Below are 52439 nucleotides of genomic sequence, written 5' to 3'. Positions count from 1 at the left end.
CTCCATTCAACAAACTATCAGTCCCAGCTCCATTGCTGTACCCCCATTATACCACATTGGAAGTTATAAGTCAATTGTGGAAAACAAATTAAAATATAAAACAAATTTAAACCTTGATTCACTTGTACCTGTCTGCCGCTTTTCTGAGTGTTTCGCCTATCTTTTCACGCAGGGACTTCGGAAACAGCACCTCGACCTGATCGGCGTACTGTATCGCCCAGTGCAGCATAGCGTCCTCGCTGACACGCACCCTGACTTCCATAAGATCATCGTCAAGGATATGGATATCCGCACCCGTGCCGAACCAGTCCACGATATCGTTCATAAGATGCTGCGGACATCTGAATGTGCATTTGCCCACTTCACCAGCCCACATATTTGGGTGCTCGCGGACGTACTCGCCAAGGTCTATGCCGTTCTCAAAACCTTTCAGCGAGCGCACAGACACTGCCTTATTCTCGATGATATCGATATCCGTTATCCTGTCGGTGCGGAAGACGCTTACACCATCATGCCCCGCAGGATTTCCCAGCATATAGTATCGCCCGTTCAGCGAAAGCAGTTTGTAGGGGCTGACGGTGTAGAGCCTTTTCTCGCCGTTATCGTCAGTTCGCGGGTGTAGCTTAAAATCGGTTCCGTAGTCGCAGTAGCGGAACTGCACCTGCTTTTTGTCGATAGCAGCTTCGTTAAGCAGGGATATGGTGTAAAACAGCGACTTGTTCCCACCGTTTCTCGCAACAGCAGAGGTCATGGCTTTTACGCGCTTTTGGAAGTCTTCCTCACCCAGCTCGGCTATCTTCATAACAAGCCTGTCGCACTGATTTTTCGGCAGATAATTTGAGAACAGCAGGCTGTCGATCATCACACATAACTCGCTCTCGTCCCACTTATGTTCACGTCGGAAGTACCAGTCAGTCATGATATTCTCCTGCGCACCCCGCTTGTTGGTGCGATGACGCTCGGTGTATACCAGCGGATAGTCTGCTTCCAGCAGCATCGAAAGATTATGGCGCACCGTCTTGCGGTCAAGCTTCATGCCGTAGTCCTCCAGCACCAGATCAGCTATCTTCTGCTGAGATATCCTGTGTTCCTCGTCAGTGTGCTTTTTCAGCACTTCAAGAATATAGTGCATATACAGCTTTTTCGGCTTTTTCTCTGCCATGATGATACCTCCCTCGTCGTTTTTGTTTAGAGTATTATAGCACATCAAAACAGATTTTGCAATAGTAGTATGTACGTTTTTTAGGACATGGTCTATTTGGGGATAATGAAAAAGCACCATCATGCCTTCGTGACATAATGGCGCTTAAAGATCCGCTGTAAATCGTCTGTATATAATTGTTTTAGTATGGATAGATTACTTCTTTTGCGCTAGCCAGATAAAGCTCTCTTCTTTGGCAGTTTCCGCTAGTTTGCTTTTTAGTCTTCACCCAGCTTCAATGCCTTGGAGATATTTATCCTGCCTATCAGTCTGCCAAGCACAAGGAATCCCACCAGCAGCATTACTCCAATAACAGTGTAAAGCTTGATGTAATCCCCGCGCTGTGGTATCACCGCAAATTCGGGTACACGGCTGCTTACATCAAGAACGCTCTGGAAAAGCGGTACAAATAGTTCGCTGGTGATGCCGCCTATGAATATCGCCGCAAGTATCGCTACCCCCGAAACCAGTATCTGCTCATACACTATCATGGATATTATCTCGCGGTACTTCATACCCATGGCTCTCAGTATGCCGAACTGCAAAGTCCTGCTCTTTATTGAAAGTATCCAGTATATGAGGAATCCGATTATGCACATTATCATAATGGTGATGAATCCCAGTGTCAGCGCACCGTTCATGCCCTGCAGCATGGGGTCGTTCTTTTTGGTGATGATATCCTGCTTGGTGGAGGTCATGCCTGTGGCGCGGATATGTGCTTCTTCTACAGAATCATAGAACTCCTGCACCGATGCATCGTCATCCAGGTCTATCCATACCTGATAGGGCTCCATATTGGTCTGAACGTTGACGTAGTCGAAATTCATCACGGCGAAGTCCATATAGCTGCCGTCATTGGCTTCGGCATAGGGGTCTAAACTCGGCCAGTAGTCCACAAAAGCCAGCACCGTCACATCAAAGGGTTCGTTGGCACCCCATTCGCACTCAACGGTATCACCCAGTTCAAGACCGTAATCCTTGAAAGACGATGAAAGTATCACACCGGGTGTATACTCTGCAAGGGCTTCAAGATAGTTGTTGATATGGGTCGGCAGAAGTCTCTGCTGGAAGTTTATCACCTCGGCAAACTTAGCAGGCTGGACCGTCATCAGGCGGACATTCCTGTCGATGTTCGAGGACTTGGTGTTCATATCCTGGTCGAGAAGTTCCTCGCGCTTTTTCTCAGCGGATTTTTCAGCTGTGCGCTTCACCACATTCATCTTGCTGCTTTTGATGGTAACGCCATCGCGCCTGAATACCTTGGCGGCAGTTTTCACGCCTGTGAGTTTTTCAAACCTTTCAAAAAGAGGTTCGTTATAAGTCACAACAGTGGCTGTATCAGTGTCGTCCTCGGCTTCTTCGGTCTTTCCCGAACTGCCGCCCATGTTTGCAGAAGATCCCGCATTTTTCCGTGCAGCTTCTGTCTTGCTGGAATACCATTCCTCGGTAAGTACGATATCCGCGCCGTTTTCGTATTCAACTGTTTCCTCTGCATTGCGGTTCAGGGCTCTCGCAGTATTGGCAAAGAATACACCCAGAGATACCGTCAGCACAAGGAACAGCATTAGAAAACGCTCTCTGCCCGTAGCCGACCTGCCTATATTGTTCAGCGAAACATACTGGGCAGGCGACCAGAAACGTTTGCCCGCCCTGCCTATCAGCCTGATGAACAGGGGATATACCCTTATCAGGAAAAGCCCCAGTCCCAGTATAAAAGCTGTGGAAGTCACGAACATCAGGGGATTGATGGTTGCGGTGGTGTCTGTTACACCCAGTTCAAGCAGTTTTGCCTGAGTGCGCTTGTAGTAATACAGCCACGCAAACGAGCCGCCTGCAAGTATCACATCAAGCCCTATCTTCTCCCAGAGCGCCAGCTTTTTCGCCTTGGCTTTTGACTGCTTGTGTTCAACGATGGTAGTCCTTGTTGCGGGGATTATAGGCACAAGGGTGGTCACGAAGAAGACCAGCACTGCCGCCGCCGCATACAAAAATGCTTCGGGGGTGAGTTTCACAGGCATGGCGCGGCGGTTCACAAATTCAAGGAAACCGTTGGAAGCGCCAAGTATCCTGCAAAGCCCCAGACCTGCGAAAGGTCCTGCAATGGCGGTGATAACGCCCAGCACCATTGATTCAAGAGCGTATATCCCCAGCACCTGACGGTTGCTGGCACCTCGGCTTTTGAATACCGCTATCTCGTTCTTTTCCTGCTCGATATTCAGCTTTGATACCATGAACAGGTAGAAGATTATCATGAGTATCACAGGTATCTGCAACAGCCACAGAAGCAGTGTCAGCTGAGTAGAGCGCTTTGCGTAATCGGTGAGGATATCCTTTGCGGGTATCGCAAAGCCGATGCTGTTTTTCTTGAAAGTCTCTTTCTGGGTGTTGTATTTGCTGTTGATGGTCTTCAGCCCTGCGATGTCAAGCTTGGTATAGTCGATGAAATAGTTGTAGTTCACCTTTGCTATATTTATGGCACCTGTGGGTAACATCTCGTTCAGCATGGTGTCGTAGTCGGTGAAAACTGCGGCAGTATAGGCTTCGTCTATGCCCTCCGCCCAGAACGGGTCGTTCTCATCTGCAACATCGATAAGCCCCACAATCTCTATCTTCACAGAACCCAGGTCGTCCATGACATTCGATATCTCATAAACGGTATTTAGCGCAAGTCCGTTGGTCTTCAGGGATTTTTCCGTAGCCATGCACTCAAACACACCGTCAGAGCGCCTGCCCTTTTCCATCATTCTTCCCGATACAGCAGTGGAATGTTCGCATATATCCGACATACCCCCAAGGGTCAGCCTTGCGGGTTCTCCGCCGTTCTCCAGTGAGAATGACTTGCAGTAAAGGTATGAGTCCTGTATCACCTTTTTGCTTCCAGCGCAGGTCAGGTCAAGTTCAGCAAACTGATTATCTGTCAGGGCGGTATATTCTTCCAGATCCTGTATCTGCGCATCGGTCTTCATGCCGCTTTTGAACACGCGGGAGGTGTTGTAAGACCCGGGATATATCATATACTCTTCCTGAAAAGCTTCCATATCCTTTATCAGCATACGCTGAAGAGAAGCGTTCATATATATGGGTATGGTACTCATCATGGCAGAGGCTATAATAAAGCCTATCAGCAGACAGAACACCATCCATTTCGTATTTCGCATCTTGCGAAGCAGAAGTGTAAACATCAGGTTATTGCTCCTCGCTTTTTATTTAAGCACCAGTTCATCGCCCTCTTCAATGCCCGAGATTATCTCGGACTGAGAGCCTGTTGACAGACCTACTTCCACGGGTACAGCTACCTTTTCGCCGTCTTTCAGCACGTATACCACCTTTTCGCCATCCACCTTTTTGATAAGGTTGTTGGATATGACGATGGCATTTTCTGCCTTATCCAGCACGAGAATGACATCTGCCAGCTGTCCCAGCGCATCGGGAGGGATATCCCCATCAAAGCGGACGTAGATATAATCCGATTCGTAGCTGATACCTGACTTGTCCTCTTTATCATGGCTGGCTTTTACTTCTTCCTGATACTCAGCAAGGGCGGCGGGGTTCATGAAAACAATGCCGTCATAGTAATTCTCGTTTATGCGTATCTGCACCTTTGTGTCAATATCGAATTTGCTCATATCCTCGGGCTTTACTGCGATATACAGCGCTGAGGTATCGATAACAGTAGCAACTGTCTGCCCCGAACTTACATTGTCACCCGCACGCACATCCGCAAGCTGAGATACTACGCCGTCAAAGGGTGAGCGCAGTACAGAGCCCTCTTTTTTTGCGCGGAGTTTCTCAAGTTCACGCTCTATCAGCTGTACATCAACATAAGCCGAATCTATCTGCGCCTGAGTGCCGCCGCCTTCCCATATCATATCCACATTCAGCTTGGCTTTTTGCAGATACAGCTCCTTTTCGGCTATCTGGTCATCAAGGTCGGAGGTATCTATCTCGCAGATGGGGTCGTCCTTTTTCACCTTGTCCCCCGCACGGACGTTGAATTCAAGTATAACACCGCTCTGCTTTTCATAGCTGAGGTCGTATTTCCTTTCAGCGGTAACGGTACCCGTGCTGACTATTTTTTTCTCAATATCTTTCCGCTTTGCCACAACAGTGGTATAGCTGACTTCGCTGGCTTTTACCGCAGGAGGTATCGCCGCCTCCTCCTCATCGGGCAGAAGATAACAGCCCGATGTCATAAATACCGCCGCCGCGCACATCAGCGCGGGAAGTGTGGGGAAGAATATCCTTTTTATATCTGCAAGACCATTCATCATGTGTCCCTCCGAAAGTCTTTATTTTGTTGACTCTTTATTTAATCCAAAACTTTAACAGTTATCCCTTTAGCATTGAATTTCTGCATCATTTCATCTGACATCATAGAATCGCTGACAGAAACCTCTTTAAGATTCGGAAGATTCAATAATCCTTCAAAATCTTTAAAATCAGTATGAGCTATATATAACTTCTGTAAGTTATTAAGACTCTCAACGGAAAGCGTACTTAGATTTTCCATTCCTTGCAGATCAAGTTCAACCAAATCTGTACAGCAGGATATACACTGATAATCAATATTTTCATTTGTGGTTATTGTGAGCTTTTTGATTTGCTTTGCTTCCTTTAGTGCAGAGATGTCATTCAGATGTGTTGCATGAATAGACAGATGTTCAAGTTCATGAAGTTCTTCCAGTCCGTTTAAGGATTCTAAGTCGTTACTCATTATACTAAGAGTTTTTAGTTTTTGATTGTTATATAAACAACTCAAATCGGAAAAACTTGCTTGTCCAATAGAAAAGTAGGTCAGGTTTTCACAGCTTGAGATCGGCTCATAATCGATGACATTAGGAGTATCCAGATACAATTTTTCCAAGTTATATAATTCGGCAAGGAAATCAATATTTGTTTCATCATTTCTGAAGAAAAATAATTCTTTTAATTTTGAAAGATGTTTTATCTTATCAAAATCATCGGCTGGATCTAATCTACCTATGGTTATCTCGGTTGATTTGTTGTCATAAACTCTTTTACATATAATAGTGTGAGTGTTAAAAAAAATAAACCCAACAATTGTTGCTGTAATAACTATTATCATTATTATGACTAAGATTATTTTTTTCATAATGGGTCTCCATATAAAGAGTTTTATATAGCAGTTCAAAAATTCATCTGCTGAATCTTTGCATACTACCTAATTATAACATTTTTGGGAAATTTTTGCTATATGCAACAGGACAAAATTAAACTGATATTTTCAGCACTATGCACAAGGCAGTTATATGATATTCGCATATCTTGAATGATGAAACTTACAGCTGTCGGCGGGGTATGCAGGCGGGTCTGTTTGGAAAACAGGACAGGGGAATGGAAGGAAAATATAAGAAAATTAATCTTAAAAAATCTTTACTTTTGCAAAATTGTGTGCTATAATACAGGTATCATAGGGATAGCCGGAAACGGCATGAAAGGATATTATAGTAAACGACATATATTTCAGGACATTCATCGCTCACAGCCACAAAAATCACAGCGTCTGCAAGCGATGAATGTAGAAATCAATATGTCGTTTACTATAAAAAATGAAAGGAAAGATCATATGAAAAAGAAACTTGCACTCGTTCTTTCGCTGATGGTCTGTGCGGCGGCTTTTGCAGGCTGCGGCGGGGGTTCTTCTAAGGAAAATTCCAAAACGACAGAAAACACCTCCAAGGCAGATACTTCCGCAAGCGGAGATACCTCGACCGATGAACCCGCCGAAAAATCGGCTTCGGAGAAACTTCTCGCCGAGTACCCCGTAAATGAGGGCGCTTACGACTTCACACAGGGCGCTACCGAGAATATGCTGGCAAGATCACTGCTGAACCGCGGCGATACTTCACGCCTTGCGGCTAAGATACAGCGTGCAGTCGATGACCCAAAGGCAGTAACGAACATCTGCTATCTGGGCGATTCCATAACCGCAGGCTCTGGAGCTTCGGGCTCGTCAAAGCAGTACACCAACCTCATCACCGCATGGTGGGAGGAAAATCTCAGCCTGTACGTGCTGGGCACTAACGCGGGCATAGGCGCAACGGATTCATACCTCGCCGTACACAGGGTTTACCGCGATGTCCCACAAGATTCGGATATCATTTTTATAGAATTCATCAACGATCAGGATAACGAGCTTTATCAGGCGACCATGGACAGCCTTGTGAGGTACTGCCTTGCCCTTGAAAATCAGCCCGCGGTGATACTTATCGAACCATCCACAGAGGGCGGCGGCTCTCCCCAGAATTCACACCTGAAAGTCGCAGAGAACTATGATCTGCCAATGATATCTTATCACGATGCCATAATCCCCGAGATCGATGCGGGCAATTTTCAGTGGAAAGATACCTCAAACGACAATGTTCACCCCAACGATGCGGGTCACGCTGTAATGGCACAGTGCGTGCTGAACCTCTTTGATCAGGTGAAGGGCGACCTTGAAAACGAAAGCAAGGAAGTCACACCATTTGACCCGTCGGCAGTAGTCTCCCCCACAGGTGACAGATTCGCAGGGGCTACCCTCGGTTCAGCCGATACTCCAGAGCTAGTAGAAGTGGTCGATGAGGGAACTTTCACTGAAAAAGCGCAGTTCGGCAACTTCAACGGCGGCTGGGGCTCAACCACAGGCGGCTCGGCTGTTTTCAAGATAAAGTGTAAGAATCTGGGTATGCTTTATCAGAAGAATGTCAGCGGTACTTTCGGAAAAGTCGCAGTAAAGGTTGACGATAACGCGGCAGTCATCATTGACGGCGATTTCCCCGGTGGCTGGGGCAGCTATCCTAAGGCGGATGAGATATACTCATCAGACGAAACAGCGGAGCACACTGTCACCGTGGAATTTATCAACGGCGATACCGCTCCCGATTTTGAGATACTGAATTGGCTGATAAGCTAACGGATAAACGAAAACTGCCAGGGAAAAGCTCTCTTCCCTGGCAGTTTTATTTCGTTACCTATCAATCTTCATGCTCTCAATAAGCCTGTCAAACATCTCTTTCAGACCTATCTCAGCTTTCCAGCCCAGTGCCTCAGCCTTGCCTGTCGCAAGATTCATCTTCACCTTAGGATTGTAGCCCAGCTTCGTAGCGTCCTCAACGATGTTGAAAACAAGCTTTGTGCCGCTCTCGGGATAATTCTCTATCAGCATCTCAGCCATGCCGCGTATGCTGATGAGGGTGTCCTTGTTTGCGATGTTGTAAGCCTGAGCAACTTCGCCTTTCAGCAGTACCGTGAGTATGCCTGTCACCGCATCGCTTATGTAGCAGTAGTTTCTCTCGGTGGAACCGTCTGTCATCAGCACGATGTCTGTGCCCTCGATTATGGCTCTTGCAAACTGTGCGAAAACTCTGCCGTCATTGTAGCCCACACCTGCGCCCATGCTCTGGCAAAGTCTTGCTACCTTAACAGGTATGCCGTATTCGTGGGCATAAGATGTACACAGTGTTTCCACTATCCTCTTGCCCTCAGAATAACTGCTTCTCACGCTCATGGGGTCGATGCTTCCGAAGGTCTTTTCGTCAACGCTCTCCATACTGAGGTCTACAACACCGTAAACTTCCAGCGATGACAGATATACCATGCCCTCAACATTCTTGGATTTAGCCAGCTCCAGCAGATTCTTGGTACCCTCCAGAGCGGTGTATATGGTCTCCACAGGTGTTTCCACAAATGCCTTTGAGCTTGTTATGCTGGCACCGTGTATTATCAGGTCGATGTCGCCCTCATAGCTGTAAGGAGCAGTAACGTCCTGCACCAGAAATTCCAGTGCTGACTTGTCGGCATACCTGAACAGCTTCTCAGCTTTCTCCTTGTTGCGTACTGCCGCTATGACTTTCAGGCCCAGCCCTTTCTCGGCATCTGCGTTCAGCAGTGTCATTACCAGCTGTCCGCCGATAAGGCCTGTCGCACCTGTTACAAGTATGGTCTTGCCTTTCAGCTTGTCCCAATCTATAATACCTGCACCGGAAGCACGCTCAATGTCCTCCTGCATTATCCTGTTATCCGAAAGCTTCATTATTAGTCCTCCCTTGATATATATGTAATTCAGGCGTTTTCCTGTCCCGCGCTGATTATCCTTGCCGCCATCTCCTCAGCCTGTGCAAAGGTGGAAAGCTCACCGCATTCCGCTCTCAGTTTAGCCGAATTTGGCAGCCCCTTGACGTACCATGCCACGTTTTTACGAGCCTCTTTCATGCCGCGGACTTCGCCCTTGTACCTGCAAAGATAACTGCAATGCTTAAGCATTATCTCCATGCGCTCTTTCAGGTCAGGCTCGGGCAGTTTTTCGCCTGTTTCCAGAAAATGCCTTATCTCGCGGAATACCCAGGGCTTGCCGTAGCTTCCCCGCGCCAGCATCACCAGGTCACAGCCTGTCTCTTCATACATTTTTTTGCAGCTCTCGCCGTCTTTAACATCTCCGTTGCCGAAAACCGGAATACCTACCGCCTGTTTGACCTGCTTTATTATCTCCCAGTCAGCGTCTCCCGAATAGAACTGCTGTCTCGTCCTGCCGTGTACCGCCATAGCCGCGATACCTGTCTGTTCCAGCGCCTTTGCGAATTCTACCGCATTACGCGAGGTATCGTCCCAACCCGCACGGAATTTCACCGTCACGGGACAGCCTGCATTTTTCACGACTTCCCGCGCTATCTCAACTGCACGGGGAGTATCCTTCATAAGTGCCGAACCCGAGCCGTTGCCGACTATCTTAGGCACAGGACACCCCATGTTTATATCGATTATGTCAGGCTTGTATTTACCCAGCAGATAAGCCGCCTTGCCCATATAGTAGGGGTCTTCACCGAATATCTGCAAAGCATAGGGACGTTCTTCTTCCTCTATCTCGCAAAGCTCGCCTGTTTTCTTGTCATTGTAGCAAAGACCCTTTGAGGATATCATCTCGCTGACCATGTAAGCCGCCCCGAATTCTCTGCAAAGAAGCCTGTAAGATTTGTCCGCCACCGATGCCATAGGCGCCAGTGCCGCAGTTTTTTCGACGTTCACTCCGCCGATGCTAACATATTCCATGCTATTCTCCCGAAAAGCGGAGACCGCCGCAAAAAGTGATCTCCGCTCCGTTTAGTTAAATTGATAGTTAAGCCTTGACTTTCAGCCATGCACAAGCGATATCAAGTGCGTCGTAAAGGCTGTCAGTGTCTGCCTGCTTGTCTATGTTGGGCTTGGTAAGGTCGGTAGACATTTTTCTTATCTTGACCTTGTCAGCTACTTCCAGCTCACCCACCTTTTTGGTGTGCTTTATCTCTATCCATACAACGAATTCGTCATACATATTGCCGTAGTACAGCTGATTGCCCTTTCTAACCAGGGGCAGTCCCTTGTATGTGAAAAATTTCTTTACTGCTTCACTCATTATCTCTCCGCCTTTCTGTCTGTTGTGATACCTTTTAAGTATCAGTAGTTTACGTCTATTTTTTTGCCGTTTTTCAGATTCTCGACATTGGTCTTCAGGCTGTCTACCCAGGTGCCCTGTATCCTGTAGGATGTCTTGCCGTTGTGCTTGAAGATGTAACGTCTCGAAGTATCCTTGTAAAGCTCGATAACGTCCTCACCGCCGTCCTTGCGTACCTGCTTGATGATAACAGCGGGCTCACCCTCAGGATCTTCAAAACATATCTCGTTGGTGGGGCATGACATTATGAACTGATAAAGATCCTTATAATTATCTATATCCAGCTCCTTGCCGTCAGCCTTTACCGAAGTTACATCAGCCGCCTTGCCGTTTTCATCCTTGTCGTTGCTTCCGCCGTTGGTAGTCATCTCAAACAGAGTTTCCTTGCCGTCGATAGTCACCGACATATTCGCCAGGTCAACAAGATAGTTGGATGTTATAAGGTTTGATGTAACGTCCTCTATCTTGAAAGTCACCCAGGGCAGACTTGCTTCGGCTATAACATACACCGCATTGCTTCCCGGAACACCGTTCAGTGTGCAGTAGTAGCCCTCAAGTACAGGTGTCTCACCCTCAGCCGCTTCGCTGTATGATTCACCCCCGACTTTCAGCGTGTAGTCATAATCCTCGCCTTTAAGGCTTACCACACACCTCGGTTCGTCAATACCATACTCAGCCAGCTGTTCATCGGTGGGAGCAACTGCCTCACATCTTGCCGCTGTAAGTCCCCACATACCGTGTGTAACATTGCTTGAGCCCGTAATATTAAGATATGAGAATATGGGTTCGCTTATCACCTGGCTCGAAAGCATACTGCTGTCTTCGTTGGGGTCGTTCTCGAATACTACCTGATAGTCCCAGTCGCTGCGGGTAATGATTTCCTTGCCGTATTCAGGCCAGTCCTCATTGTTCACAGGCTTTTCTATCAGCGAAAGGTTTGCAAAATCCTTTGCACCTTTCAGCATATCCGCGATGCGCGTGCCCAGTATCATGTATACCGTGCTGTCATCTTCAAGCTTGATGTAGGTGTACTTCGAATCGGGAGCCACATCACCGACCAGTATTTTCTTTGAAGTACCGTCAGTGTAGCCCACCTCAAAAGAAGCTCTTGGCTCTTCCAGCCCGTACTTTGAAAGCTCCTTTGCGTCCTCTTCGGCTATCTTTGAAGCTTCCAGATTACCGCAGTCGGAGATCATGCTTTCCTTCATCGCACTGTTCTGGTTCACCGAGACTATCTCCTCCACCGTCCACGAACTTTTGCCCGAAGCGGGCTTGTCCAGCGTGAAGCCGCCGTTCTCGTTTTCGGCTTTTATGGAGACTATCTCCTCTTCGCCTTTTTCCAGTACGATGTAGTGTTCCATCTCAGCGGCAGAAGATACTGTATCCGCCGCCGAGCTTTCTTCCTTTTTGTTTTTATCTTTGTCCGTGGCGTTCAGGAAGACCAGCATACCCGCCAGACTTGCCGCGACAACGCCGCAGATAATGATACCTTGTACCTTGCCGTTCATTACTTATTCTTTCTCCTTAACCATACGAACAGTCCTGTGCCCAGTACCGCAAGGGGTATTATCACGCAGAATGTCCACATCAGTATGGACTTCTTGCTCTGGTCGATATCAAAGGCAGTGCCCTTAAGTGTCTTGGGCTTGATGAATACGCCGTCGGACTTGTGGGTTATGCCCGCGATAATACTGAAGAAATACTCGCTGTTGCCGTACTGCTGTGCCGAAAGTATATTCGACTGCAGCAGATACTCCGAACCAAAGCACAGCACATTGCTGTAGGATGTCTCACCGCTTCCGTCATCAGCGAATTTCGCCTTTGAACCGATAGCAAATAAGCACTGCTGTCCGTTTGTAAGTGTCTCAGATGGCACCATCTGGAAACTCTCGTTGTACTTCAGCTTGGAAGTGTACGCATTTTCAGTAGTCTTTACATACTGCTGGGTAGTTATCATGCCCTGCTGCTCGTAAAGGGTATTGACAGGTCTTGTGAACATCGAACTTATCACCAGATCCTTGTTCAGTACGTCCTGATTGAAGTCCGAAGAAAGATCGGTGGAAAGTGTGCAGTAGGGATAGTTGATGTAGTTGTCGCCGAAGGTCTCGCATACAACGCCCTCACCCACAGACAATCCGTACTCTTCAAGGAACTCGTCAAGGTTAGGTGTCTTGTCCTGACTGTATGAAGCCACATAGATAAGCTGTTTGCCCAGCTTATTTCCGTTGTTAAGAAAATCGCTGACTTTCTGTACTTCCTCTGGCAGATAATCCACCGTAGGTGCAGGTATAACAGCAATATCGGTTTCAGCAGGTATCTCGTCCTTGGTGATGTCTATCTCGTTAACATTGTATCCGTTAGCCACCAGAAGTGTCTTGAAATAGGAGAAAGGTGAGGTATGGGTATTGAGATCGCTGACCTCTGATCTTCCCGTCAGGAAAGTAACATATACAGGGTCGGGATCGGTAACAGTCATCAGCGCCGAGGTAAATGCCTGTTCAGCGTTTGAAGAATCTACATAAGTGCCGTAGTAAGCCAGAAAATTCAAGTCGCTTCCTATCTGTTCCCTCAGCAGATCAATGCTGTAGCCTGACTGTGAAAGCTGTGAAACGAAATCATCTTTAAAGCTCAGCAGGTCTACCATGCCCAGCTTTCTCGTTCTCTTAACAGTCTCGCCGTCAACCTCGCTGCTTGTCTCGAATATGATATCGAAATTGGATATCGTATCGCTGTAGCTCTTAATAACATCAGGGTTTGAATCTATATCCATAAATCTGTAGGATATGTGATGATTCATTTTGCAGTAGTTTTTAAGAAGTTCTATAGCCTGTTTGTTGTAGGACGAATAGTTGATGAATGTATCCTCGTCCGCAAATATAGTTACAAGTACATCCCTGTCAACGTTCTTGACATACTCCTCCGATTCTTCGGTCATGGAGTAAATCTTTTCCTTTGTAAGGTCGATATTTATGGGATAGCGCTCAAAAAGCACAGTAGTGACAACGTTCAAAAGCACCAGCACTGCCAGGAATACACAGGTAAGTGCCGTAGCCATAGTGCCGTGTTTCAGCTTTTTGGCAACAACGCCCTCAAGCTCATTATCCTTGATCTTCTTTTTGGACTTCTTCTCCTCGTCAACAAGTTTTTTGAGCTTATCAGAATTGCTTGAGGTGACTTTTTCTTCTTTGTTTTCCATTGCAGACACCTCCTAGCTCCAGCGGCGCTTTTCAAGCACTCTCACTGTAAGGAACAGGAAAGCCGCCACAGCGCTTATAAAGAATATCACATTGGAAAAATTGAATATCCCGTAAGTGAACTCGATGTACCTCTCACCGAAGGAAGTTTTCTCCAGCGCAGTCCTCAGACCCTCTATCACCTTTGTGTACCAGTGACCTTCGTCCAGCGCAGGCAGAAGTCCGCCGATGGTGGAAAGGAAAGATACCGCGATAAGTGCTATAAAGCTTATTACCGCAGCCACTACCTGGCTCTCCGTAAATGAAGAGCAGAATATGCCTATTGCGATGAACGCAGCGCCCAGCAGCAACAGAGCAACTATATTGCCCACTATAACGTTCCAGTCAGGTTCACCGTATATGGATACTACAACAGCCATCACAGCAGTGATGGAAACAGCAGCCATGTATACCAGAAAAGCTGCAAGGAACTTGCCGAAAACTATACCGCCCAGACTTACAGGGGCAGTCAGCAGACACTGGTCTGTCCTTGTCCTCTTCTCGTCCGATATGGTACGCATGGTAAGTATTGGTATCAGTACGTTAAGTATGGTCAGCAGTGAAGAAAACATGCTGTCCAGCTTGGCATATCCGCTGTTAAGACTTAATGTCGAAAACATAAGTCCCGCATAAGCGAAAAATGCCGCAATAAAAATATAGCCGATAGGGGAGGTGAAATAGCTGCGCACCTCACGCCTGAAAATAGCGCCCATCAGTTCTCAGCCTCCTCATAATTATCATCTTCGAGAGCGGGTATTGCCTCGCCCATAGTAAGTTTCAGGAAGATATCCTCCAGATTCATCTCTGCGCTCTTCAGCTCCAGTATCGTGAAGCCGTTTTCAGCCATCTTTTTGAACAGGTCGTAGCGTATCTCCTTGCCCTCAGCCGATTCAATACGGTAATCGCAGATATCGTTCTTGTGCTCGGCATCGCAGTATACCTTATCAACACCGTCGATGCTCTGTATCAGGCGCATAACCGAGTCCTTCTTGCCGTCTATCCTGCATATGAACTTGTTGTCGCCTGTCAGCTTGTGTGAAAGGTTCTCTTCAGTATCATTTGCAACGACTCTTCCCTCGTTTATAACGACTATCCTGTCGCATACAGCCTGTACTTCCGAGAGTATATGCGATGAAAGTATCACAGTATGATTCTTTCCCAGCTTTCTGATAAGTGTTCTTATCTCGATTATCTGCTTGGGGTCAAGGCCAACAGTAGGCTCGTCCAGTATCAGCACCTTGGGGTTTCCCACCAGCGCCTGCGCCAGTCCGACTCTCTGTTTGTAACCCTTTGAAAGGTTCTTTATCAGCCTGTTGTAAACATGGTCTATCTTCACAAGGCTGCAAATATCCTGCAAATGGGATATCTTCGGCAGCTTGCACTTTTTCAGGTCGTATATGAAGTACAGATACTCCTTGACCGTCATATCAAGGTAAAGGGGCGGTATCTCAGGCAGATATCCGATGTTCCTCTTGGCCTTCACAGGGTCTTCAAGTATATCGATACCGTCTATCAGCGCCTTGCCCGCAGTGCATGAGATGTATCCCGTGAGAATGTTCATCGTGGTGGATTTTCCCGCACCGTTAGGTCCCAGAAAACCCAGCACCTCACCGTCCTCAGCCTTGAAGCTGATATTGTTCACGGCTTTTTTGTCGCCGTAATGCTTTGATAAATTAATAACCTCTATCAATTTTACTTTCCTCCCTAAAGGAAATTTGTGCATCATAAAGCAGGTCCAAAAGCACGGCAAAATGTCAGAATATGCCATTTTTACCATTAGTGCCGACTACCCACTATAAATATATCTCCCCACTGTGTAAGCCCTGTGACAGCTTACGGAAAACCGCGGATTATTACCCCTTTTTCTTTGCCCGTCTTACCGCTTATCCGTCATTCGGGATCAATATACGTATCTGTATCTATGCCCAGTTCTTCGGCAACAGCCCGTATGCTGAAATTATCTGCATCAAAGTCCTTGCCCTGTACCTTGCATTCTGTCGCCAGTGTTTCCCAGTTCTGATCGCTGTTCTGTTTTCTAAGTATGAAGCAGTAAGTCTGGGGGTCTTTGGTAAGTGCAGTATAGTCACTGAATATATTATTGAACTTCTCAGTGAGCTCCTCGGTTTTTGTTTCATCAAAGATGTCGAAGTTCACTTTTATATAGCTGTGCTTATCGCAAGCCCAGTCAGCCAGATTCGTACCAACATACTTTACGCCGCTGCCCGGTGTGATGAATTCGGATACCCTGTCGGGATCCATTCCCATAAGTCTGCAGTTTATCAGCTGAGCATGTATGCTAAATTCGTCGCCGTTAAGAGAAAGCATATTGTTTGTGTTCGCAGATTCTTTAAAATACTTTGAAAGTATCTGATCCGCTATCTCTTCACAGATCTCTCTGCTCTGCGCTTCTTCCACAAGGTCAGCCACCATACGGTCGTTTGTATAAGCGATATACTTTTTGTTTTCGCTGTCACCGCGGTTGAGGACCATTTTTGTAGTTCTGTCCTCTCCGTCATTAGCGGTGTATACCACCTGCCATGTGTATTCCGTGCGGTCCTCCGCATCGAATCTCTGCTCCATAGGTTTGCTTATGCTGTAATTGCCGTCAAAAGCATAGTCCAGATATTCCTTGTAGTCCTTTTCCATATCTGGCACTTTTGCTTTTCCGCATCCCGTCAGCAGCAGCGCCGCAGATACTGCGGCTATTGTAAGTCTTGTTCTGATATGTTTCATATTTGTACCACGTTGTATTCCTGGTTTTATTCTACCCCGTAAAACTCCCGTACCTTTAGTGTATCCTTTGCTATCTGAGCTTTCAGCTCATCAATGCTGTCAAATCCTTTTTCGGGACGTATGAACTTGTCTAACAGTATCTCTATCTCTTTTCCGTAAAGGTCGCCCTTGTAATCAAGGATATAAGTTTCAGCCAAAGGCGCGTCGTGAGCTTTCAGCGTAGGCTTCACGCCGATGTTCGTCACACCGAACTTCTCTTCATCCCCGATAAGTACCCTTGTGGCATATACCCCGAATTTCGGCATGATCTGCCCCTGAGGTATCACCTGATTTATCGTGGGAAAATTCCACTGCCTGCCTAACTGTCTGCCGTGCTCAACTACCAGCCTCAGCCCGAATATATATCCCAACAATTCGTTAGCCTGCTCTATCCGACCCGTGCGTATGCACTCGCGTATCACCGTCGAGCTCACTTCTTCGCCCTTATAGCTCAGCTTGTCGCAGACCCTTACATCTATGCCGTATATCCTGCCGTAAAGCTCCAGCGTGTTGCAGTCGCCCTCCGCCCCTTTGCCGAAGCGGAAATCACTGCCGCATACAACAGCTTTGCAGCCCAGAAGTCCCACCAGTATATCCTTGACAAATTCTTCCGCAGACATACCTTTAAGCTCATGAAAAGCAGGGGAGTATATAAGGTCAACTCCCATGTTCTCGAAATGCCTGCGCTTTTCCTCATCGCTGAGTATCATTTCTATCCTGCCGTCGTGACCTTTAGAAGTTACCGTGTCGGTCCTGAAAGTAAATACCGCCGACCTCACGCCAAGCTCAGCCGCCAGCGACAGCGCATTGTTTATGACCAGCCTGTGCCCCCTGTGAACGCCGTCAAACAGCCCCAGCGCACAGACAGTCCCCTTGTCGGGCGAAAAGCCCCTGTCGATATCTTTCAAATCAAATCATTCCTCGATCATACGAAAAAATTCTTGACGCTCCGAAATCCTCCGTCAGTCATTCTGCCAAGCCCGATGAAACCGCCGTCCGCACCGTATACACGGTAGACTTTATCGTCCTCAGCGCCTGCCTGCTCTGCCCTCAGCTTAACGCCGTTCCTGTAAAGTCCCGTGACTTTCTCGTTAAGCTTCAGCGCAGGATAGACCTCAAAGCATTTGTCGAGCCGTGTAAGCACGCCCTCAGCACCGCTCTCACCGACTATCCTCTGTATATCCTCTATACTCAGACATTCTTCCAGCGCCAGCCCTGCCGAGTACGTCCTCACCAGTGAGGTCATAGCCCCGCCGCAGCCCAGCATATCGCCGATGTCGTTTATTATAGTGCGTATATACGTGCCTTTTTCGCAAAGCACCGTCATGTGCCCCTCGCGGGTCACCTCGTCATAATCATCTATCACCAGCGAAAGCACATTTATCTCCCTCGCCTGACGTTCAATTATCTTGCCCTCGCGTGCCAGCTCGTAAAGCTTTTTGCCGTCCACCTTTACAGCTGAATACATAGGCGGCACCTGCATAGTCCTGCCGATGAACTTCTCAGCCGCCACCTGCAGTTCTTCAAGAGATACAGCCCTGCCGTCCTCTTTCAGCACCTTGCCCGTGATATCCTGAGTGTCAGTGGTTATGCCAAGCCTGAATCCCGCATGATAGCCTTTTTTTACATCGGGCAGAATATCGCAGGCTTTCGTGGCTTTTCCCACAAATACAGGAAGTACGCCCTCTGCCATAGGGTCAAGAGTTCCCCCATGACCTATCTTGCGGGTATGCAGTATCCCCCGCATTTTAGCCACCACATCGAAGGATGTCCAGCCCGCAGGCTTGTATACCGCGATAACGCCGCTTATTTCCTGTCCTGTCATATCCCGAGTACCTGCCCTGCTTTTTCCAGCAGCTGTGCTTTCACTTCTTCCAGCGTGCCCTTGATCTCACAGCCCGCCGCACGTATGTGTCCGCCGCCGCCGAATAATCCGCAGAATGCCGAAGCGTCCATCTCATCGGTAGTTCTCACCGATATCTTGTAGACGTTGCTGTGCCTCTGCTTTACCGTGATGCCCAGTACCACGCCCTCAGCCGAAAGTGGTATCGAAGCCAGTCCGTCGAACTCCGCAGGGTCAGCCCCACAGCGCTCCATAAGCTCCGTAGTTATGGTTATCATCGCGCACTTGTCGTTCAGATAATACTCCATTCCGCCTGTAACAGCTTGCTCGACTTTCAGCCTGCCCTTGCTTTTCACATCGAACATCTTCCTGTTCACGTTAGCAAAGTCAATATCGTAAGCCATAAGCTCTGCCGCCGCCATATGGGTCTCGGGAGTTGTGTTCTCGTACTTGAAACAGCCTGTATCAGTGGCGATACCCGTGTACAGACACTTCGCTGTGATATCTCTCAGCTTCCTGCCGGATTCCTTGAATATCTTGTAAAGGATATGCGCCGCCGCAGCCGTCTGCCCCTCCACATGGGTGAGCTTCGCAAAATGCTTGTTGGATATGTGATGGTCGATGCAAAGGTCTACCATGCCAGCCTGCTGATACTTTGCCAGCCCGCTGCCCATCAGTGAAACATCGGCTATATCCACAGCTATGATGTACTCAGGCTCAAAATCCTGCTCCTTGTACTCAGTGTACATAAAATCATACCTGTCAGGAAAACCATCCGAGTTCACCACATTAGCCAGTTTGCCCATATCTCTCAGAAAATAGCACAGCCCGAAGCCGCTGCCCAGTGTATCACCGTCAGGGCTTTTGTGTGTCAATATGAGAAATTTGTCATTTTCTTCAAATATCCTGTTTATCTCGCTGTATTCCATACAATAGCCCTTTCTATAACGGTCAGTCCTCTGCGGACTCCTCAACGTCCTCTTCATCTTCGGGACGCTCCTCTTTTACCAGCTCTCTCAGCTTCTTGGTTATAGCCGCTGAATGTTCGATCGAATCATCAGCAACAAATTTCAGCTCGGGACACTTCTTCAGACCAAGTACGTTGGATATCTCCCTCTTGAGATATCCCGTAGCCGATTCAAATCCCTTTACAGCCTTTCTGGCTTCCTCCAGCCCTCTGAAGCTGGAAATGTATACCTTGCAGAAAGAGCCGTCCCTTGCCACATCGCAGCGTACTACGGTCAGGAACTCTCCTCCGTTTATCCTCGGGTCTTTCAGGTCTGCCATCTTTCCCGAGATTATCCTTCTGATATCCTCGGACATACGTCCTGCCTTGTGTGATGCCATTTATATAGCTCCTTCCCTGTGTCATTGTTACAGACAGTCTTTATCCGTCCTGTCTTTTCAGCCTTTCCCATTCCTCGCGGGTAACGGCAAAGACCTTGGTTATTTCGTTTTCTTCATCAGTGTATTCTTCCACAAGCTTACAGCCGTAATCCTGTGCAGTTTTCACAGATGCAGTATTCGTGCTCTTGATGTAAGAATATACTGCTCCGAAAGTCGTGTTCTCAAACGCAAAGTCCCGCACAGCTTCCGCCGCATAGCCTTTCCTGCGGTGCTCTGACAGTATGATATACCCTATTTCGGGGCGTATCATGCCGTTGATATCCTGCATTGTAAGACCGCAGTCCCCGATCATTTCACCCGTATCTTTCAGACATACAGCCCACCGTCCAAAGCCGAATATGCGGTATCTCTCCACATTCCTGCTTATCCAGCGGCGTACTCTCGCCTCATCAAAGGTGTAAGGGTAGTGCTCCCTGATGTCCGAATCATCAAGCACCCTGTAAACCGCCTCATAATCGCCATCGTCCATCTCACGGAGTATCAGTCTATCGGTAGTTATCATACTTTTCCTCTCATAGCCACAGATCCATAGCCGCTCCGTCACGGTCGTTCGGTCTGCTTTTAAAACCGAACTGCTCGTAAAAGCTCTCTCTTCCGAGATTTGCCATCAGATGGATCTTTATCTGCCAGCCGTCCTTCTTTTCAGCGCGAAGCCTTTCGATAAGCTTCTCCACCATCTGTGTAGCCAGCCTGTTGTGACGGCATTTTTCTGTGACCATTACCTCTGCGAGATATGCAACATAGCCGCCGTCCCACAGAAGTCTTGCAAACCCGACAGTCTCGCCCTCAAGCAAAACTGCCGATACAGCAAAACTGTTGTCAAGCCCTGCCTGCGCCTGCTCGAAAGCAAGCTGTTTCCAGCCCGCTTCCTCTCTCAGACGCAGATAGTCTTTAACAGAAATATTGTCAGTAAATTCAAATTTATTATCCATAAAACTCGACCTCCACTCCTCATATCATTAAACGCAAAGCTTCCGCCCCTGCCAACAATTATGAATTGTGAATTATGAATTATGAATTAGTCCCTGTATTCTTCCATGATGTATCCCTCGAAGATGTCGCCTTCCTTTATGTCGGAGAACTTCTCCAGAGTGATACCGCACTCAAATCCTTCGCTGACTTCCTTAGCATCGTCCTTGAAACGCTTCAGTGAGCTCATCTTGTCGTCAGCCACGATTATACCGTCACGAACAACTCTGATAAGATCGTTTCTGCCAATCTTGCCGTCCAGTACGTAACAGCCCGCAACAGTACCAACAGAGCTGATCTTGTATACCTGTCTTACCTCAACACGCGCAGTCTCAACTTCGCGGAACTTAGGAGCCAGCATACCCTTCATAGCATCGGTGATCTCTTCGATAGCATCATAGATTATACGATACAGTCTTATCTCAACACCGTCCTGCTCAGCGTTAGCCTTAGCAACAGGGTCGGGACGTACGTTGAATCCGACGATGATAGCGTTTGAAGCGTTAGCCAGCATAACGTCGCTCTCGTTTACAGCACCAACAGCACCGTGTATAACTCTTACACGTACTTCCTCGTTGGATATCTTCTCCAGCGACTGTCTTACTGCTTCCACAGAACCCTGAACGTCTGCCTTTACGATGATAGGCAGCTCCTTCATCTCGCCCTCGGATATCTGAGAGAACAGATTGTCCAGTGTTACCTTCTGGAACTTCTTGAACTCGTCTTCCTTAGCTTCGTGCTTACGCTGCTCAACCAGCTCTCTTGCCAGCTTTTCGTCCTCAACTGCGTTGAATGTCTCACCAGCAGTAGGCACCTCACCCAGACCTGTTATCTCAACAGGTGTTGAAGGACCTGCTTCTGTGATAGGTCTGCCGCGGTAATCTGTCATGGTTCTTACTCTGCCGACAGATGTACCGGCGATGATAACATCGCCCGCATGGAGAGTACCGTTCTGTACCAGCAGTGTAGCAACAGGACCCTTGCCCTTGTCAAGACGTGCCTCGATAACAGCACCCTTAGCCAGTCTGTTGGGGTTAGCCTTCAGTTCCTTGACCTCTGCTACCAGCAGTACGTTCTCCAGCAGTTCGTCAATACCCATGCCTGTCTTTGCAGATACAGGCACTGCGATAACGTCGCCGCCCCATTCTTCAACGACCAGCTCATGCTCGGTCAGCTGCTGCTTAACTCTGTCAGGGTCAGCGCCCTCTTTATCCATCTTGTTTATCGCAACGATAACGGATACGCCCGCTGCCTTTGCGTGGTTGATGGACTCTACTGTCTGGGGCATGATACCGTCGTCAGCCGCAACTACCAGTATAGCGATATCGGTGATGTTAGCACCTCTCGCTCTCATGGAAGTGAATGCCTCGTGACCGGGAGTATCCAGGAATGTGATCTTCTGTCCGTTGCACTTTACCTGATAAGCACCGATGTGCTGTGTGATACCGCCTGCTTCGCCCTCGGCTACGTTTGCGTTTCTTATTCTGTCAAGTATGGAAGTCTTACCGTGATCGACGTGACCCATAACAACAACTACAGGGCAGCGATCCTCAAGGCTCTCGGGAGCGTCAGCTTCGTCCTCGATAAGTCTCTCCTCAATGGTGATGTGTACTTCCTTCTCAACCTTTGCGCCCAGCTCCTCAGCTACCAGTGAAGCTGTGTCAAAGTCTACTACCTCGTTGATGGATGCAAATACACCCAGAGCCATCAGCTTCTTGATAACTTCTGTAGCAGTTACTTTCAGTCTGCTTGCCAGTTCTGATACTACGATCTCATCGGGTATCATTACCTTCAGCTGCTGCTTTCTCGCCTTTTCAAGAGCCAGTCTGTTCAGCTTGTCCTGCTCTGTCTCCTTCTTGTGAGAATGCTGCTGCTTCTTGTACTGCTGAGACTTCTGAGTTATCTTCTGCTTCTTGCGGAAGTTGTCATTCTTGTTGCCCTGCTTGCTGGTAGCCATGTTGTCGTACTTCTCGTTGTACTTGTCCAGCTCGATGTAGCTTCCGCGTGTATCGACAGTTCTTCTCTTGCCGGAAGAATGATCGTCAGTGCTCTCGGAAACAGTATAACCCTTGCTGTCATCGCCGCCGAATGAGCTTCCGCCGCCCAGCTGCATCTTGACACCGTGATCCTGCTTCTTAGCTTCTTTCTTTTCCTTTTTCTTGTCGGGCTTTTTCTCGGGTTTCTTTTCCTCAGCCTTAGCCTCGACCTTCTTTTCTTCAGTCTTCACTTCGACTTTCTTCTCCTCAGCCTTAGGCTCTTCCTTTTTCTCTTCGACCTTCTCTGCCTTTACATCAGGCTTCTTTTCCTCAGCCTTGGGTTCAGCCTTTTTCTCTTCAGCCTTAGCCTCGACCTTTTTCTCCTCGGTCTTGGGCTCTGCCTTCTTCTCAGCCTTCTTGGGCTTTGCATCTTCGGCAGGCTTTACAGTGTTTGCAAAGTATGCGTCAAAGTTCTCTACCTGATTGTTCTGTGTGAAATATTCAAATACATAGCTTACTTCCTCAGGTGAAAGGGAAGCCTGTGTCTTTCTGGAAACTCCGTCCAGCTTTTCCAGACACTCTATTATATCATTGTTGCCGAGAGCCAGGCTCTTGGCGAGGTCATTAAGTTTTATCTTCTTAGTTGCTTTCGTACTCATAGGCAATAAATATCCTCCTTCTGTTTACGATGAACATATTTTTTCTTCATCGGCTCACCCATCGGGAAAGCCTCATACTTTTCCGTTTACTCTATATCAGTGTCAGAACACCTTAAATACCGAACTCGTCCTTATCGATGATGACTTCTTCAAGTCCCTTGGCACAGCTCTTGGCGAATCCTGCATCGGTCATTGCCACAACGCCTACGCGCTTGCCGAGCCCCAGTGCTACCTCGTCCATGGTCATGCCCAAAGCGTAAAGCTTCACATCGTACTTCGCACAGGTGTAGCGCACCTCTTTCAGCGATTTTTCCGATATGTCCGCCGCCGTGAATACTGCTTTCGCATTTCCCACGGAACAAGCGTCCTTTACCATATCCATTCCCATGACCAGCTTGCCTGCCTTGCGGCTCATCGAAAGTATACCTGATTTATTGTTACTGCTCATTGCCGCTCAGCTCCTTTTCCATGGAATCATATAACTCATCATCTATCCTGCACGCAAAACTCTTTTCAAGTCGTCTTGCCTTGCGTGCCTTTTTCAGACATTCAGCGTCTGCACATATATATGCGCCTCTGCCCGCCTTTTTTCCTGTCAGGTCAAGGCTTATCTCGCCCTCTTTGGAACGCACTACCCTGACAAGCTCTTTTTTCGGCTTCATCTCGCCGCAGCCGAGACACATTCTCATCGGTATCTTCTTCGGCTTTACAGGCATCTTATTCTTCTTCCGCCTCCGCGCTCTCGGGTGCGTTCTCGGGAACGATGTCTATCTTGTAGCCTGTAAGACCTGCCGCCAACTTCGCATTCTGACCCTTATTGCCTATGGCAAGTGAGAACTGATTGTTAGGAACTATAACGCGGCACTTCTTGATAACTCTCTCGAATTCCTTTTCTTCGCCCTTGTGCTCTATCTTAACCTCAGGCTCCAGCAGCTCAACACTGAGTACCTCAGCAGGTGCCAGTGCCTTTGCGATGAACTCGGATTCGTCCTCTACCCAGTTGATAACGTCTATCTTCTCGCCCTTGAGCTCCTGCACAACAGCGGATATTCTGGACTTCTTAGGACCTATGCAAGCGCCCACAGCGTCAACGTTCTTGTCCTTGGACCATACAGCTATCTTGCTTCTTACGCCCTCAGTTCTGGATATAGCCTTTATCTCAACAGTACCGTCAGCTATCTCGGGAACTTCCAGCTCGAACAATCTCTTTACCAGATCCTTGTGAGTTCTTGAAAGCTTAACAACAGGCTGTCTCTTCTCGCCGCCGCCAAGGCTCACGATGTATACCTTGATCTTGTCGCCCTCTTTGAGTATCTCGCCGGGTATCTGCTCACTGCGGTAGAAGTAATGCTCGTTCTTGTCAATGGTGATGACTGCATTGCCTGTAGCAGGCTCTACCTTCTGTACCGTAGCAGTAACTATCTCGTGCTCCTTGTCTTTGTACTGCTCTATCAGCTTGTTTCTCTCGAAATCCTTGATGTCGTGCTTGATGGACTGCTTTGCGAACTGTGCCGCAACTCTGCCTATCTTAGCGGGGTTAACAGGTATCTCAACCCAGTCGCCGATCTTGATGCTCGGGTCGTAAGTCTGTGCCTCGCCGATGTAGATCTCATTAGCAGGGTCGTCCACGAACATTACCTTCATAACTTCCTTGAGTATGCACATCTCAAGCTTGCCTGTCTCGGGCTCAATATCAACTCTGATGTGTTCGCTCTCAGGATTTTCCTTCTTTATCGCCTTGATGATGCCCTCTCTGATCTTTTCGATAAGTACGTCCTTGTCGATCTCATTCTCGCTGACAAGATCTGCCAGTGCTTTAAAAAACTGCTCGTTCATTTTTTATGACCATTCCTCTCTTGTATAAATAGCTCTGTATCTTTATAACGGACGGCTCCCCGTCCAAACTTTTTATTATCTTTAATGGGGGCGAAGCCCCCATACCCCCGACGCTTCAAACCCTCACGCCTGTAGGGGCTTGACCGTCGTTCAGCAGCGACGGTGTCGGCTGCGCTCACTCGTTCCTCGTTCGGTTCACTATGGTCAAGAGGCGCTCGGGCTTTGAAGCTGTTTGCCATGCTACGCAAACTTGCATGAAAACTCAGCTGTCTGCCGTACCTTAATCAAACTTAGCTCCTGCCAGCTCTTCTTCCAGATCTCCATCGTCATAGAGCTTGACAAAAGCGCAGTCGTTCAGGCTGAACTGTACGTTCGCCACGCCGTCGCCGTTCTCGTCCAGTGTCTGACAGGCTATCAGCTTTTCTTCCTCGTCATAGCCCACCAGTCCTACGATGAACTCACGCTCACCGTTCTCATCTGGACGTATCAGCCTTACTCTCACAACATCGCCTATGCACACTTCAAAGTGTATCGGCTTTCTCAGCTCTCTTCCCAGTCCGGGACTGCCGCATTCAAAAACATAGCTCTGGGAGATAGGGTCTGCCTCATCGAGTATCTTGTTGAAAGGTCTCGTGAAATTCTCGCAGTCCTCCATCGTCACACCGCCGTCTTTGTCGATAAGCACCCTCAGATACCATGTGGCGCCCTCCTTCTCGAACCTGACGTCCCAGAGGAAAAGCCCCAGCTCGTCCGCCAGTGGCTGAGCCAGCTCGGCTACGATGTCCGCCGTACTCTTTTTTGAGCTTCCGCCCTTGCTTTTACTCAAATCATCAGCCCTCCCTGTGATTTTCGCACCTGCCCCGATACAGCTGAAACCGTACCGTATACCGATGCGATTATAGTCCATACAAACACAAAAGACCGTGAATTTTAAATTCCGGTCTTTCGTCAAGCCTATTGCATATATTATACTACAAATAGTACACTTTTGCAAGAGATGTCCGGAATATTAACAGGAAATTTACAATCACCCGTGCTTTTTGCCTTTTTTAGCATCTCCGGTGATTTTTTTATCCTTGTTTTCTTCCTTGTCCTTGCCAGAAGTCTCAGGTAAAACAGCTCTGCGTTTGCGCCTGCCCTCAACAAAATCCAGCGGTATCGTGAACATTATGCCCGTGTTCGGCTGAGAAAGATCGCCCACCGTGTTGTATACCACTCTCCGTGCCAGATCAAGCTGGTCGTCTTCGATAACAGAGATTATGGTCTTGTTGTCGTCTTCTTCACCGCTGAACATACTGCGTATCGACGAACTCAGAAAACTGGAATTCATTTTTGAAAGCGTCATCGCCATACCCGAAGAAGGTATTATCGTAGCGCCGCCGATGCCAGCCGCCGAAAGTCCCTCAAGCAGGTATTCCAGCGCGTCAGTTTTGTTCAGTATCAGGACCATGAGCTTCATTTGTGATCACTTTCCTTAGTTGTCTTACTGTTCAGCCGTTTTTGCTTCGGCTTCTGTGTTCTTTGCGTCAGCCTGTGCCTGAGTGCTGCTCTCTGCTGCGGAGGATGCTCCGCTTTCCGCAACAGTCTCGGCTGCCTTTTCTTTCAGTTCGGTGATGAAATCCTCGCTGATAACAAAGGTCGAATCATTTTCGCCCCATGTGCCGCTGGGTATCAGCTTCTGTGCAGGGGATTTTTTGCTTGAAAGCATATCCTTGATATACGATTTCTGCAGCTTGAAGTCTTCCAGGTTCAAGTCGGTATCACTGTTGGTGGTTATTATGCTGTATATATTGTCCAGATTGTCCTTAGTGATGTAATCCTGCTGGAACATGCTGTTTATCAGCGATTCCATAGCCTCGCCCAGGAACTCGTTGTTGCCCTGCTTGCCGTTTGAGAATACGGGATACTGTGTCAGCAGACGTATCTGTCTTCCACCCAGAGAAGCAAGCTCACCCTTCATTATCGAGATATCGTTCTCGTTATTGTCCTTTGAGAGATAGTATAACTCCTCGGGCGCCTTGTAGGTTATTCCACCGTAGATGTCGCAGACACGTTCAAAAGCATCGTTTGAAAGTGTAGCATAGTTGTTCACATTCAGTCCAAACGTACCCTCGACTGCGTCCTTTACGCCTGCCATACGCTGATTTGAAAATATGTCACGCATGGTCATGTTGTTGGTCTTGCTCACCGTCATAGCCGATATCGGCACAACAAGTATGCTGTCGTCAGCAGGGTCTATCCTTATCAGCGTCATATCTGAAAGCACGCCCTTGCTGTTTACTCGTGCGAACAGATCGTTGAATGTCTGTACTGTAACTACAGCGTTTTCGTCCTCGTCCTCTTTCAGCAGACCGTAGCTTTTCATCAGGTATATTGAAAGCATAGATATCAGCGCCATGAATACCAGCGCCGTTACAACATATACCAGCGCAACAGGTGCCTGTGATCTTCTTTTCCTTTTTCTTTTCTTTGCGGCAGATGACATATATTTTCTCCTTACTGTATATTATTTCCTTTTTTTGTCTGTTTATTCACAGTAGAACTGCGGGTTCTTGTCAAGTTCGATAACGTGGATATCCAGCCCATTGTGTTTAGCCATATTTATGGTCTGCAAAGTTCCCGAACCCCGCTGATTTTCCTTATATATCGCGATCAGCTCCGAAGAATTGTTCACCATGAACTGATTCCTCCTGCGGTAGCGCCCGCTGTCACCGATATCTCCCGTCACCACCACAGCCGAAGCCATTCTCAGCAGCAGACTGTAAATATACCGGTCTTTCGCAAGTTTTATCTCCTGTATCTGATCTTTGTACGGCAGAGCGCATATAAGCTCTGTACCGGGGTGATCTTCGCTGTGCATCATATCCATTATCACCGATCCGCAGATCAGATCCGCTCCCTCAGCCATACCCGTTATAAAAGTGCGTATCCCGCGGCCGTAAGCCTCGTGGCATAAAAGATGCACCGTGCTTATCAGGTTTTTCACGCCCTGTTTTGAGATATCGCCACCAAATGGCAGGTCGCGACGACGGTGTCCTGTAAAGCAGCAGGTCGAAACTCTTTCAGTGTAAAACTCCTCCGCGGAGATTATCTCAATGCTGTCCAACACTGCAGCCACCGCCTTTCGATAACACTTAAAATTATTATAGCACACATTTCCCCATTTTTCAATACCTTTTTGCAAACTCCGCGTAAATCGATGATAGTCCCGACTTTTGCTACACGATAATATTTTAAATGGGGGCAACGGTCGACGTAGTCACCGTCCGCCCCCATACCCCCACGCTTCAAACCCAACCGCGACTGCGTCGGCGGTGCGCGCGTGCAACCTTGACGCTGCGTGCGCATCGTTCCTCGCTCCGCGTACTCGGTCAAGTTCGCGCTCAGGCTTTGAAGCTGTTTGCCATGCTTTCAAAATTTCCCGTCCCCCCTCTCATTCTTCGTCAAACTCCCCAACCCCACCCCTCAGACCTTGTGCAAACAACTGTTTTTTCATTTTACTCGGACATATTTCTGCAAGAGTTGTACAAAAACGTACAACTTTTCCGCTAAAAAGGCTGATAGTAAAAGTACCTGATCTATTTCGGGTGCCGCGGCGCACTTAACACCAAATCTCAGCGCCGCAAAAATTTTCCCCACTGTGCGCACGTAGGCAGGCAGCTGCCCACTATGACTACGGCATACGAGGCGGCGTGCGGTACTGTACAGCGGGCAGCATCTTGACAATCCTCGTGCGGGATACACATTCAGTATTATCGCAGTGTGAGAGGGATAGTGTTTATCAGTATCCACCGAGTATCCCCGCGAGCTCATATATAATGATCTGATATAGTTTAAAACTATATGGTGCGTTTACTTTTTTATATACCGCAAACATCCGTTGCGCAGACTATACTATTGAAAAAATAACTGCAATGTGTTATACTTAAACATCATAAGCGTCAGATCGCTCACGACTGAAAAAATTTATACAGAATGGAGAATGAAACATGAAAAAAACATCTGCAAAGATCCTCAGTGCTTTTTGTGCTGCCCTGATGACAGTAAATGCAGCTGCAATAAGCTCATTCGCTGAGGGAAAAACTCTCGCACCCGATTTCAAAAAAGCCGATGATGCTGTCCTCTACTGGGCAACTCAGGTAGGCGAAGACAAGATGATGTGGTCAGATGCTCCCACAGGCTTCGCCGTGGCAGATAACGGCTTCATCTATATCTGCTCTGCTGATTCTATCATCAAGATAGATAAGTACACAGGCGAAAAGGTAGCCAGCGGAAAAATGGCAGGAGCGGCAATGTATGCCACCAAGGGTCCCGCTTATGCCGACGGCAAGGTATTCATGGCGCTGGACGGCGGTATGATACAGGCTTTCGATGCCGATACCCTTACTTCTCTCTGGGTATACAAGAATAAAAACGGCGGCAAGCCTACCTGCGATATCGTCTATAATGAGGGCAATATCTATACAGGTTTCTGGAATTCCGAGGAAACCGATGCCGATTTCGTTAAGATAAACGTAACTACCGATGACGAGACCAGCACAGACGAAGATAAATTCGCTGACTGGGAATACACCAACAAGGGCGGCTACTACTGGACTAACGCAGTCGTTCATGACGGCAAGGTAACTTTCGGTAAAGAAAACGGTGAATCCGGTACTAACGAGGTAGGCAATTTTAACGATTTGATCATCCTTGATGATGCCACAGGCAAACGTGTTGCAATATCAGGATTAGCCCGCGATGATGTCCGCAGCAAGATGGTATTGAAGGACGGTGTGCTGTACTATACTGCCCGTAACGGCGGTATATATACCTTAAATTCCGAAGGCTCCGGTTGCGGACTTGATATTGTTGGAAGGCTCAAGCTTAGTAACTATAAATGCACCTGCACACCGATAGTTGAAAACGGCAGGATATATGTTACCCTTAACGCACAGGGCTGGGACGATTACAACGGTTCTCTCATCGTAGTGCTCGACGCTGTCGAGGAGAAAGACGGCAGCATCAGACCCGAGATAGCATATACCGTTGAAACCGCCGCAGCTTGTCAGGTAGAGGGCGTTTTCGCAGGAGTTGACGATGAAGGCTATAATGTGATATACTATGTTGAGAACGGTATGTCGGGCACTGTACGTAAGCTGAGAGATAAAGCAGGCATGACCGCACCTGTCGATGCTGTTGATGAAACAGATGCAGCAGGCAACACACACACCTGTATTCCCGCTGTGTTCAGACCTCAGGGCGAGCACGCACAATGCTGCTCGGTAGACCCCATCTATGATGAGGAAACAGGTCTGCTCTATATCCGCTATGATTCCTTTAATCTGGTGGCAATAGGCGAAGCAGCAGAGCTCGATATCAGCTGCCCCGATATAACCATTCACCCCAACGGTGTCAAGACATTTGTATTCATGGCAGATGAAACTCCCACAGATCAGGAGTATACTGTTGATATAACAAAGGGTCCCAAGAAGACCATAGGCGATATCACAGCCAAGGATCTTACATTCAGCGTTGATAAGTTCACCGCCGATGATGAAGTTCTCACTGCAAGCTTTGCTTACGGTCTGTATGACGGGAATGGCGCAAAGGTCTCCGCATCAAGCGATATCGATATCATCGTTGCCGAGACCGAAGATCAGTATAAGCGCGCACTTGCACAGAAAGGCGATGTTAACGGCGACGGCAAGATAAACGTTACCGATATCACAAAGCTGGCTGCTCATGTAAAGGGCAAAAAGATACTTGATAAGTACAGCCTCAACGCAGCAGATGTAAACGGTGACAAGTCTGTCAATGTTACCGATATAGTTGTTACAGCTGCACAGGTAAAAGGCAAAAGGCTGATAAAGACAGAAAGATGATATCCACGGACGCCGCTGCGTTTGCGGAAATATCAGGCTTAATATAACAGACACTGATAACAGATCTGCGACACATGGAATGTTCGATAGTAAACACCGCCATATAGTTTACTTAATTTATCAGACCATGTGTGCAGGTCTGTGTTGTTTTATTTCGGAGGTCGGGTATGATCGGAAAAAATCGGAAAAGTATCATAGCTTCCGCGGCAGCCGCCCTGATGCTTACAGCAGGGACTGTCAGCTTTGCTGTGGGCTTTTACCGAAATGCCCCACGTGAAGATACTTCCGTCGGGATCGAACACCGCGAAGCCATACTCCCCGAAATATCGGCAGAGGGGCTTTTGGCTGAGGACAGCAGTACCCCCGAAAAGGAAGATACAAGCTCACGGAAAGATGAAAGCTCATCTCCCGAAAGCACACCCGATACCGAGGATAACAGTCGTCCCGCCTATGATGATAACAGCGGCTCGGCAAATAACGATACTTCCGCGGCAGTGATTCGCACCGAGTATTCGCAGGAAGATACTTCACCTGAAGACAGCCAGCCGCCAGCAACAATTGTTCATGAGGCTGACGATGCTACCGCCCCTGCAAAAACCACTCCCGACGGCAGAGAAGCTGACCGCGAATACTTCACTACCTCGATAGTGAACGGCGAGACAGTCAGTGACAGTACCTACTTCTTCACCGTCACCCACCTTGTAGAAAACCTTGAAACAGTCCACTGTGATGTTGAGGTCAACGGTTCGCTGATGACAGGATTTGCAGGCAGGGTACATCTCAGGGAGGGTGCCAATACCATACGCGTCAGCTGTACCTATAAGGACGCTGATAACAAGGTGTACAGGGCTTTCCGTGATTACACCGTGTACCTTTCCTCACCCGCCGCCGAGATAGTTACCGACCTTTCCGACTGCGAAGTTTATGACCCCGGATTTACATTTACAGCCCGCTGTGATGACGGACTTGAAGTAAGGCTGAACGGCAGTCTCATAGCAGGCAAGGACAGCTTCACCGTGACTCTCTCCGAGGGCGAGAACATGATAAAACTCACCTCGGGGGATACTTCACTTGAATTTTCGGTGACATACATACCCGTCCGTACCCTTGCCATAATAACCGACCTCTGCGACTGCACGGTGTATACCGACAGCATTACTTTCAGCGCAAAAGCAGTGGGCGGAAATTCCCCTAAGCTTTCAGTTCAGGTGAACGGCAAAGCACTCCGCGGCAGTGAGACCTTTACAGCACCGCTGAATGAGGGCGACAATACCATACGTCTTCTTGCATGGGACGGCAGCGATAAGACCGAACAGACCGAACAGACCTTCACCGTGACCTCACTTTCGGGCATCGATGAAAGCAGGCTTCCGCACCTTGTAAGCATAAGTCTTTCCGATAATATCAGCGTTAAAGGCAGTGCCTACACCCTTACCCTTACAGCCGCCGACTGCGACGGTGTGCGGCTGTATTCGGATAATATACAGGTGATATGCGGCAATACAGTACCATGCAAATGGGAAGATGCTTCCTGTACAGGCTACATACTCAAGCTTCACGGCGGCGAGAACACTGTCACGGTAAAGCTGAGAGACAGGGTTGGCAGACAGAGCGAATTCTGCTATAATATAAACTGTGAGACCGCCGAAGCAGGGGAAGAAGTCGGCAGGATACAGATATCCGTCAGCGCAGACCTTATCGGGCTGGGCACCCTTTGCGAAAGCGACAGCTTCCCTGTACTTGAAGGCGAAACAGGCTTCGATACGGTGGTAAGGTTCCTTGAGGAGAACGGCTATGAAGTTTCATACCGCGGCAGTGCCAGCAGCAGATATCTTGCAAGGATATCCATGGCAGGAAGATTCGCGGGGGCTGAACTCACCGATGCGGCGAAGGCTTATCTTGCAGGTGCCGGGGTCGTTCCCAACGGAAGCAGAGATGATGATTCCCTGGGCGAATTCGACTACGCGGCGGGTTCTGGCTGGATGTACAGCCGAAACGGCAAAAAGCCCGCCTACGCCATGACCTCTGCAGTATTTGCCGACGGCGAGAGAATCGCACTGGTATTCTCCCTTGATATGGGAAACGATATAGGTGGTGAATGATGTTGAAAAGACCTGCGGCACTGCTTACTGCGGCAGTAATGATGAGTACCCCGATATGTGCTTCGGCGCTGGATACAAAACAGGCTGAGGGCTATGCAAGGGGTATAGTCACCTATGAAAAACAGAAGAACGGTATACCCGATGGGGACAGTCTGCTTTCAGGCAGGATAGCAGAGGATGCGGGCTTCGACAGTTCTGACTGGCTGGCGATTGCGGCAGTAAGGTCGGGGCTGGAAGAGGATACAGGTGAATACTACTATGCGTGGAAAAATCGTATCGACAGTGAATACTCCGATGACGGGGCTTTAGATCGTCTCAACGCCACCGACTGGCATCGCGCGGTGCTGACAGGTATATGCCTTGGGGTAGACCCTACCGATGTTTCGGAAGTTGACCTGCTGGGCAGAGGTACTTATATGCGGGGCGAGGGCAGACCCCTTGATGCACAGGGTATCAACGGCGATATATGGGCGCTGATAGCCATGGACAGCTGTGACTGGAAGCTTCCCGAGGACGCAAAGCCCGACAGGACGGAGATAATATACTCGATAATAGATACCCAAAATTCCGACGGCGGATTTTCGCTTGTCCCGGGAGATGGCAGGAGCGACCTTGATATCACGGCAATGGCTTTGCAGGCGCTTGCGCCCTACCGATGCTGTAATGAGACCGAGGATACGGTCGCAAAGGCTGTGGAGCATCTGGCGGAAAAGCATGGTGATGCGGATAACTGCGAAAGCACAGCGCAGATAATATGCGCCCTTTGCTGTCTTGACATCGACCCCGATGATGACAGCAGGTTCGCTGGGCTGACAGATGAACTCATAAGCTATGCCAATGATGACGGCGGATTCGCCCACCAAAAAGGCGGCGAAAGCAGTGAGCTGGCATCTTCACAGGCACTTATCGCCCTTTGCAGTATACAAAGGCTTAGGGCGGGGGAAAGACCTGTTTACGATATGAACGAGGGGGCACCCGAAAAGCCTGTGAAAACTTCGCTGAAAGAAATGACGGCATCTAAGAACAGGAACGCAGCTCCCCCGACTTTGAGCAACAGCCCCGAGGGTTATCCTAAAGGCGGAAAAATGCAGACGGTCGTACCTGCGGCGATAGTGATATCCTTTGTGGCGGCTGTAATCGGCGGAGTTATAATGCGCAAGAGAAAGGAAAAGGAAAAATGAAAAGTATCCCTGCAAAAATAAAAGAACAGCTGATAAAGGTCATCGTGGGCAAGGACGATACCGTTGAACTGTTGATAGCCGCGGTGCTGGCTGGCGGTCATGTACTGCTGGAGGATACTCCCGGCACGGGCAAGACTACTCTTGCGCTGGCACTTTCAAAGTGCATGGGGCTGAGTTTCAGGAGGATACAGATGACCCCCGATACTACGGCTTCGGATATAACAGGATATTCGGCTTACGATGCGGACAAAGGTGAATTCGTATATCACGAGGGTGCGGCAATGACCGACCTTCTTCTTGCGGACGAGCTGAACAGAACATCGGGCAGGACACAGGCGGCTTTGCTTGAAGCTATGGAAGAGCGCAGGGTGACTGTTGATGGTGTGACCCACGATCTTTCGCCCAATTTTGCGGTGATAGCTACCCAGAACCCCTCGGGTACGGCGGGAACTTCGGCTATACCCCTTTCTCAGCTTGACAGATTCATGGTAAGGCTCAGGCTTGGGGCACCCGACAGAGAAGCGCTGAAAAAACTGCTGACAGACCGAATACTCACCGACCCGCTGGACAGCACCGAGCAGGTATGCTCGGCGGAAGACCTTGATGGTCTGCGGGCTGAGATAAACAAGGTGACTATCAAGGATGAGATAATGGACTACATCTGCGACCTGATGCAGTCGGCGGCGGAGTGCAGTGATACCGAGGGCGGCATATCTCCCCGAGGTGCGCTGGCGCTTTGCAGGATAGTGAAAGCAGGGGCTTTTCTTGACGGCAGGGACTATGTTGTGCCCAGCGATATCCGCGCCTGCTTTATACCCGTATGCGCTCACAGGTCTGTGCTGACCAGAGAAGCAAGGGCGGCAGGAAAAACTCCCGAGGGGGTCTTTGAAGCCATACTGAAAGCTCAGCCCTGTCCCGAAAACAGGGAGGATATATGAGGACGCTGATATTCGGGATTTGCTTTGCGGCGGCGCTTATCGCGGGGTTCTTCTCAGTGATAGGGCTGTACATAGCGGCGGGACTGCTGGCGGTGCTTGCCATTGCGGTCATTGAAAATCTGGCGGAAGACTATCGGGTGAAAGTCAGCTATGAAAAGCTTTTTCTGCACAAGGGTGAAGCACCTGTGGTGATATTTTCGGGGAAGAAGCGTCTGCGGGGCACGGTGCTTTGCGAGAATCTGGTCACGGGCGAGAAGTCAGCTAATGTGGTGGACATATGCGGCGAGGGCAGGGCTGGACTGCCTGTGCAGGACAACTGCGGGGCGCTGCTGATAAGGTTTATGACATTCCGCAGGAGCGACCTGCTGGGTATAACCAAGCGGACAGCGGTATGCTATGCGGAAGAATGTGTGACAGTACTGCCCGACCTGCCCGATGCAGAGCTATACGATATCGCGGAAGCCGCGGCGGGTGAAAAAGAGCCTGACGGGGCGAGAGAAGCACGTCCCGATGAACCTTTGCGGCGGGTGAACCTGAAGCTGACCCACCGTTTCGGCAAGCCGTATCTCAACACTTATATGCCCGAAAGATCGGGAAAAATATGGCTTTTTGCGGATTACGGCGCAGGGGACAGAGCGGGTATCCTTGCGGAGCAGATATGCGGTCTGGCACAGCTTTTGACGGAACAGGGGACGGATTACGGTCTGGCACTGCCTTCGGCTGAGGACGAAGTTTCATTATTTGAGAGCGTGGACAGCGAAGTTGTGATGGAGGAAGTCCTGCGGTTCCCGATGTACAAATTCGAGGGAAAGAGCTGTCTTGAAAAGCTGTGCGGGAATATTGATGACGGACGGATAATAGCATTTTCAAGGAATACAAAAGTCACTGACGAGCGTGTGACGGTGATTGACGGCTGAGAGCGGAGATAAAATGGGCGAGAAAACATGGAATATATCCGCGCCGATGGTTTTCGGGGCGGGAGCGGCACTTACGTTTTGCATATGGGGCGGGCTGTACGCGGCAGCGGCGGCTCTGCTTTTGTGCGCCCTGACGGCTTGCCTGGTTGAGCGTTTCGGGCGTAAGTGGGGATTTCTGCCTGCCGTTTGCGGAGCTCTGGCGGCGGTGGTACTGCATGAGCGTTTCATGGCGGAATGTGCCCTTTGTGCGGACAATGCTGAGTTTTTGTATTCCATAAAGCGCGGGGCTTTGTACGTGCCTGTGGCAGATGCGGCGGAGAACGCTTACATCGTGCCTGTGATAGCCTGCGGGCTTATCTGCGGGGTATATGCGGCATTCGGTGTCAGGGTTACGGCGGTGATCCTTGGGGCTCTGGCGGCGGTGGGATATGTGCTTTTCGGCGGGAACGCCTTTGCACTTTGCGGGGCTCTGGCGCTGGCGGTATCGGTATGCAGTTTTGGTGCTGAGGACATTCGCAGAGCGGGACTTGCCCTTGGGGCGGCTGTGCTGGCTCTGCCTGCTGTGTTTATAAAAATGCCCGAATTCCCGCCCGTGGGAGAAGTTTCAACGGCGGGTGGAGAAAGCCTTTATATGGCGGAAGAATATGAACAGCCCCATTGCAGCAAGGCTCAGTATGAGAGGGGCTCGGCGATAATTACGGCGCTGAGTGAAGAGGGATTTTCCCCCGAAAATCAGGCGAATCGGCTGATGGAAGCGGCGGGTGAAACTCTGCCGACTGAGGAAGTTGAAGTCAGCGGAAAGTACGTGCCTGCGGGTGTCTGCGGGGAGATATCGGAGGGAAAGTACCTTGTCTGCCCCGAACTGAACGAGAATATTTTCAGGCTGACGGCGCGTTTGCAGGAGGGTAATTACATCGACTGCGAGGGGCTTTACCGCGAGTATGTGTATTCGGCTTACGGAAATCTGACGGCGGAAGAGGACACGCATCTGCGGGAGAGATTCGGCTTGGACGGAACTTTGCCCCTGGATAAGAAGCTTGCAGAGGTCAGAAAAGCGGTGAGGGCGGAGCTTTCACCCGAAAACGCGGACAGCGGGGACTATGCTGAGCTGACGGTAGGTCTTGCGCGAAGCTGTGGTATCGCGGCGAGAGAAGTCAAGGGCATATACTTTGACGAGATGCCCGAAAGCGGTCGGGCAAAGCTTGCAGATGGTGAACGCCGCGTGTGGTCAGAGGTATACATAGACGGCGCTGGCTGGGTGGTCTTCGAGACCTCACCCATGTATGAGGAAGTCTCTCCGCTTTTGCCCGAGGGGGCTTCGGCTGATAGCGAAAAACGCGACGAGGACGAAGTGACTTCGGGGGCTGAGGACGTTATCTACACATCGGCACCCCCGAGGACAGCCGCGGAGATAAGAGAGGAAACGAATACGGAAAAGCCATCGTCAAAGGTGCTGTTTGCGGTGCCTGCGGGGGCTCTGGCAATACTTCTGGCGGCAGGCAGAACAAGGGCGGCTTTCCGGAGAATGAAGCGTAGAAAGCACGATAATTCGGCGGCTTTGAGAGCATGGCATTTTCAGGGCAAAAAGATGATGGAGCTTGCGCTGGGTGTCAGCGGATTGAGCCCCGAGGAAATGGCGGAGAAAGCGGAAGGTCTGCTGAGAGAGAGATTCGAGGAATCGGAGAGGGCTTATGAAAAGCTGAGGTTTTCGGATGATCCCCCCGATGAAGAAGCAGTCAGCGCGGCGAAGCAGTTTTATGAGGAAGCGCGGCAATCTTGCAGGAAGCAGGGGATTTTGAGAAGTCTGGGGCTTTGGCTCAGAGGCCTGTATTAGCGGAAAACAACCAATAGTGAGCTTTTGGTCAAGCTTTTCGCGAAAAGCTTGCGGGAGTTTGAGGGCAGAGCCCTCAACTCAAGGCGCAAAAAAGCGTGGCAAGAGTGCTGTAAATAGAACCACAAACTCACGCCCCAAAAAAGGCGCGGTAATAACAAATAATTGAGCGTATGCGACCGTATGTACATGCTCATACTATCCGCGTAAATATATTGCCGCGCCCGAAATCAACTGCGATAGCTCGTTGATTTCTCGACCCGAGGAACGAGGGGCGAGAAATAGGAAACGCTGGCTGTTGGCAAAAAAACTTGACACGGCAAACAGCGAGAGCCCACAGCCGATGCAGTCGCGGTTAGGGTTTGAAGTGCGGGGGTATGGGGGATGTGACTGCGTCGACCGTTGCCCCCATTTAAGATAGGAGTTGAGAGCATGAAAATTCGGGATATGGCGATATTTGCAGGCGCGGCAGCTGTTCTGGCGGCGGCTGTGCTGTTCGTGGATATAAAAACTCCTGAGGAATATTATGCTCTTCACCCCGCGGCTGTAACCGAGGACGGCGAGTTCGTCACCATACGGGTGGACTGCTCGGCGGCGGTGGGCAGGGCTGAGGGTCTGCCCGAGGACGGAACTATGCTTGATGGAAAGTACGCGCTGACTGAGGGCGAGAGCGTTTACGATGTGACCGCGCGTGTGCTCAGGTACGAGGGCATCGACTTCGGTACAAAGGGCGGCAGAGCCGTTTATATCAGCGGTATAGGCGGTCTGGAGGAGTTCGAGCTTGGGGCAGAGAGCGGCTGGATATATACGGTGAACGGAACTGCGCCGGGTATCAACTGCGGCGAATATCAGCCCGAGTGCGGGGACGAGATAGAATTTAAGTACGTTGATAAATTTTTCGGGGAGGCGGGCAGATGAGGAGTTTTGCACCGCTTTCGCGGGTGGCGGCGGTCATAGGAGCGCTGATGGTCATAATGTTCTCGCGGTCGCTGAGTGCGGCGTGTGTGGGATTTTTGGCGGGTGTCTTGTGTATGCTTTTGAATGAGGGCTGGCGCAGGGCTTTGAAAGCGTGGGCGGCAGGACTGGCTGTCTGCGCGGCTACTGCGGTCATCGACCCCATATTTTCACACAGGGGGGCGACTGTACTGCTTTTTGTGAACGATCGTCCCTACACCCTGGAATCCATGCTTTACGGGCTTGAACTGGGGCTTTCACTCAGCGGAGCGGGGGTGTGGCTGGCGGTGCTGAGAGGTCTGGTGAACGAGCGGGAGATGCTGGGCATCTTCGGACGATTTTCCCCTAAACTTGCTATGACCATCAGTATGACGTTAGGATTTATACCTCGGCTGATACGCAAAAATTCCCGCATACGCGAGGCACAGCGGGGCGCAGGGCTTTTCGGGGGAGATAGTCCCTCGGGGCGGCTGGCGGAAGTTTCAGCTGTGTTTACTGCTTGCATGGCATGGTCGGCGGAAGCGGCGGCAGGTGCGGCGCAGTCCATGAATGCCCGCGGTTTCGGGATGCATAAAGTGACGTTTTCGGACAGGCGGGCTTTGCGTCTGAAAGACTATGTATTCATTCTGACAGTGGTTCTGCTGACGGTCGGGGGACTGGTATTATCGGCGCTTGGCGGGGCTACGGAGTTCTTCCCGCGGGTCAGTCTTGGACGATATGAGATGGTCATGACGTTTGTATATCTGGGAGAATGTATGCTCCCCATAATTATTCTGGCAAAGGAGAGGCTTCAATGGACGCTGTACACTGCGAGGGACTGACGTTCCGCTATAACAACGCAAAAGCGCCTGCTATTCAGGGTATCGACCTGAAAATAGGCAGGGGCGAGCTTGTGCTGCTTATGGGGCGGTCGGGCTGCGGAAAGACTACTCTGTTAAAGCTTTTGAAGCCCGAGATTGCGCCTTTAGGTGAAGTTTCGGGGGATATATCTGTCTTCGGGAAGAAAGCGGAGAGCCCTATGCCCATGGTGGGGTATGCGGCGCAGTCCCCTGAGGACAGTTTTGTCAGCGACACGGTATACGGCGAGATAATGTTCGCCCCTGAAAATGCGGGACTTAGCGCGGAGGAAGTGCGTCGTGCGGCGGCGGAGACTATAACCCGCTTCGGGCTGGGGAAGCTTCTGCGGAGAAAGCTTGACGAGCTTTCGGGGGGCGAAAAACAGCTGGTGAGCCTTTGTGCGGCTCTGGTTATGCAGCCTGAGATACTTCTGCTGGACGAGCCTTTCAGCAGACTTGACCCTGTGACGGCGGAGGATATCAGCGGGCTGATACTTCGGCTGAACCGCGAGGCGGGGACAACTGTGATAATCGCTGAACACACCACGGAGCTTTTGTTTGCGGAGTGCGACAGGGTAGTCTTCATGGAAAATGGTCGGATAGCGGCTGATGCTTCGCCGCGGGAGATGTGCAAAGTTGCGGGGGCGGAGAGTTTTCTGCCTGCGGCGGCGAGGATTTTTGCGGGGTATGAGAGATGTCCCCTGACGGTAAGAGAGGGCAGGAAACTGCTGAGTGAGATACCTCACGAGAAAGAGGTGACTTTGCCCGAAGTCAGAAAATTCGGGGAAGAAGTTCTCAGGGCTGAGGGTCTGAGGTTCGCCCTTGAAAGGCGGGGCGATGACATACTTGACGGTGTGGATATACTTCTGCACAAGGGGGAGCATCTGGCGCTGATAGGGGCTAACGGCTGTGGAAAGACCACGCTCCTGCGGTGTCTGGCGGGGCTTTGCAGGGCTTATTCGGGTACGGTGAAAGTGTTCGGGATGCGGCTGAAAAAGCCGTCCTCGGTCATAGCTATGCTTCCACAGGAAGCGCGGGACATATTTGTTCAGCCTACGGTGCGTGAGGACTACATCTTCGCGCTGAAAGCCATGGAAAAGCCCATAGAGCGGGCTGATGAAATGCTAAGATATCTGGGGTGCGGACATCTGGCAGATATCCACCCTTATGACCTGAGTGGCGGCGAAACACAGCTTTGCGCCTTGGGCAGGGTGCTTTTGTGCGAGCCTGAGATACTTCTGCTGGACGAACCTGTCAAGGGGCTTGACGCGGTATCGCGGAAGAAATTCGGTGAGATGATTAAACGTCTCTGCGGCGAGGGCAAGGCTGTACTCACAGTGACCCACGACCTTGAAAATGCGGCGGAATTGGCGGACAGCTGTGCCATACTTTGCGGCGGTAGAGTTGAAAGCCTGATGCCTGCGGGAGAATTCTTCGCGCGGGCAGGAAGTCTCAGCACGGCGGCGGGCAGGATAGCGCGGGGAGAGGTAGCCAACGCATATACGGTGGAGCGGCTACGCGGAGCTTTGCGGGGGTCATGCCTATGAAGAGAGTAATGAAAGCTGCTGTGCTTGCGGTATGCATGGCGATCATCGCGGGGGGCTGTCTGCTCTTCGGTGAGCGGTCAGCAAGCTGGCTGGCGGGTTCGGCGGCTGTGGTGATATGCGGTGTGTTCTTCACGAGATTCGAGAAAAAAGAGACCACCGCAGGAGAGATAGCTCTTGCGGCGGTGATGACGGCGCTGTCGGTTACGGGACGGATAATATTCGCGCCTTTGCCTGCCTTCAAGCCCTGCGCGGCGGTGATAATACTGGCGGGGATATACCTTGGTGCGGAACAGGGATTTCTGGTGGGGGCGCTGACGGCTCTGGTATCGAATTTCTTTTTCACCCAGGGGATATGGACGCCGTTCCAGATGATGATATGGGGGCTGACAGGACTTCTGGCGGGGCTGCTTGGCAGTCGGCTGAAAAAGAACCAGATAGTGCTTTGCATTTTCGGGGCATTGGCGGGATTATGCTACTCGGTATTCATGGACATATGCAGTGTTCTGTGGCTCGGGGGCGGTTTCACCCCTGAGAGATTCCTGGGGCTGACACTGGCTTCGGCATGGTTCACGGTGAGCTACATGGTATCAAACTGCGTTTTTCTGCTGATATTTCTGAAGCCTGCGGAGAGGATATTTGAGCGGCTTGATTCCAAGTTCGGCTTAGGGGCAGGTGCGCGGCGGGAGTGAGTTTTTCTTACTTTGCTTGGGCGTGATGCCGCTCAATGAATATTGAATAATGAAAAATGAATAATGAATAATAGAGGTATCGCCTGCGGCGATGGGCTTTTTTGTCCGCTTCGCGGACTGGCTGTTTTTGGAGGTGAATGGCATGGTAGTTAACGGGATAGTTATTCAGAAATTGGTGGGTAATGATTCGGGATACAGGGGCATTGACGGGCTTGATTATTCGATGAACTGGTATTTATGCATCGATCCCGGCTTTAAAGATCTTGAGAAGTACGTTGATGAGAATATCGAACTGACTTACTATGACATCGGTGACGGTGAATGTATCGCGGCGTGCACGGATATTGGATTCATAAAGAAATGGGCGGAGCGATCAAGCAATTTCAGGCTTTTGCTTTGTGAGACAGAGGTGCCGCGTCCTGTGATGGAGATGCCGAAGTGCAGTAAAAAGTTTCTGGGGTATGATTATGCATACACGGGCGGGGATTTTTATTCGGCGGTATACCATGAGATACCATCGGTATTTCCGCAGTTTGAGCTGAACGAGAACGGACTTTTTGCCAGCATTGAAGAGATGGAGCGGTATCTTTCGGCACGCAGGGAGTTTGAAGCTTGTCACCCGGCTAATACTCTGGAAACAGGGGATTTTGTGGTATATAGGCTTTGGGAGCTGGATAAGGATGAGCTTTTGGGGTGATGGGCGCTTGTGGAAACTGCCAAGGAAGAGAACTTTGGCACAAGTCTTTCGCGAAAGGCTTGCAGGGAGCCACAGTCAGCAAAGCTGGCTGTTAGAGGCAGAGCCCTCGTTTCAAGGCACAAAGCCAAAATGCATAGCGAACTATAAGAGAAAAGCAACCTTCAGACCGCAAAAAAGCGCGGCACTCGGTCGACGCAGTCACCGCTAACAAAAAAAACGAGCGTATGCAACTAATGCATACGCTCTTGCTTTTTATTTCTGCTTCAGAATATCAGGTGTAGAACCTATGCCGAAGGCCTGCTCGTTCTCGCGGTACTGGATAAGTGCGCGGTACATATAGACATCTTCTGGGGTCGTTACCTTGATATTGCCGCGATTGCCCTCTACCATGTGGGCTTCCTTGCCTATGCTCTTGATAAGGGTGCAGGAGTCAACAAGATTATCATAGCGGTTCTCGGTGGCTCTTACCTTATCGTGATCGGCGATTATCTCGCCCAGGTAGAAGCTCTGGGGTGCCTGTGCTGCGTAGGTATCCTTACGGTAGGGTACAGTTTCAACTGTCTTACCTGTGGTGCTCATGAGGATAGTCTCAAAGCAGGGAGTGCAGGTTATGGCATTGCCGTTCTTCTTTACGCCCTCGATATTGTTGCATATGGTATCGTAGCTTACCCAGGGGCGTACACCGTCGTGGATAAGTACGATTGAATCATCGGGGTTCTCGCTCTGGGCTTTTTTCAGACCGTTATAGATGGAATCCTGACCTGTCTCGCCGCCCTCAACTATGCCGCATACCTTGCTGATGGCGAACTTCTTAACCAGCTTGTTCATGTAGGGGATATAGTCTTTGAGCATTACGATATATATCTTATCGATGTTGTTATGGTTCTCGAAGAGTTCCAGGGTGTGGACGATGATGGGCTTGCCGTTTATCTCAAGGAACTGCTTGGGTATTCCTGCGCCCATTCTTACGCCGCTTCCGCCTGCGAAAATTACTGCTATATTCATTCTATTATTCCTCCCGTTACTTGCTTTCGGTCATATACTTTTTGATAAGTCCGACTACGCGCTCAGCTGCTTTGCCATCTTCCTTGCTTCCTCTGTCGGCAAGGAACTGCTTAACATCAGCGTCGTATTTCTTATCATCAAATGCCAGTATATTGGCTTCCATCTGGTCATTGTTCTCGGCGATGGGGAAAGGTGTGGAATCCAGGGGATAGTAGAATCCTCTTTCCTTATCGTAGGATTTGAGGTCATTGGCATAGATGAAGCCGGGTCTGCCTGTTAGGACGAAATCGCATATCCAGCTGGAGTAATCGGTGATGCCCATATCGCAGGCAGCCATAAGTTCCTGGATATCGGGGTAGAGGTTGCCCTGAAGTATATCGGGGTTGTTCCTTACTGCCTTGACATTTGCCAGCTTGTTTGCCACCTTGAAGTGGTATCTGTTGACTATCTTCCAGTTGCCGCCGAAGCGTTTTCTTGCGGCTTCGAGTATCCTGTTATAGTCGATATCGTAGCAATCAAGGTTTCTTGCATCACGGAAAGTAGGTGCATAGAGAATGAGGTTGCAATCTTCCTCGATATCGAAGAAATCGCATACCTTAGCCTTGATAGCTTTCTTCTCCTCATCGGAACAGAAGAGGATATCGTTTCTGGGGTGACCGTATTCCAGTACTCTAACCCTTTTGCTCTTCCAGTAAGTGGTACGGTATACCATTGTCTCAAAGGAAGAATTGGATATCATGAAATTGGTTATCCTGCCTGCGGTCTCAGCGCATTTTCTCCAGTGTTTATCGGATACTGCATCGGGGTCTATCTTTTTGAGACCCATAGAACCGTGCCAGGTATTTATATATATCTGGTTGCCCTTTTTGGGAACGTAGTTCCAGGGGAAGTTTACTGCGTTATCCACCCATACCCTTGCGGTAGCCATCTCATAGAAATGCTCGAGAGAATTTCTTCTCACTACTCTTACCTCGGGGGGGAACGGGAGCGGGAAGCTGTCCATTATCTTTTTGGTGGTAACGAACACGATATCGTAATTGAGCCCCTGTTTGATTATCTCATCGCAGATATACTTGGTGTTGCATTCATATACATTATTATAATGCATGAACACTATCTTGTTCTTCTCGACCTTATCCTTGGTGCTGTAGGATATATATTTTTTCATCAGATAGGATATGAGAAGGTCGGTCTTCTGTCTTGCGCGCATGAAAGTGAACTTGAAGAAAGATTTTTCTGCGGCACGGCGCTGTATCTGACCCAGCTTGCCTTTTACTTTATACTCACTCATTCAAATTTCCTCCGTTTGTACGGGGTCATTCCCCGTATTTTCCAAAATTTACACTGACCACGTCATGACCTGCTTTACGCAGGCTGGCGGGTATAAGCTTCATATAGTCGCCGTATGAATATTCCAGATACTTGTCATAGTTTGACGGTACGGGATATTCACGTTCTCCGAATCGGAGATATTTCGGTCTGCCCAGCCATTTTGCGGGGAATGCCCCGTGGCGCAGATGCTCACCTGTGCCGTCATAGAGACTGCGGGTGGGGAATCTGTCAAAGAATGTGACTGTGCGTTCCTGTATTTTTTCAAGGGTACGGATATCGGTATGTTTGATGAACATTGTAGTCAGCCTGCACAGAAGCTTCAGTTTTCCGTAGAAGTGCATGGGTGTGCCCTCCCACTTATGGAAGACCATTGACCTCACGAATAGGGTGAGGAATACATGGAGCTTTTGCAGGACTTTTATATCCGCTGTTTTATCGTGCACGAAGATATCTATGAAAATACCCTGATGCATACTGCCGAAGCGTGACGAGAACCGTGTTTTGAACTCGGTGCCGTTAAGTCTTATCTTGGTGAATATGCTGTGGTATTCGCTGTCGGTATCCGATGACTGGAAGAAGAACTCATGGCTGTTTATCTCGCTGCCAACCACTGAGAGGAAGCGCTTATAGTCATCTCTCAGCATCATAACATCCATATCATCGTCCCAGGGTATCATACCCTTATGGCGTACTGCACCCAGCAGAGTGCCTCCGCCCAGATAATATTTTATGCCGTTTTTGCGGCATATCCTGTCGAATTCTTCAAGGCACAGGAACAGTGAATCATGCAGGAGAGAGAGCTTTCCGCCGTAGGTATTATCGAAGCAGAAGAGCTTATCCTCGTATTTTTTTGAGTATTCCAGCATGAAGGTGCTGTCCTCGTAGGTCAGCAGGGGTTTATATCCGCCTGAGACAAGGGACTTTGCCTTGATATTACAGCCGCCGAAACCGCAGTAGTAAACACCGTTGCGGATATTCTTCCGTGATGCCATGAACAGTGCGGCTGCGAATACATCGTGTATCCCGGTTGCGCTGTTTTCACGGGGGGAACCGCTGTGTTCAAAGCCTGCGCCGAATATCCTGCCCGTATAGAGTACAGCGCAGGTATCCCTGTATTTTTCGGCTTCTTCGGGCATATCGGTAATTATGATATGTGGAGAATATTCGCCGTTGGGAACTACTCCCCGACAAAAAGAAAAGCGACAGCACAGCACTTCTTCGTTCCCTGAAAGAGGGACATCTGTGCAGTACACGTCCTTTTTTTCAAATATATTTTCAAAGGTCTGTTTTATCTGCTTATCATCGCAGAAAAGCATTATGCCGCGGCGCTGGAGTATATCAAAGCGGACACAGTCTGATTTTGCACAGCGCTGCACCCAGTCCTCGGTATAATCATTAAGCACATTTTCGGACAGCATAGCTGCACCTCCAGTATCAAGGCAGTATTGCCTAAAATATACCCATATATTATAGCACCATTCACCTGAGTTGTAAAGCGAGTAAAGTCCCGCAAAGCAAAGTTTTAGCGATATTAACAACTAAACAGGCTTAAACGGGACAAATTTATGCTGATTCCTCATGTAAAAAGCACAGACGTTCTCTGCGCAGGGCAGGAACGTCCGATACTTCATTATGGTAAAAGGTGATCTTTTTAGCCTTCGGGAAGGATTATAGCGGCTACGATATAGGGAATGATACCTACACCGCCCATGCACGCCAGGATAACTGCGCCCAGTCTGACGATGTTCACATCAACATTGAAATATGCTGCTATACCTGTGCATACACCTGCCAGCATGGAACCGTTTCTTATTCTGTAAAGCTTCTTTTCCATAGTTATACTCCTTTCGGTGTGTTATATTTTACTGAAATTATACTATTGTTTACGCGGTTTGTCAATACCGTCAGATGATATCTTTATCATTTGTATTATTGATATTCTCAGGGGGGATATCAACTACGGGAGAGTAGTTCTGCTCCGGTGCCTGACCCCTTGCCATAGCGGCATCGGGTACCTCGGGGAGGAATATGGCTGCCAGTATATAGAGTATAATGGGCAGTCCGCCTACGCAGCAGCCTGCTACGCATATTATCCTGATGATGTTGGGGTCAAGGTCGAGATATGCGCCCAGACCTGTACATATTCCTGCTATCATGGAACCGTTTCTTACTCTGTAAAGCTTCTTTCCGTTCATAATGTTATCTCCTTTCGGTCGTCTGCAAATAGTTTTTTCGTTTTGTGTCGTTTCTCTGTATACTTATTATACCTTTAAAATTATTAAATAGTCTTTAAATTTCGGTTCAGGTCTTCCAGGGGCGTTTACTGCCTGTCCAGCCCTGTTCCTGCCAGTGTTTTTGGTCGCGTTCGTTTATGCCTTTTCTCTGGAGAAGATGCATACCGAAGAACACGGCTTTTGTTTTTAGTGATGGTGTCACATGACCTGCACGTGATCTTATGGCATTTGCCATAGCTGTGGTCTTTCGGTCTATGGCGGAACGCTTTTTTGGGGATATGCTGTCCCAGTCGATAGCCATTACGCCAACGCCGTATTTATAGATCTTACCTATGCCCCAGAAGAAGAGACTGTCGCCCATATCCTTATTTGTTTTCCCCATGCCTGCCCCTGCGGCGGTGGATATGCACACACCTTGTTTGGTGAACATTCTGCCATCGGGGGAATGTACCATCCAGCGGTAGCCGTAGTGGTCGAGGAAAGCTTTCATGGCACCTGTTGCATGGTAGACGTATACGGGGCTTGCCAGTATCACCACATCGGCTTCATCTATCGCATTGGTTATGGGTGCGAGTTTGGAATAGTGGGGGCATTTGCTTTCATGTTCGAGAAAACAGCGGGTACAGCCTGTGCAGAATTCGCCGAAATCCCTTGGCAGAAAAAACTCGGTCAGTTCGCCGCCTATCTTCTCGCCCAGCATATGTGCTATATTGTATGTAGAACCTTTGTGGCTTTGTCCGTGTATTATGACTGTTTTCATGTTGTACCCCTTATTGTAATGATATGAAGTTATTATTCTTCGGGGATATGTGTGGTTATAGTCAGTCGGCTGCGTGATACCGATGCCTGTAATGAAGTTCCGAAGCCCGAAAGTGATATCAGCGGGTGTTCGGTGTTGTTGGTGATATCGGTATCTGCGGTGATGCTGTCGGTTTCGGAAATATCTGTGCGGGTATCTCCTGCTATCATCGCTGTCACTATGATGACAGGCATCATCAGGGTAAATAATAGTAATCCTGTTATTTTAAATGTTCTTTTCATTTTGTTGGTTCCTTTTGTCTTTTTTCACATTCAGGGACTGACGGTATTTCTTTTATTTATCCGTGCAGTGCCCAGACGGTTATCATAGCGTCATATACGCCGTGGCAAATTATCAGCGATAGCAGCGTGCAATCCTTTATCTTTGTTCTGTACAGGCAGAAGATGAAGCCTATAACTGCTGTTATTAACATCTGTATGATATTGCCTGTAAAGATGTGGAACAGACCGAACAGCAGGGACGAACCTATGACAGCGGATATCTCTTTGCTGAAAAGGTTTTTCAGTTTGCTGAAAATGAAGCCGCGGAACACAAGTTCCTCTGCGGCGCCCACGGCAAGTATGCAGTAGGCGAAATCGTAGATGAACTGCCATGGTTCGGTATAGTCTTTGCCGTTGTTCACATATTCTCCGAAGCCTGCCAGTACGGGTATGCCTGTCAGCACCAGTGATGTTCCGAGACCAAGCCCGATGCCGAGAAGTATCTGTTTAGGAAGTTTTTCTTTTTTGAAACCCAGGTCGGCGGCACTCATTTTATCCTGGCGGATAAGTATTATGGGTATAACTGCCACTGCCCAGTAAAGGACGAAAAGCAGTGTCGCCCGAAGTGCCAGGGGCATATCCTTCGTTAGCGGATTGAGGAATATACTCAGCATACACAAGCCGACCATACTTCCCAGAAAGCCCATTATAAGGCTTATCAGGTCATTTTCTCGCCGCTTTGCCAAACGTGCCGGGCTCACTGTGCGCCCTTTTTTCCAGACGCGCTCTCTGTTTATTTCATTAGCCATATCTATTTCTCCGTTTTATTGCTGACGTTTGGTCTGTGCTCGTTTCTGTGGGGATATCTTAATCGTTTTTGAATTCTACCGTTACATCGCCGATGCCCTTATCGTAAGTCACCGAGTATTTCTTATCATATTCGCTCTTACTGTTTGTAAGTTCGATATCGCAGTCGCCTACACCGCAGTCAACATCTATATCTCCGTTGACTTCGCCGCTGTACTCGAAATCGCCTGCGCCTATATCTACATCGAGACCGCCTGTTACAGAATGTGTGAATTTGATATCGCCTGCGCCGATATCTACCTTGACCTCACCGGTGCAGTTTATGCCCTTTGCGGTCAGCTCGCCTGCGCCTGTTTCAAAGGAAGCTTTTTTGCACTTGATATCGTTAACGGTGATCTCACCTGCGCCAACATCAAGTTCGACCATTTCATACTCCTTGTCTGGGAGATAGAGAGTTGCATCAACGGTGGTCTTATCAAGGTCAAGGAAACCAAAGTTCAGGTTCCATCCTGAATGCAGGTCGACCAGAAGGGTTCCGCCGCTTTCTTTGAGGGTATAGTTCTTGGGAACGTCGCCCTCGATATGAACGCGGTCATCGGAACTGGGGAGAACTTTGAGGGTTCCTGCGCCCATATCTATCTTTACAGATTCGGTCTTTCCAAGTTCCACATCCTCTGAAACGGAAGTCAGGATAGTTTTGTAATTCGGATTATCGGAGGTCTTATAGAATACCGCGCCGCCTATCAGCATAACGGTACCTACAACGATCATTCCGACGGAGAAATAGGGGAAAGGTCTCCTGCCTGTTGTGTATGTCTTTTCTTCCAGATCTATATTATTCATAGTTGTCTCCTCCTTTTATCCGAAGATCTTACCGCACAGTCCGCGGAAACCATTTATAAATTTGCCTGCCAGTTTTCTGATACCTGCGAATCCGGGCTTTGCAACAAGTCCGAAGATACCCAGGAATATCATACCGAGACCTATGGTCATGATGCCTGCGGGGGGAACTGTGAACAGAAGCTTAATTCCCATTATCACCATTGAAAATCCACCTGCGATGAGTGCGATAACAATACCGAAAAGTGCTGCCACCAATCCGAAGAGAAGTCCGCCGACAGTTGCAACTACTCCTATCCACAGGGGGAAGGTAACTATTATCAGTAACACTTTCAGCAGGCTGTTGTTGCGGGTCGTTCTCTGTTCTGCTGTCATTGTGGGGTCGTTGAAGTTTCTGTCGTAAGCTTCTCTTGCGCTGTGAAGAGCGCCGTCAAGTGCCTGATTGACTTTTGTAGCGGCATCAAAGAATATACCGCCGGAAGTCTGAGAAGAACCGTACTGAGAATTGTTTGTATGTGCGGTATTTTCAGAACCTGTATAGCCGTAGCCATAATTGTAGGAACCGTTCTGTTCGGTATTTTCCTTGCCGACTTCTTCAAATGCAACGTCCTGAACGTCTTCAAAGGGCGCTCTTTTAGCAGCACCGACTTCAAATGAAGCATCGCCTTCGGGGTGGATACCGTTTTCTATCAGTATCTCCTTAGCGAGTGTCTCAGGATCTCCCAGAGTTTGTGCTGTCTGTTCGTCACTGCCGTAACCTGCATCGAGGAATATCTCCTCATAATAGCTGAGCGCGTCCTCGATATCCTCGCGGGGCAGCCCGCCTTTTTCAAGGTTATATCTGAGGCTTGTAAGAAATTCAAGTCTGTTCATTATCGTCCGCCCCCTTGTTCATCAATATACTGTCTACCTTTTCTTTGTGTGTCTGCCATTCCTGACGATATTCTTCCAGCGCCTCGTTACCCTTTGGGGTGACTCTGTAATATCTTCGGTTTCTTCCCATGAACTCTTTGTCGTAGGTCTCCAGATAGTCGTTTTTCTGGAGCCTTCTAAGTACGGGGTAGAGGGTTGATTCCGAGATATCAACGGCTTTTCTGAGAAACTGTGTTATCTCATAACCGTAGGTATCGTCGTTCTGGACCACCGAAAGCACCATTGCATCAAGCAGTCCTGCATTGACCGGAAATCCCATATTCCTGCTCCTTTCTTTGATAACTCTGTGCATAAGTCATTCTCCTTGCCTTTTGGGTGTTCTCTTTTGTCTTTTGTTTGATGTCATCTCATCTCTTTTGCTCTGCAGTGCATTTTATACTGTGTAATATTTTTTCTCTTACAGTATTTTGAGTTCTGCAATATCTTTGTTCTGATGATATTATACGACGTATAATATCATTTGTCAATATAATATTGTGAAAATAAAAAGACTTTGTATATTTGTACAACAATTAGGCTGTAAAACACAGCTTAACAAAACACTATGCACAAAACGATGGCTCGGTGTGGTGTTTTGGGGTGGTTTAGCAGGAGAATGGCGGGGCTTCCGGTGAAGTATTGGAGCGTGGCAAGGGTGGGTGAGTTGAGATCAGATGCGGGCTTTCTATTATATATAGGTTGAGTGAAACTATATAATAGGAGAAATGGTTCTCGGAAGAACGGTTACTATATAAAGTGTTGAGAGTACATGAGCAGAAAGAGCCGTTATTCGGGGTGCGAGCGGTTAATTAAGTTGGAGAATCAAATTGTGAAATAGTGTTCATAATTTAAATTGTGGATAATGTCAATAAAAGCATCATGTGAATCGTTTAATTAGCAACAATGCTTAAAATCTATTGGAAAATACTGGATTTAGGCAAAATTTCCTTAATAATTAGGAAGAAATCTGTATAAATTAAGCTCTTTAACGCAATAGTTTAGATTGGAATTGTACAATTTTTATACATAAAATTCAGCGGGTGATGGGAGCAAATCGGTTAATTAAGTTGAGTTTGAAATTGTGAAATGCTGTTCATAATTTGAATTGTATATTTTGCTATCAAAAACGATATATAAACGACTGAATTAGCAATGATGCTTAAAATCCTATGGTAAATACTGGAATTAGGCAAAATTTCCTTAATAATTATGAATAAATCTGTATAAATTAAGCCTTTTCGCGTAATAATTTTGAAGATAACTAGACAACAACTATACATAATTACAAATCGAATCCGGAAGGTAAAAATTTTGATTTTGGGCTTTGTTAAAACATTTAACGTTACTTGTACAATATAACAAGTAAAACGTTTTCTAAACGGCTGATTTAGCAACTATGCTTAAAAT

General features: G+C 48.7%; 50 protein-coding genes. 13 read left to right on the top strand and 37 right to left on the bottom strand.

Annotated elements, in window-relative coordinates; translation table 11 throughout:
- Window positions 1–118: 118 nt before the first annotated feature.
- From BM265_RS07640 to BM265_RS07625, 4 genes are all read right to left on the bottom strand, one after another.
- Complete coding sequence (locus tag BM265_RS07640) at window positions 119–1162, bottom strand: helix-turn-helix transcriptional regulator (protein WP_074960991.1); 1044 nt, start codon at window positions 1160–1162, stop codon at window positions 119–121.
- 257 nt (window positions 1163–1419) lie between these two features.
- Entirely contained in the window at window positions 1420–4383 is a 2964-nt protein-coding gene (locus tag BM265_RS07635; protein ID WP_074960990.1) for an ABC transporter permease, read from the bottom strand.
- Window positions 4384–4404: 21 nt separating this feature from the next.
- Window positions 4405–5469, bottom strand: a complete 1065-nt coding sequence (locus tag BM265_RS07630; protein ID WP_242940801.1) for an efflux RND transporter periplasmic adaptor subunit — start codon at window positions 5467–5469, stop codon at window positions 4405–4407.
- Window positions 5470–5510: 41 nt separating this feature from the next.
- A complete protein-coding gene (locus BM265_RS07625; RefSeq protein WP_074960988.1) occupies window positions 5511–6314 on the bottom strand; it encodes a leucine-rich repeat domain-containing protein in 804 nt (267 codons plus the stop codon).
- Between the two features lie 474 nt (window positions 6315–6788).
- Here BM265_RS07625 and BM265_RS07620 point away from each other — a divergent pair, with 474 nt between their 5' ends.
- Entirely contained in the window at window positions 6789–8117 is a 1329-nt protein-coding gene (locus tag BM265_RS07620) for an SGNH/GDSL hydrolase family protein (protein ID WP_074960987.1), read from the top strand.
- 54 nt (window positions 8118–8171) lie between these two features.
- Here BM265_RS07620 and BM265_RS07615 read toward each other — a convergent pair whose 3' ends face one another.
- The 22 genes from BM265_RS07615 to BM265_RS07505 all read right to left on the bottom strand — a co-directional run bounded on the left by BM265_RS07615 (window position 8172) and on the right by BM265_RS07505 (window position 28435).
- Window positions 8172–9236, bottom strand: a complete 1065-nt coding sequence (locus BM265_RS07615) for an NAD-dependent epimerase/dehydratase family protein (protein ID WP_074960986.1) — start codon at window positions 9234–9236, stop codon at window positions 8172–8174.
- 29 nt (window positions 9237–9265) lie between these two features.
- On the bottom strand, window positions 9266–10249 hold the full coding sequence (gene dusB, locus BM265_RS07610) for a tRNA dihydrouridine synthase DusB (RefSeq protein ID WP_074960985.1): 984 nt from the start codon (window positions 10247–10249) through the stop codon (window positions 9266–9268).
- Window positions 10250–10316: 67 nt separating this feature from the next.
- Window positions 10317–10592, bottom strand: a complete 276-nt coding sequence (locus BM265_RS07605; RefSeq protein ID WP_074832245.1) for a hypothetical protein — start codon at window positions 10590–10592, stop codon at window positions 10317–10319.
- Window positions 10593–10633: 41 nt separating this feature from the next.
- Window positions 10634–12139 (bottom strand): DUF4340 domain-containing protein, encoded by a 1506-nt coding sequence (locus BM265_RS07600; protein ID WP_074960984.1) that lies wholly within the window; start codon window positions 12137–12139, stop codon window positions 10634–10636.
- Entirely contained in the window at window positions 12139–13827 is a 1689-nt protein-coding gene (locus BM265_RS07595) for a GldG family protein (protein WP_074960983.1), read from the bottom strand. Before BM265_RS07595 ends, BM265_RS07600 begins: the two co-directional genes overlap by 1 nt.
- A gap of 12 nt (window positions 13828–13839) precedes the next feature.
- On the bottom strand, window positions 13840–14577 hold the full coding sequence (locus BM265_RS07590; RefSeq protein WP_074960982.1) for an ABC transporter permease subunit: 738 nt from the start codon (window positions 14575–14577) through the stop codon (window positions 13840–13842).
- Window positions 14577–15554: an ABC transporter ATP-binding protein gene (locus BM265_RS07585; protein WP_074960981.1), complete on the bottom strand. Its 978-nt coding sequence runs from the start codon at window positions 15552–15554 to the stop codon at window positions 14577–14579. The genes BM265_RS07590 and BM265_RS07585 overlap by 1 nt, the downstream gene beginning before the upstream one ends.
- A gap of 200 nt (window positions 15555–15754) precedes the next feature.
- The gene (locus tag BM265_RS07580) at window positions 15755–16597 is read right to left on the bottom strand and encodes a hypothetical protein (protein WP_074960980.1); all 843 of its coding nucleotides are present in this window, start codon (window positions 16595–16597) and stop codon (window positions 15755–15757) included.
- A 26-nt stretch (window positions 16598–16623) separates the two neighbouring features.
- A complete protein-coding gene (gene ribF / locus BM265_RS07575) occupies window positions 16624–17544 on the bottom strand; it encodes a riboflavin biosynthesis protein RibF (RefSeq protein WP_074960979.1) in 921 nt (306 codons plus the stop codon).
- Window positions 17545–17561: 17 nt separating this feature from the next.
- A complete protein-coding gene (gene truB, locus BM265_RS07570; RefSeq protein WP_074960978.1) occupies window positions 17562–18461 on the bottom strand; it encodes a tRNA pseudouridine(55) synthase TruB in 900 nt (299 codons plus the stop codon).
- A complete protein-coding gene (locus BM265_RS07565; RefSeq protein ID WP_242940800.1) occupies window positions 18458–19465 on the bottom strand; it encodes a DHH family phosphoesterase in 1008 nt (335 codons plus the stop codon). Before BM265_RS07565 ends, truB begins: the two co-directional genes overlap by 4 nt.
- Window positions 19431–19826: a 30S ribosome-binding factor RbfA gene (rbfA, locus tag BM265_RS07560; protein ID WP_074960976.1), complete on the bottom strand. Its 396-nt coding sequence runs from the start codon at window positions 19824–19826 to the stop codon at window positions 19431–19433. The genes BM265_RS07565 and rbfA overlap by 35 nt, the downstream gene beginning before the upstream one ends.
- Window positions 19827–19866: 40 nt before the next feature.
- Entirely contained in the window at window positions 19867–20388 is a 522-nt protein-coding gene (locus tag BM265_RS07555) for a GNAT family N-acetyltransferase (protein ID WP_074960975.1), read from the bottom strand.
- A 10-nt stretch (window positions 20389–20398) separates the two neighbouring features.
- Window positions 20399–20818 carry a GNAT family N-acetyltransferase gene (locus tag BM265_RS07550; RefSeq protein ID WP_074960974.1) on the bottom strand — a complete coding sequence of 140 codons (420 nt, stop codon included), beginning with the start codon at window positions 20816–20818 and terminating at the stop codon, window positions 20399–20401.
- A gap of 86 nt (window positions 20819–20904) precedes the next feature.
- Window positions 20905–23490: a translation initiation factor IF-2 gene (gene infB, locus BM265_RS07545; RefSeq protein WP_074960993.1), complete on the bottom strand. Its 2586-nt coding sequence runs from the start codon at window positions 23488–23490 to the stop codon at window positions 20905–20907.
- 112 nt (window positions 23491–23602) lie between these two features.
- Entirely contained in the window at window positions 23603–23938 is a 336-nt protein-coding gene (locus tag BM265_RS07540) for a L7Ae/L30e/S12e/Gadd45 family ribosomal protein (RefSeq protein ID WP_074832201.1), read from the bottom strand.
- Window positions 23928–24206: an RNase P modulator RnpM gene (gene rnpM, locus BM265_RS07535; RefSeq protein ID WP_074960973.1), complete on the bottom strand. Its 279-nt coding sequence runs from the start codon at window positions 24204–24206 to the stop codon at window positions 23928–23930. Before rnpM ends, BM265_RS07540 begins: the two co-directional genes overlap by 11 nt.
- Window position 24207: 1 nt before the next feature.
- Window positions 24208–25326 carry a transcription termination factor NusA gene (nusA, locus tag BM265_RS07530; RefSeq protein WP_074960972.1) on the bottom strand — a complete coding sequence of 373 codons (1119 nt, stop codon included), beginning with the start codon at window positions 25324–25326 and terminating at the stop codon, window positions 24208–24210.
- A gap of 280 nt (window positions 25327–25606) precedes the next feature.
- A complete protein-coding gene (gene rimP, locus BM265_RS07520; protein WP_074832326.1) occupies window positions 25607–26152 on the bottom strand; it encodes a ribosome maturation factor RimP in 546 nt (181 codons plus the stop codon).
- Between the two features lie 201 nt (window positions 26153–26353).
- Window positions 26354–26785 (bottom strand): hypothetical protein, encoded by a 432-nt coding sequence (locus BM265_RS07515; protein ID WP_074960970.1) that lies wholly within the window; start codon window positions 26783–26785, stop codon window positions 26354–26356.
- 24 nt (window positions 26786–26809) lie between these two features.
- Entirely contained in the window at window positions 26810–27811 is a 1002-nt protein-coding gene (locus tag BM265_RS07510) for an LCP family protein (protein WP_242940799.1), read from the bottom strand.
- 42 nt (window positions 27812–27853) lie between these two features.
- Window positions 27854–28435, bottom strand: a complete 582-nt coding sequence (locus BM265_RS07505; RefSeq protein ID WP_242940798.1) for an SLOG family protein — start codon at window positions 28433–28435, stop codon at window positions 27854–27856.
- Between the two features lie 880 nt (window positions 28436–29315).
- On the opposite strand from BM265_RS07505, the gene BM265_RS07495 reads away from it, so the two are divergent.
- The 12 genes from BM265_RS07495 (at window position 29316) to BM265_RS20005 (ending at window position 43029) form a co-directional block, all read left to right on the top strand.
- Window positions 29316–31190, top strand: coding sequence for a dockerin type I domain-containing protein (locus tag BM265_RS07495; RefSeq protein ID WP_074960967.1), 1875 nt, complete (start codon window positions 29316–29318; stop codon window positions 31188–31190).
- A 167-nt stretch (window positions 31191–31357) separates the two neighbouring features.
- The gene (locus BM265_RS07490; RefSeq protein ID WP_074960966.1) at window positions 31358–33292 is read left to right on the top strand and encodes a hypothetical protein; all 1935 of its coding nucleotides are present in this window, start codon (window positions 31358–31360) and stop codon (window positions 33290–33292) included.
- On the top strand, window positions 33292–34473 hold the full coding sequence (locus tag BM265_RS07485) for a prenyltransferase/squalene oxidase repeat-containing protein (RefSeq protein WP_074960965.1): 1182 nt from the start codon (window positions 33292–33294) through the stop codon (window positions 34471–34473). Before BM265_RS07490 ends, BM265_RS07485 begins: the two co-directional genes overlap by 1 nt.
- Complete coding sequence (locus tag BM265_RS07480) at window positions 34470–35411, top strand: AAA family ATPase (protein ID WP_074960964.1); 942 nt, start codon at window positions 34470–34472, stop codon at window positions 35409–35411. The genes BM265_RS07485 and BM265_RS07480 overlap by 4 nt, the downstream gene beginning before the upstream one ends.
- Window positions 35408–36328, top strand: a complete 921-nt coding sequence (locus BM265_RS07475; protein WP_074960963.1) for a DUF58 domain-containing protein — start codon at window positions 35408–35410, stop codon at window positions 36326–36328. The genes BM265_RS07480 and BM265_RS07475 overlap by 4 nt, the downstream gene beginning before the upstream one ends.
- A 13-nt stretch (window positions 36329–36341) precedes the next feature.
- The gene (locus tag BM265_RS07470) at window positions 36342–38162 is read left to right on the top strand and encodes a transglutaminase-like domain-containing protein (protein WP_074960962.1); all 1821 of its coding nucleotides are present in this window, start codon (window positions 36342–36344) and stop codon (window positions 38160–38162) included.
- 429 nt (window positions 38163–38591) lie between these two features.
- Window positions 38592–39077 (top strand): DUF4430 domain-containing protein, encoded by a 486-nt coding sequence (locus BM265_RS07465; RefSeq protein ID WP_074960961.1) that lies wholly within the window; start codon window positions 38592–38594, stop codon window positions 39075–39077.
- Entirely contained in the window at window positions 39074–39934 is an 861-nt protein-coding gene (locus BM265_RS07460) for an energy-coupling factor transporter transmembrane component T family protein (protein ID WP_074960960.1), read from the top strand. The genes BM265_RS07465 and BM265_RS07460 overlap by 4 nt, the downstream gene beginning before the upstream one ends.
- Entirely contained in the window at window positions 39907–41496 is a 1590-nt protein-coding gene (locus BM265_RS07455) for an ABC transporter ATP-binding protein (RefSeq protein ID WP_074960959.1), read from the top strand. Before BM265_RS07460 ends, BM265_RS07455 begins: the two co-directional genes overlap by 28 nt.
- Window positions 41493–42185, top strand: coding sequence for an ECF transporter S component (locus tag BM265_RS07450; protein WP_081358390.1), 693 nt, complete (start codon window positions 41493–41495; stop codon window positions 42183–42185). Before BM265_RS07455 ends, BM265_RS07450 begins: the two co-directional genes overlap by 4 nt.
- 142 nt (window positions 42186–42327) lie before the next feature.
- On the top strand, window positions 42328–42882 hold the full coding sequence (locus BM265_RS07445; protein WP_074960957.1) for a hypothetical protein: 555 nt from the start codon (window positions 42328–42330) through the stop codon (window positions 42880–42882).
- A gap of 9 nt (window positions 42883–42891) precedes the next feature.
- Complete coding sequence (locus tag BM265_RS20005) at window positions 42892–43029, top strand: hypothetical protein (RefSeq protein WP_177219555.1); 138 nt, start codon at window positions 42892–42894, stop codon at window positions 43027–43029.
- A gap of 105 nt (window positions 43030–43134) precedes the next feature.
- Here the strand turns inward: BM265_RS20005 and BM265_RS07435 are convergent, their stop codons facing one another.
- The 11 genes from BM265_RS07435 to BM265_RS07385 form a co-directional block, all read right to left on the bottom strand.
- The gene (locus BM265_RS07435; RefSeq protein WP_074960955.1) at window positions 43135–43887 is read right to left on the bottom strand and encodes an IspD/TarI family cytidylyltransferase; all 753 of its coding nucleotides are present in this window, start codon (window positions 43885–43887) and stop codon (window positions 43135–43137) included.
- Window positions 43888–43903: 16 nt separating this feature from the next.
- The gene (locus BM265_RS07430) at window positions 43904–45178 is read right to left on the bottom strand and encodes a CDP-glycerol glycerophosphotransferase family protein (protein WP_074960954.1); all 1275 of its coding nucleotides are present in this window, start codon (window positions 45176–45178) and stop codon (window positions 43904–43906) included.
- A 25-nt stretch (window positions 45179–45203) separates the two neighbouring features.
- The gene (locus BM265_RS07425; protein ID WP_074960953.1) at window positions 45204–46637 is read right to left on the bottom strand and encodes a LicD family protein; all 1434 of its coding nucleotides are present in this window, start codon (window positions 46635–46637) and stop codon (window positions 45204–45206) included.
- A gap of 233 nt (window positions 46638–46870) precedes the next feature.
- Window positions 46871–47053, bottom strand: a complete 183-nt coding sequence (locus BM265_RS07420; RefSeq protein WP_074829670.1) for a PspC domain-containing protein — start codon at window positions 47051–47053, stop codon at window positions 46871–46873.
- A 70-nt stretch (window positions 47054–47123) separates the two neighbouring features.
- On the bottom strand, window positions 47124–47414 hold the full coding sequence (locus tag BM265_RS07415) for a PspC domain-containing protein (protein ID WP_074960952.1): 291 nt from the start codon (window positions 47412–47414) through the stop codon (window positions 47124–47126).
- 106 nt (window positions 47415–47520) lie between these two features.
- The gene (locus BM265_RS07410) at window positions 47521–48213 is read right to left on the bottom strand and encodes a flavodoxin family protein (RefSeq protein ID WP_074960951.1); all 693 of its coding nucleotides are present in this window, start codon (window positions 48211–48213) and stop codon (window positions 47521–47523) included.
- A gap of 32 nt (window positions 48214–48245) precedes the next feature.
- Window positions 48246–48494, bottom strand: a complete 249-nt coding sequence (locus BM265_RS07405) for a hypothetical protein (protein ID WP_074960950.1) — start codon at window positions 48492–48494, stop codon at window positions 48246–48248.
- Window positions 48495–48550: 56 nt separating this feature from the next.
- Window positions 48551–49282 (bottom strand): CPBP family intramembrane glutamic endopeptidase, encoded by a 732-nt coding sequence (locus tag BM265_RS07400; RefSeq protein ID WP_074960949.1) that lies wholly within the window; start codon window positions 49280–49282, stop codon window positions 48551–48553.
- 58 nt (window positions 49283–49340) lie between these two features.
- The gene (locus BM265_RS07395; RefSeq protein WP_074960948.1) at window positions 49341–50123 is read right to left on the bottom strand and encodes a DUF4097 family beta strand repeat-containing protein; all 783 of its coding nucleotides are present in this window, start codon (window positions 50121–50123) and stop codon (window positions 49341–49343) included.
- Window positions 50124–50138: 15 nt separating this feature from the next.
- Window positions 50139–50993, bottom strand: coding sequence for a DUF1700 domain-containing protein (locus BM265_RS07390; protein WP_074960947.1), 855 nt, complete (start codon window positions 50991–50993; stop codon window positions 50139–50141).
- Window positions 50980–51312 carry a PadR family transcriptional regulator gene (locus BM265_RS07385; RefSeq protein WP_024858421.1) on the bottom strand — a complete coding sequence of 111 codons (333 nt, stop codon included), beginning with the start codon at window positions 51310–51312 and terminating at the stop codon, window positions 50980–50982. Before BM265_RS07385 ends, BM265_RS07390 begins: the two co-directional genes overlap by 14 nt.
- Window positions 51313–52439: the final 1127 nt, after the last annotated feature.

The organism is Hominimerdicola alba, assembly GCF_900112155.1.
Classification (GTDB): Bacteria; Bacillota; Clostridia; order Oscillospirales; family Ruminococcaceae; genus Hominimerdicola; species Hominimerdicola alba_D.
This window is presented reverse-complemented; position numbering and strand designations above follow the sequence as displayed.

Excerpts from the sequence above, each read along its gene's own strand:
- BM265_RS07640 (WP_074960991.1), bottom strand. The coding sequence starts at position 1,162 with ATGGCAGAGAAAAAGCCGAAAAAGCTGTATATGCACTATATTCTTGAA.
- BM265_RS07635 (WP_074960990.1), bottom strand. The coding sequence starts at position 4,383 with ATGTTTACACTTCTGCTTCGCAAGATGCGAAATACGAAATGGATGGTG.
- BM265_RS07630 (WP_242940801.1), bottom strand. The coding sequence starts at position 5,469 with ATGAATGGTCTTGCAGATATAAAAAGGATATTCTTCCCCACACTTCCC.
- BM265_RS07625 (WP_074960988.1), bottom strand. The coding sequence starts at position 6,314 with ATGAAAAAAATAATCTTAGTCATAATAATGATAATAGTTATTACAGCA.
- BM265_RS07620 (WP_074960987.1), top strand. The coding sequence starts at position 6,789 with ATGAAAAAGAAACTTGCACTCGTTCTTTCGCTGATGGTCTGTGCGGCG.
- BM265_RS07615 (WP_074960986.1), bottom strand. The coding sequence starts at position 9,236 with ATGAAGCTTTCGGATAACAGGATAATGCAGGAGGACATTGAGCGTGCT.
- dusB (WP_074960985.1), bottom strand. The coding sequence starts at position 10,249 with ATGGAATATGTTAGCATCGGCGGAGTGAACGTCGAAAAAACTGCGGCA.
- BM265_RS07605 (WP_074832245.1), bottom strand. The coding sequence starts at position 10,592 with ATGAGTGAAGCAGTAAAGAAATTTTTCACATACAAGGGACTGCCCCTG.
- BM265_RS07600 (WP_074960984.1), bottom strand. The coding sequence starts at position 12,139 with ATGAACGGCAAGGTACAAGGTATCATTATCTGCGGCGTTGTCGCGGCA.
- BM265_RS07595 (WP_074960983.1), bottom strand. The coding sequence starts at position 13,827 with ATGGAAAACAAAGAAGAAAAAGTCACCTCAAGCAATTCTGATAAGCTC.
- BM265_RS07590 (WP_074960982.1), bottom strand. The coding sequence starts at position 14,577 with ATGGGCGCTATTTTCAGGCGTGAGGTGCGCAGCTATTTCACCTCCCCT.
- BM265_RS07580 (WP_074960980.1), bottom strand. The coding sequence starts at position 16,597 with ATGAAACATATCAGAACAAGACTTACAATAGCCGCAGTATCTGCGGCG.
- truB (WP_074960978.1), bottom strand. The coding sequence starts at position 18,461 with ATGACAGGACAGGAAATAAGCGGCGTTATCGCGGTATACAAGCCTGCG.
- BM265_RS07565 (WP_242940800.1), bottom strand. The coding sequence starts at position 19,465 with ATGAAGAGGACGTTGAGGAGTCCGCAGAGGACTGACCGTTATAGAAAG.
- rbfA (WP_074960976.1), bottom strand. The coding sequence starts at position 19,826 with ATGGCATCACACAAGGCAGGACGTATGTCCGAGGATATCAGAAGGATA.
- BM265_RS07555 (WP_074960975.1), bottom strand. The coding sequence starts at position 20,388 with ATGATAACTACCGATAGACTGATACTCCGTGAGATGGACGATGGCGAT.
- BM265_RS07550 (WP_074960974.1), bottom strand. The coding sequence starts at position 20,818 with ATGGATAATAAATTTGAATTTACTGACAATATTTCTGTTAAAGACTAT.
- infB (WP_074960993.1), bottom strand. The coding sequence starts at position 23,490 with ATGAGTACGAAAGCAACTAAGAAGATAAAACTTAATGACCTCGCCAAG.
- BM265_RS07540 (WP_074832201.1), bottom strand. The coding sequence starts at position 23,938 with ATGAGCAGTAACAATAAATCAGGTATACTTTCGATGAGCCGCAAGGCA.
- rnpM (WP_074960973.1), bottom strand. The coding sequence starts at position 24,206 with ATGCCTGTAAAGCCGAAGAAGATACCGATGAGAATGTGTCTCGGCTGC.
- nusA (WP_074960972.1), bottom strand. The coding sequence starts at position 25,326 with ATGAACGAGCAGTTTTTTAAAGCACTGGCAGATCTTGTCAGCGAGAAT.
- BM265_RS07515 (WP_074960970.1), bottom strand. The coding sequence starts at position 26,785 with ATGAAGCTCATGGTCCTGATACTGAACAAAACTGACGCGCTGGAATAC.
- BM265_RS07510 (WP_242940799.1), bottom strand. The coding sequence starts at position 27,811 with ATGTCATCTGCCGCAAAGAAAAGAAAAAGGAAAAGAAGATCACAGGCA.
- BM265_RS07495 (WP_074960967.1), top strand. The coding sequence starts at position 29,316 with ATGAAAAAAACATCTGCAAAGATCCTCAGTGCTTTTTGTGCTGCCCTG.
- BM265_RS07490 (WP_074960966.1), top strand. The coding sequence starts at position 31,358 with ATGATCGGAAAAAATCGGAAAAGTATCATAGCTTCCGCGGCAGCCGCC.
- BM265_RS07485 (WP_074960965.1), top strand. The coding sequence starts at position 33,292 with ATGTTGAAAAGACCTGCGGCACTGCTTACTGCGGCAGTAATGATGAGT.
- BM265_RS07480 (WP_074960964.1), top strand. The coding sequence starts at position 34,470 with ATGAAAAGTATCCCTGCAAAAATAAAAGAACAGCTGATAAAGGTCATC.
- BM265_RS07475 (WP_074960963.1), top strand. The coding sequence starts at position 35,408 with ATGAGGACGCTGATATTCGGGATTTGCTTTGCGGCGGCGCTTATCGCG.
- BM265_RS07470 (WP_074960962.1), top strand. The coding sequence starts at position 36,342 with ATGGGCGAGAAAACATGGAATATATCCGCGCCGATGGTTTTCGGGGCG.
- BM265_RS07465 (WP_074960961.1), top strand. The coding sequence starts at position 38,592 with ATGAAAATTCGGGATATGGCGATATTTGCAGGCGCGGCAGCTGTTCTG.
- BM265_RS07460 (WP_074960960.1), top strand. The coding sequence starts at position 39,074 with ATGAGGAGTTTTGCACCGCTTTCGCGGGTGGCGGCGGTCATAGGAGCG.
- BM265_RS07455 (WP_074960959.1), top strand. The coding sequence starts at position 39,907 with ATGGACGCTGTACACTGCGAGGGACTGACGTTCCGCTATAACAACGCA.
- BM265_RS07450 (WP_081358390.1), top strand. The coding sequence starts at position 41,493 with ATGAAGAGAGTAATGAAAGCTGCTGTGCTTGCGGTATGCATGGCGATC.
- BM265_RS07445 (WP_074960957.1), top strand. The coding sequence starts at position 42,328 with ATGGTAGTTAACGGGATAGTTATTCAGAAATTGGTGGGTAATGATTCG.
- BM265_RS07435 (WP_074960955.1), bottom strand. The coding sequence starts at position 43,887 with ATGAATATAGCAGTAATTTTCGCAGGCGGAAGCGGCGTAAGAATGGGC.
- BM265_RS07430 (WP_074960954.1), bottom strand. The coding sequence starts at position 45,178 with ATGAGTGAGTATAAAGTAAAAGGCAAGCTGGGTCAGATACAGCGCCGT.
- BM265_RS07425 (WP_074960953.1), bottom strand. The coding sequence starts at position 46,637 with ATGCTGTCCGAAAATGTGCTTAATGATTATACCGAGGACTGGGTGCAG.
- BM265_RS07420 (WP_074829670.1), bottom strand. The coding sequence starts at position 47,053 with ATGGAAAAGAAGCTTTACAGAATAAGAAACGGTTCCATGCTGGCAGGT.
- BM265_RS07415 (WP_074960952.1), bottom strand. The coding sequence starts at position 47,414 with ATGAACGGAAAGAAGCTTTACAGAGTAAGAAACGGTTCCATGATAGCA.
- BM265_RS07410 (WP_074960951.1), bottom strand. The coding sequence starts at position 48,213 with ATGAAAACAGTCATAATACACGGACAAAGCCACAAAGGTTCTACATAC.
- BM265_RS07405 (WP_074960950.1), bottom strand. The coding sequence starts at position 48,494 with ATGAAAAGAACATTTAAAATAACAGGATTACTATTATTTACCCTGATG.
- BM265_RS07400 (WP_074960949.1), bottom strand. The coding sequence starts at position 49,282 with ATGGCTAATGAAATAAACAGAGAGCGCGTCTGGAAAAAAGGGCGCACA.
- BM265_RS07395 (WP_074960948.1), bottom strand. The coding sequence starts at position 50,123 with ATGAATAATATAGATCTGGAAGAAAAGACATACACAACAGGCAGGAGA.
- BM265_RS07390 (WP_074960947.1), bottom strand. The coding sequence starts at position 50,993 with ATGAACAGACTTGAATTTCTTACAAGCCTCAGATATAACCTTGAAAAA.
- BM265_RS07385 (WP_024858421.1), bottom strand. The coding sequence starts at position 51,312 with ATGGGATTTCCGGTCAATGCAGGACTGCTTGATGCAATGGTGCTTTCG.